A 56,551-nucleotide genomic window follows, 5' to 3' on the forward strand; every position below is an offset into this window, starting at 1 on the left:
CCCGGGGCAGGCGTGACGCAGCCCGGCCGGGGTACGACGGCCAGGAGCGGGGATCGCTCCCGGGCACCGGTGTGTGCTCGTGCCGCCTCGCCCACCAACGGTGCACCACCCCCACAACGACGAACTCCGGACGACGCGTGCCTCCCGCACGCGCGCCGCGCAGGCCTGAGGAGGCGGAGGCGATGAGCGGTTTCGGCAAGGAAGAGGAGTACCGGGGGCCGGTGAGGGCCGCCCCGGTTCTCCGCCCGCCCCGGTGTGGGCGCGGCCTTCGATAGGGTCGCGCGCCGTCCTGGTCCGGGCCCCGGACGGGCCCGAGGGCACCGGGGAGCCGGACGGGCCCGACCTGTGGGTCGGGCACCCGGCCACCGGTTCCGGAACCCCTCCTGTCCGGTCCCCGACATCACACCCGACGACTGAGAGGTCCCCATGGCCATCGAACACATGGACCGGGTCCAGGTCCGCAAGGTGCGTTCAGCCGACACCACCCGCCTGCACGTCGAGGTGCGCGGCCCCGAGGACGGGCCGACCGCCGTGTTCTCCCACTGCTGGTCGACCTCCCTGGCGTCGTGGAGCCCGGTGGTCCGCGCCCTGGACGCGGGGATGCGGGTGGTGCTCTACGACCAGCGCGGCCACGGCCGGAGCCAGACCCCCCTCACCAGAGCCGGGTACGGCACGGAGAAGCTGGCCGACGACCTGTGCGCCGTCCTGGCGGCCACGGTCCCCCGGGGCCGCACCGCGGTCGTGGTCGGCCACAGCATGGGCGGGATGTCCGTCCTGGCCGCCGCGCCGCGCCAGGAGTTCGCCGACCGCGCCGCCGCGGTCCTGCTCACCAACACCGGGTGCACCGATCTCGTCGCACGCTCCACCGCCCTCCCCCTGCCCGGGGCGCTCAGCCAGCTGGGCGCCCGGGCCCTCCTGCGCGCCACCCTGCCACTGGGCGCACACAACCCGGTGACCGCGGCCGCGCTGAGGTACCTGGTCCTGAGCCCGGAGGCCGACCGCCGCGCCGTCGAACTGACCTCCCGGCTCGTGCGCACCTGCGCCGGGGTCCCACGCGGCCGCTGGGGCGCGGTGCTCGCCGAACTGGAACTGTCCGGACCCGCCCGAGCGCTCACGGCGCCGACCGTGGTCGTGGCCGGCGGCGACGACGCGTTCACCCCGCCCTGGCACGCGCACCGCATCGGGTCGCTGGTGGGCCGCTGCGAGGAGGTACGGGAGATCCCGGGGACCGGTCACATGGGGCCGCTGGAGGCGCCCGAGGCGCTGGCCGGGCTCGTGGGACGGCTGGCCGCCGACCACCTGGGAGCCGAACCGGCCGCCGCGTGAGACGGCCCTACCTCAGGACGGATCGCGGGTGGGAGCCGGGACGACATGCTCGGAGACCTCCGAGTGGACGCGGTGCAGGCGGGCTTGGACGGCGCGGCGCAGCTTGGCCAGGCACTCCACCAGGGTGCCGTCGTCGCCGACCAGCCCGCCCTTGGCCACGAGCGGTGTACCGTCCAGCGGACCGCCGCTCAGGTGCCCGCGCACCGCCAGGGGGACCACCTCGCCCGCGATCTCGACGGCGTGCACGCCCAGTTCGTCCAGCAGGCTGGCCGCGAGGTCGGTCCCGGTCAGGTACAGGCCGCTGGGCAGGGACTGCGCGCCGCGGGTGTCGGCGAGCCCGGTGACCACGTCGGCCACCAGCCGCGCGACACGCCCCGGAAGGTCGGCCCTGGTCTGGGCGGGCAGCGCCCTGACCTCTTCGGGGGTGGTCACCACCCGCAGGACGCACAGGTCCGGGAAGCCCGACGACGACAGCCGGTCCGTCAACTCCCCGGCCACGGCGTCGGCGTGCCCGGAACCGGGGTCGCTCAGCGCGACGGCGTCGGTGTCGACGAAGCGCACGGCCCCGGTCCTGGCGACGTTGGCCAACTGGCGGCGGGTCAGGTCGGTGGTACTGCCCGCGACGCCAAGCAAGGGGCCACGCGACCCGGCCTGGCCGCGCAGCCGCAGGGCATAGGAGAGCAGGGCTCCGGTGGGCCCGGGGTCGGCCGACACCCACACGACACCGTGGTCGTGGTGGGCGGCGGCCGCGGCCTCGGCGATGTCGGTGAGGTGCTGTTCGGTGCTTGCGTCGCACACCACCACCGGCTCGTCCCCGGCCAGGAGTTCGGCGGTGAGGATCGTCCGGGTCACCTGGCGGACGGGGACGTGGCGCACCCGCAGGTCGGTCTGGGCCGCGAGGATGTCGGCCACCACGCTGGTGGTCATCGGGTTGAACGGGTCCGACGCCAGGTCGGTGCGCTCCAGGGGGAGCCCGTTGAGCAGGTGGATCCCGTTCTCGGTGGTGCGCCCCGACCCGGGAAAGGCGGGGGTGAACAGCACCCGCACCCGCGTCCCGGGGGGCACCCGCTCGCACACCGCGTCGTAGACCGCCTCCAGCTCCGCCCCGATGTTGCCGCGCAGGGTGCTGTCGGTGCGCTTGACCACCAGCCCCACCGGCCACACGGCCTCGACCACGTCGGTGACCAGGTCCGCGGCCTGCTCGGCGGGGACGTGGCGGCTGTCGAGGTTGGCCACGACCACGTCGTAGTCGCCCTCCACCCGGCTCACGTGCTCGGGCGTCACCGTGGCCACACGCATCCCGGTGCGGGCGAACCTGGCCCCGGTGGCGTTGGCTCCGGTGAGGTCGTCGGCGACCACGAGCACCTGGGCCACGGCAGGACTCCTTCGTTCGAAACGCTTCCCGGCCTCCCTCCAACATAGGCCCCGACGGGCGTGCGCGGGCCGGGACCTGCCTCGGCTTCCCGGACCGGCGTCCCCCGGTTGGCTACGCTGGCGGCATGCGCAACGCCACCCGCACCGAGACCACCCGCGCGCTCCTCCTCCAGGCGGCCCGGGACGAGTTCGCCGAACACGGCATCGCCGGTGCGCGCGTGGACCGCATCGCCGACCGGGCCGGGATCAACAAGCAGCGCATCTACGCCTACTTCGGCGACAAGGAACAACTGTTCCGGTACGTGGCGGTCCAGGCCCTCGACGAACTCTCCGCGGCCGTCACCCTGCCCGACGACAAGGACCCCGCCGCCTACGTCGCCCGCGTCTTCGACTACCACCGCTCCCATCCGGAGGTGCTGCGCCTGCTGCTGTGGGAGTCGCTGCACTACGGCAACACGCGGCTGCCCGCGGAGGAGGAGCGCACCGCCCTCTACGACGCCAAGGTCGCGTCCCTGTCCGAGGGTGCGGCCGAGGCCGGGTGCGCCGACACCCGGCGGCTGCTGCTCACCCTGATCGGTCTGGCGGTGTGGCCCCAGATCGCACCGCAGATCACCCGGCTCGTCCTCGGCTCCGACTCCGCGGTCGACGCCGAGCAGGAACGCCTGCGGGCCTTCCTCGTGGACTTCACGCGCCACGCCCTGCGCCGCTGAGCGGGACCACGGCACCGGCCGCGGCGCTGCGGCGCGCCGCCTCGATGACCTCCAGGCCGTGGATCACCTCGTGCGGGTCGACCGGGAGCGGCTCCCCCTCGCCCACGGCGTCCCGCAGCGCCGCGTAGAATTCCGGGTAGGCGCCGCGCTCGCTGGGAACCGGACGCACGTCCCCGCCGGAGCCGAACACGCCCCACGCCTCCTCGGGCACCGCGCCCCAGTCGGGGGCGTCGGGGCGCTCACCCGCGCCGAGCCGCGCCTCCTGGCCGTCCATGCCCTGGACGGTGAAGGCGCCCCGGTCGCCGAGAACCCGAAGCCGCGGCCCGTTCTGGGCGCTGAGCGCGCTCATCCACAGGTGGGAGCGGGTCCCCCGCGCGTGGGTGAGGGCCAGGAAGACGTCGTCGTCGGCGGATCCCTCCCGCAGTGCGTCCACCTCCGCGTAGACGGAGGCGACCGGGCCGAACAGGGTGACCGCCTGGTCGATGAGGTGCGGCCCCAGGTCGTAGAGGATTCCCGCGCCCGCCGCGGTGCCCCCGCTGTCGCGCCACGTGCCCCTGGCCTCGGGACGCCAGCGCTCGAACCGCGACTCGAACCGGTGCACCCGGCCCAGCGCCCCCTCCTCGACGAGGTTCCACAGGGTGAGGAAGTCCGCGTCCCAGCGGCGGTTCTGGTACACGGTGAGCACCTGGCCGCGTTCACCGGCCAGGCCGGTGAGCTCGCGCGCCTGGTGCGCGGTCAGGGCGAAGGGCTTGTCCACGACCACCGCGAGCCCGGCCTCCAGGGCGGCCCGGGCCAGGGGCGCGTGGGTATCGTTGGGCGTGGTCACGACCGCGATCTCGTACCGGTCGGCGTCGGCCCACAGCGCCTCGGCCGTGGGATAGACGGTGACGCCGGGATAGCGGGCCTCGGCTGCGGCACGGCGCTCGGGGCTGCCGGTGACCACGGCGGACAGCCGCAGGCCCGGGACGGCGTCGATGAGCGGGGCGTGGAAGACCTGGCCGCCCTTGCCGTAGCCGACAAGCGCGGTGTGCAGTTCGGGTCCGCCCCGGTCAGGGCCCTGGGATACGTCAGGCATGCCACCAATCTAGAACGCGGCCGCACCGGAGTGCCCGCAAGTGTGCGGTGTCAGGACCGGAGCCGGGGAGAGCAGCAAGAATTTTCCGGTTGCAACCAGAGGGTTTCGTCATTGTTACGAAAGATCTTGCGAAGAGTATGGACATTCCCTCCCAGAACAGCTTGCATCGTGAACGTTATGCCCTGGGTCACACCGGCCCCCGAGACAAGGGAGAGGTCCCCCATGCTGAGACCAGAGCACCGAGCCCGCCACCGATCACTGGCACTGGCGGCAGCGGCCGGAAGCGTCGTCCTCGCGGCCTCGGGCTGCGCCTTCCTCAGCGGTGAGGGCGGCGGCACGGACACGGGCGACGCCTCCGATGTCGACTGCGCCCCCTTCGAGCAGTGGAGCGGCACCGAGGGCACAGTCACCGTCTACTCGTCCATCCGCGACGAGGAGGCCGAGCGCATGGACCGCTCCTGGGCCGACTTCGAGGCGTGCACGGGGATCGACATCCAGCACGAGGGCAGCGGAGAGTTCGAGGCGCAACTGCCCATCCGCCTAGAGGGCGGCAACGCCCCCGACCTGGCGCTGATCCCCCAGCCGGGCCTGTTGGAGCGGGTCGTGGCGGACGGCCACGCGGTCCCCGTGGCCGACGGGGTCAGGGCCAACGTCGAGGAGGGCTGGGGCGAGGACTGGCGCGGCTACGCCACCTTCGACGGTGAACTGTACGGCTCCCCCTACGGCGCCAACATGAAGTCGATGGTGTGGTACTCGCCGGCCTACTTCTCGGAGAAGGGCTATGAGACCCCCGAGAGCTGGGACGACATGCTGGCCCTGAGCGACGAGATCGCCCAGTCCGGCACCGACCCCTGGTGCGTGGGCTTCGAGTCCGGCGACGCCACCGGCTGGCCCGGCACGGACTGGATCGAGAACGCGCTGCTGCGCACGTCGGGCACCGACGCCTACAACGACTGGATCTCCCACGACATCCCCTTCGACGACCCGCAGGTCGCCGAGGCCTTCGACCTGGCCGACGGCATCGTCCGCAACCCCGACTACGTCAACGGCACGTTCGGCGGGGTGGAGAGCATCGCCGTCACCTCCTTCCAGGAGGCGGGGCTGCCCCTGCTCGACGGCGAGTGCGCGATGTACCTGATGGGCTCCTTCTACTCCGCGCAGTTCGAGGAGGACGTCGTGGTGGCCGAGGACGGCGACGTCTACGGCTTCGTCCTGCCCCCGCTGGAGGCCGGCGCCGAGGTCCCGGTCATGGGCGGCGGCGAATTCGCCGTCCCCTTCGCCGACCGGCCCGAGGTCGCGGCGGTGCACGAGTACCTGTCCACCCCGGAGTACGCCGACAGCCGCGCGTCCCAGGGCGCCTGGATCTCGGCCAACCGGAACATGGACACGTCCGTGATCGAGGACCCCGCCTCCCAGTTCGCGGCCGACGTGCTGCTCGCGCCCGACACGGTCTTCCACTTCGACGCCAGCGACTCCATGCCCTCCTCCGTGGGGACAGACGTCTTCTGGAGCGGGATGGTCGACTGGGTCACCGGAAGCTCCACCGACGACGTCCTGGAGACCATCGAGTCCGCCTGGCCCTAGAGGCCCCTTCCCTGACACACGGGGGCCGGCCCGCGCGGGCCGGCCCCCGCCGCCCCTGTCGACCGACAAGAGGTCTCCATGGACTACTCGTTCCTGAACGAGCTTCCCAAGATCGTGTGGATGCTCATCGGGATCGCCGCCTTCCTGGCCGTCATCGGCCTGATGCTCACCGTGATGGATCTGCCGCGCACCCGGCGCGACCGCTGGCAGGCGTTCCTCTTCCTCGCCCCGGCCCTGGTCCTCCTCCTCGGCGGTCTCGTCTACCCGATGCTGCGCACGACCACGCTGTCCCTCTACGACCGCTCGGGCACCGAGTTCGTGGGGCTGGCCAACTACCTGTGGATGTTCCAGCGTCCGGAGATCCTGCTCGTCCTGCGCAACACCCTGTTGTGGGTGCTGTTCGCCCCCGTGCTCGCCACGGCCGTCGGCCTGCTCTACGCCGTCCTGATCGACCGGTCGCGGTTCGAATCGGTCGCCAAGTCGCTGGTGTTCATGCCGATGGCGATCTCCCTCGTCGGGGCGAGCATCATCTGGCGGTTCGTCTTCGCCTACCGTCCCGCCGACCAGGAGCAGTACGGGCTGTTCAACCAGGTCGTGGTCTGGCTCGGCGGAGAACCGCGCCTGTGGCTGCTCGAACAGCCGCTCAACACCTTCCTGCTGATCCTGGTGCTGATCTGGGTACAGGCCGGTTTCGCGATGGTCGTGCTCTCCGCCGCCATCAAGGCGATCCCCGCCGAGATCACCGAGGCCGCCCGCATCGACGGCGCGGGCGCCTGGCACCTGTTCACCCGGATCACTCTGCCCGCCGTGTGGCCGACGCTGCTGGTCGTGCTCATCACCATCACCGTGCAGACGCTGAAGGTGTTCGACATCGTCCGCACCATGACCGGCGGCAACTACGGGACCAGCGTGATCGCCAACGAAATGTACAGCCAGGCGTTCCAGCAGGGACAGGTGGGCCAGGGCTCCGCCCTCGCGGTGTTCCTGTTCGTCCTGGTCATCCCCCTGGTCATCGTGCAGATCCGCCGCAACCGCAAGTCGAGGGAACTGGTATGACGACCACTCAGACGGCCCCCGCCGCCGAGGCCACCGAAGGGCCCGCACCGAGGGCGCGGGAAGGGGCCGCCTCCCGCGTGCGCCGCAGGCTGAGCGGCTCGGCGGCGAGCCTGGCGGCACTGGCGATCGCCGTGCTGTGGACGATCCCCACCGCCGGACTGTTCGTCTCCTCGCTGCGGCCCGCCGAACAGATCCGTACCACCGGGTGGTGGACGTTCTTCTCCTCGCCCCAGGTGACCCTGGACAACTACCGGGACGTCCTGTTCGGCAGCGCCAGCGACGGACAGCTCATCGGCTACTTCGTCAACTCCGTCGTGATCACCCTGCCCTCGACGGTGTTCGTGCTGGGAGTGGGGGCGCTCGCCGCCTACGCCCTGTCCTGGATCGACTTCCGCGGCCGGGACTGGATCTTCCTGGGGATCTTCGCCCTCCAGATCGTCCCACTCCAGATGTCGCTGGTGCCGCTGCTGCGGTTCTTCTCTCAGGGCGTCTCCGTCGGCGGCGTGCAGGTCCTGCCCGCCTGGGAGCTGACGGGTGCCATGGCCTTCACCAACGTGTGGGTGGCGCACACGGTCTTCGGGCTGCCGCTGGCCGTCTTCCTGCTGCACAACTTCGTCTCGCAGCTACCGAAGTCGCTGTTCGAGGCTGCCAGGGTAGACGGGGCGGGCCACGGGAGGATCTTCACGAGGATCGTCCTGCCCCTCATCGTGCCGGCCCTCGTCTCCCTGGGGATCTTCCAGTTCCTGTGGGTGTGGAACGACCTGTTGGTGGCGCTGATCTTCACCGGGGGCGACGGCGGGACCGCTCCGCTGACCGTCCGGCTGGCCGAACTGGCCGGGACGCGCGGCGAGGCCTGGCACCGGCTGACCGCGGGGGCGTTCGTCTCGATGATCGTGCCGCTGGCGGTGTTCTTCCTGCTCCAGCGCTACTTCGTACGGGGCCTGCTCGCGGGCGGCGTCAAAGGGTGAGAGGGCCGCGCGGCCGTCAGGCGGGTCAGCCTCCGGACAGGGCCGCGCGGGCGGCCTCCAGAGCGGTGGTCCGGTAGGCCGCCCCGAACAGGCACACGTGCACCAGGAGCGGGTGGAGCTGGTGGAGCGCCACCCGCGACCGCCAGCCGTCCGCCAGCGGTGCCACCTCGTTGTAGGCGTCCCTGACCCGGTCCAGGTGGGGCAGGCCGAACAGGGCGAGCATGGCCAGGTCGGCCTCCCGGTGGCCGCCGTGCGCGGCGGGGTCCACCAGCACCGCGTCGTCGGCACGCCAGAGCACGTTGCCGCTCCACAGGTCGCCGTGGACGCGTGCGGGCGGTTCGGCCCAGCCCGCCAGTCCGGGGACGGCGTCGACGACCCGTTCGACGGTGCGCGCGTCGGAGGGGGTCAGCGCCCCCTGGTCCACGGCCCGGCGCAGGTAGGGGCGCAGCCGCTGCTCAGCGTAGAAGCACGGCCAGTCGTCGGAGGGGGTGTTGTCCAGGGGCAGCGGCCCGACGTAGCCGGCCCAGTCCGCCCCGAAGCGGTCCGTACCCGCCAGGTGCATGCCCGCCAGGCGGCGGCCGAAGTGCTCGGCGGCGGACGGGGAGGGCTCCTCCTGCCTGATCCAGGGCAGGACCAGGGTGCGCTCGTCCCAGGCCGTGACACCGATGGCGGGCGAGCCGAGGCCGTGGCCGAGCCAGTGGAGCCCCCGCGCCTCCGCCGCCAGCACACCGCTGGCCGGGGCTCCGCGCGGCAGGGACTTGACGAACAGGCGGGTCCCGTCGGCGAGTTCGGCGTAGGAGATCTCCCAGTCATGGCTGGTCCCGGCCCGGGCCGTGCGGCGGACCTCGCGACCCAGCAGCGCGGTGAGCCGTGCGTCCAGGTGGCCTGGGTCCCCTGCGGGGCCGTCCCAAGCGCGGGCGGGCGGGTCCTGGTCCACCGGGGCTATCCGCGCAGTCGGGTGACGAGTTCCCCGGTGAGCCCCTTGGCGGCGGCCTCCACCATGGTGAGGACCGCGGTGAAGCCGTCGTCACCGCCGTAGTAGGGATCGGGGACCTCCGGTCGGGCTCCGACCCCGGGAGCGAAGGAGCGGAACAGGCGCAGCCGGGAGGCGTCGAGGCCGTGCTCTCCGGCGGACCGGTGCAGTTCCTCCAGGTTGTCCAGGTCCATGGCCAGGACCAGGTCCCGCAGGGCGAGTTCACCGGGGGTGACCTGCCGGGCCGTGTGGCCGGTGAGGTAGCCGTGCACACGCAGGGTGGAGGCGGCGCGCGGGTCCATCCCCTCGCCCACGTGCCAGTGTCCGGTGCCGAAGCTGTCCACCCGGACAAGGGTGCCCAGCCCCGCACGCTCCAGGTCGGCGGCCAGGACCTTCTCCGCCATGGGCGAGCGGCAGATGTTGCCCAGGCAGACGAGGGCGATCCGGTAGGGACTGGAGGGATCGCGCGGTTCCGGCAAGCTCATACCCCTTACCGTAAACGAAAAAGCGCACAGCCCACATGCCCGGCATCCGCTGTCGGCGGTTTTTCCCGCGGCGCGGGCCCTACTGCTCGGGCAGGCGCACCACGGTGACGAAGAAGTCGTCGATCTGCCGGACCACCTTGATGAACTGCTCGAAGTCCACGGGCTTGGGCACGTAGGCGTTGGCGTGCAGCCGGTAGCTGCGCAGCACGTCCTCCTCGGCCTCGGAGGTGGTGAGCACGACGATGGGGATGTGCGCGAGCGCGTCGTCGGCCTTGACCTCCTCCAAGACCTCGCGGCCGTCCTTTCGGGGCAGGTTGAGGTCGAGCAGGATCAGGTGCGGCCGGGGCGCGTCGGCGTACTCCCCCTCGCGGCGCAGGAACCGCAGCGCCTGCACACCGTCGGAGACCACGTGCAGGCGGTTGCCCAGATCGTGTTCCTCGAACGCCTCCTTGGTCATCAGGACGTCCCCCGGATCGTCCTCGACCAGCAGCACCTCGATGGGATGCGCCAACCTGACCTCACTCACGCTTGCAGACCCCTGTCACCCGTGGCAGCGGGGACCGGGTCGGCGGACCCGGCCTCCGGTGCGTCCTCGCCCCCGCGTTCGGCGCCCTCGGCCCCCGCGGCGGACGCCGCGTCCTCGTCGTCGGGGTCCGCGGGCAACGACCAGCATATGCGCGTTCCGCCGCCTCCGGAGACAGGGGCGCCGCCGCCGTCACCGGTGTCCAGCCAGATGCGGCCACCGTGGAACTCCACGATTTTCTTGCACATCGCCAGACCGATACCGGTTCCGGTGTACTTGTCGCGCGTGTGCAGCCGCTGGAAGATCACGAAGACGCGCTCGGCGTACTGCGGTTCGATCCCGATGCCGTTGTCCGCGCAGCAGAAGACCCACTCGTCCCCCTGTCTGCGTGCGCTGATGCGGACACGCGGGTCCTCCTCGGCCCGAAACTTCACGGCGTTGCCGACGAGGTTGAAGAACACCTGGGTGAGCAGGGTGCGGTCGCCTTGGATCGTCGGCAGCGGGTCGCTGGTGACCCGTGCGTCGTCCTCCTCCAGCCTGGTGGACAGGCTGCTGAGGGCGTCCCGGAGCGCCGTGTCCAGGTCCACGGGCGCGAAGTTCCTGGTCCGGCCGACCCGGGAGAAGGCGAGGAGGTCGTTGATGAGGGTCTGCATGCGCTTGGCGCCCTCGACCGCGAAATCGATGTAGGAGTCCGCCCGCTCGTCCAGTTGGCCCTGGTAGCGGCGCTGGAGAAGCTGGCAGAAGCTCGCCACCTTGCGCAGCGGCTCCTGGAGGTCGTGGGAGGCGACGTAGGCGAACTGTTCGAGCTCGAGGTTGGAGCGACGCAGCTCCTCGGTCTGGGCCTCCAGGAGGGCGGACTGCTCCTGGAGCTTGCGGCGTGCGGAGCCCACCTCGTCCAGATCGTGGACGATGCGTTCGCGCATGGCGTCCACGTCCCTGCCCAGGCGGACGATCTCGGGCGGCCCCTGGAGGGTGATGCGGTGCGTGTAGTAGCCCTCGGAGACCTGCCGCATGTGCCAGGCGAGCTCCTCCAGGGGCCGCAGCATCCACTGCTGGAGCATCACCCACAGGAACACCGACAGGAAAACCACGACCAGCCCGATGAGCACCAGCAGGGCGACGACCTGCTGCGTGGCCATGGTCAGGCCACTGCGCGCGTCGAGGATGTCGCCCTGGAGCTGCTGGGCGACGGAGTCGCTGGCCCGGCTCAGCTCCAGGAAGAGCACACGGCCGCGCTGCATCTCCTCCTCCGAGGGGGTCTCCCCGTTGCTGACCTGTTCCAGGACCGGTTCGGCGTAGTCGTCCGTCCACCTCTGCCCCGCGCTGAGCAGCTCCTCGACCCCGTCCTTGACGATGGGGTACTCCTCGGCCAGACGGGTGAGCTCGGCGCGGTTGTCCAGGAGCGTCACCTTGTTCTCCAGGTAGGGCTCCAGGAGTTCGCGGTCCTGGCTGACCACGTAGCTGAGCAGCGCGTGGTCCTGGGCCAGGTAGGACGAGCGGGTCTGCTCGACGGCGGTGACCGCGGGGGTGAGCGAGTCGACCTGGAGGTTGAGCGAGTCGCGTGCGTTGAACGCGGCCAGGCTGATCACCGACACCGCGGTGACGAGGACGACCGCTACCACTGCCAGCAGGCTGGTGACCCGTCGGCGCAGGCTCCAGGAGCTGCGCGGACGCGGCGGCTCGGGCACGACCCCCTCCACGAAGGAGGCCCCGCTCCCGACCGGGACCGCTCTCGGCGCCTGTCCGCCGCCGGCCTCCGCCGCCGTGTCCTCGGAGCGGCTCACTGCTCCTCCTCGTTCCCGGCGTGCTCGATGAGCAGCATCGCCACGTCGTCCTGCAGGGGCCCGCCGTTGCTGCGCTCGGCCTCGTCCACCAGATACTCGGGCAGGCGGGACAGCGGCACACCGTGGTCGAGGAGCCCGGCGACCATGGCGCGCAGACCGGCGACCTCCAGACGCTCGGGCCCCCCGGCGTCGTAGGCGTCCACGAGCCCGTCGGTGTAGAAGAGCATGGTGGCGCCCGCGGGCAGTGCGACCTCGTCCACGTCGGTCTGTTCGACGGGCAGCACGCCGAGCGGTGGCTGGGGCACGGACCGTGTCTCCAGGACCGAGCCGTCCCGGACGACCATGGGCGGCGGGTGTCCCAGCACGCGGATGCGCACGCTCTCCGATCCGGTGTCCAGGCTGGCCATGCACAGGGTCGCGTACATCTCCTCCCGCGCGCGCTCGCTGACCAGGACCTCCTCCAGGTTGGGCAGGACCAGGTGCTCCTCGACCCCGCTCATGACCAGGGTGCGCCAGGCGATGCGCAGGCTCACGCCGAGGGCGGCCTCGTCCGGGCCGTGCCCGCTGACGTCGCCGATGACGATGTGGGTGGTCCCGTTCTTCTCAACGGCGTCGTAGAAGTCGCCGCCGACCAGGGCGCGCTTGCGGCCCGGGCGGTAGTAGGCGCGGTGGTTCAGCGGGGACCTGCCCAGCAGCACCTGGGGCAGCAGTCCGCGTTCGAGCCGCATGTTCTCGTGGGCGCGGATCCGGGCCTCGTGGAGCTGCCGGGCGTTGTCGTCGGCGCGGCGCCGCTCCAGCGAGTAGCGCAGGCTCCGGCCGAGGAGCGAGCCGTCGACCTGGCCCTTGACGAGGTAGTCCTGGGCGCCGGCGGCGACCGCGGCCAGCCCCTCCTCCTCGTCGTCGAGGCCGGTGAGGACCACGACCGCGGCCGAGGGCGCACTCTGGAGCACCTCGCGCAGCAGGTCCAGGCCGGCGGCGTCGGGCAGGTTGAGGTCGAGCAGGACGCAGCCCTGGAAGCCCTTCAGGTGGCCGCGCGCCTCGGCGAGGGTGGACGCCCAGGTGATACGGGCCGTGAGCGGGGTGTCGGCGAGCAACTCCTCCGCGATGAGGGCATCGCCCGGGTCGTCCTCGACGAGGAGGATGTCAACGGATTCGACGGGAGCCTCCACACGGTGGGTCGGAGTGGTGCCGTTGCCAAGGACGGCGCCGCCGGATACGGCGGAGCCGTGCAGGGGGGTGGTGCCACCCGCCCCCTCACCGATCACCGTCACGGGATCGCGTCCTGTTCTCTAGCCACTCATCGCTTGGGTCTGCGGGTCCGCGGGGGTACGCCGACGCGTCTGGTGACGCCGGGCGGACGCCTCGGTGCCTCCTGGTGGTGCGGACCGCGCGACACCCAAAACGATAAACGCCGTGGCGACCTCTTGACCAGCGTGGGTGACCAGGGGCATCCGTTCCCACCGACGGCCGCGCGGTGCGCGGGCCGTCCCCGCCGCGCCCGGCGGAGGCGTGAAGGACGTGCGCGCCGTCCCGCGTCCCCCGTGTCAGGAGCGGGTTCCCGACCACCCCCACCCCCGCGATGTGATATACGACACCGCCGGCGCGCCCTTCCGGCGGCACCGCCACCCCTTGACACGACTCGGGATCTAAATGACATCATGTCATAAAATAATCGACCAGAAGGCGGACAGCACCGATGAGCCCGACGGCACCCCCCACCGCGGCGGACGCCGACACACCCTTCTCCCAACGGCTCAAGACCGCCACCTGGAGCGACCACGAATCGGCCGAGTACCACGGCTTCACCCAGGCCCTCCTCGACGGCACCCTCCCCCTCGACGGGTACACCGCGATGGTCGCCCAGCACTACTTCGCCTACGCCGCCCTGGAGGAGGCAGGCCGCGCGCTGGCCGACGACCCCGTCGCGGGGCGCTTCTCCTATCCCGCCCTCCTGCGGGTCCCCGCGCTCGTCGCCGACCTGGAGCACCTGGTGGGCCCCGACTGGCGCGACCGCGTCTCCCCCACCCCGGCCACACGCACCTATGTGGCGCGCCTCCAACGGATGGCCGACAGCCCCGAGGGATTCGTCGCACACCACTACACCCGCTACATGGGCGACGTCTCCGGCGGGCAGTTCATCCGCCGCGTCGTGGCACAGGCCTACGGGCTCACCGGTGCGGGCCTGTCCTTCTACGTCTTCGACGGACTCGGCAGCCTGCCGCGCTTTCGCGCCGACTACCGCGCGCGGCTCGACTCCCTGGAGCTGGCCCCCGAGGCAGCCGAGCGGCTCATCGGCGAGGCCCGTCTGGCCTACCGGCTCAACACCGAGGTCCTCGCCGACCTCGGGCGCGTCCACACCCCCGGCCCCTCCGCCCGCCCCTGAGAGCGCCCGCCGCCCCCGTCCGCCTCCCCACGCGCGGAGCACACCGAGCGTGAGGGAGCGGCCCCGGGGGCGTGCGTCCTCCCCCAGATCCCGTGACACCATGGGGGGATGCCCAAGATCTCGGCACCGACCATCGCCGCGCACCGTGCCCGCACACGGGAGCGCATCATGGCGGCCGTCGACGAACTGATGCGGACCCAGGGGATCGACCGCCTCTCCATGACCCACGTGGCCAGCGCCGCGGGCATGACCCGCACCGCCCTGTACAACTACTTCCCGGACAAGGCCGCGCTGCTCCTGGCCTTCACCGAGGAGGTCAGCGGGGCCTTCGTCGACCAGTACAGGCGCGGCCTCCCCTCCGGGGTGTCGGCGGCGCGCCGCCTCTCCGCCTTCGTCCGTCTCCAGCTCGAAGGCATCGCCGCCCACCCCCATCCGCCCGCGGCCGAACTCGGAGCCAGCCTCGGCCCTGAGGCCTACAAGGCGCTCGCCGCGCACGTGGCCCCCATGCAGCAGTTGCTCACGGAGATCCTGGAGGAAGGCACCGCCGCGGGCGAGTTCGACCCGCTGCCCCCGGAGGCGGTCGCCCGCCTGACCCTGTCGATGGTCGGCTCCCAGCGCATCCCCCTGGTGAGCGGACAGGTCGACCTGGACGGGACCCACGCTCTGGTCACCCGCTTCGTCCTGCGGGCCCTGGGGGTGGCGACCGCGACCGTCGACACGATCCTCCTCGGCCCGGAGCAGAACCTAGCCCAGTGCCGCCCTTCGTGAACACGCGGAGATCAGGCCCGGTCCGCGCACCGCTCCGGCGGACCGGACCGGGGCACGACGATTCGCGACACGTCAACTCCTTCGGCGAGAATCGGACCGCACTCCCCCAAGCGAGGCATCCGCCCCACCGCGTCGTAAGGCCCCCACGTGTCCCTCGTGCTCATCCTGCTCGGCATCCCGCTGGTGTCGCTCGCCCTGTTCAACAGGGTGCCCGTCCTCGCCCGGGGTACCACCGCGACCGCCGGCCGCCCCCGGCTGCGGCTGCGGCTGCGCCCCGCACGCCTCACCGAACAGGGCCGTGCCCTGTGCACCGCCGTGGGCGGGAGCGCGCTCATCGTGGCGTTCTTCCTCAGCCTGTCCGGCCGGTGAGTCCTCCCCTGCCGGAGGCCCTGCGCACGACCAGCCCGCCGACCGCCGTCGCCGCCGCCAGAGCACCGGTGACGGCCGCCGCGGTGGCCAGCCCCGCGCGCAGGCGCGTGTCCCGGTGCGCGGCCGACTGCGCGGCGGCCCGCTCCCGGGCGCCGAAGGCCCCTCCGCACATCAGCGGGTCCAGCTCCACCGCGCGCCAGGCCGATCGCCAGGGCCGCACCGGGCCCATCCCCTGAGGGGCCGCGCCCGTGCGCGGCTTCCAGCGGACCGGCCCCCCGGGGCCCGAGGGGCTGGTGGGGGTGAGGGCCTTGGGCGGCGGACCGGTGTAGTGCAGCGTTCCGGGGGCGTTGGCGAGCAACTCCACGAGAAGCCCGGCACAGGCCCTGGCGTCGCCCAGCGCCGTGTGCTGGCCGGTCGGCCAGTCACCGCTGAGGTCGTGGGAGGCCCGGGCCAGCGAGTAGCGCGCCAGATCGAGCTGGGAGCGCAGGGTGCGCAGCGTGCACAGCCCGGACTGGCCGCGAGGCAGGCCCTGGGGAACGAACTCCGAGGCCAGGAAGCGCTCCTCGAAGTCCAGGTTGTGCCCGACCACCACGGCCCCGGAGAAAAGTTCGGCCAGCTTCGCCGCGAGCTGCGCCGCGGTGGGCGCTCCGACGGTGTCGCCGTCGCCGATGCCGTGGAACTCGCGCCCCCGGACCTCGGTGCGCGGGTCCACCAGGGTGCTGAACTCCTCGACCGGGGTGCCGTCGCCGCGGACCCGGACGACACCCACCTCGACCACGCGGGCACCCGTGCGCGGGTCCAGGCCGGTGGTCTCCACGTCGAGCACCGCGTACTCCAGGTCCGCCGCCCGCAGGCCGACCCGTCTGCGGGTCAGCGCGCCCCTTCGCAGCGTTCCCATCACGAGCACCGCTTCCTCTTCCTTGTCGCCGCACGTCCGCACCGACACTACTGCGCACCTGCGACGTATCCTCCGGGGCGGCAGCGCCGAGCAGACCCTACAAAGTGGTCAACAACATCACATAATTGGAAGAAAAGCTTATTCATTGGCGTTCTCTGCGATGCCCGCAAAAAGACCGACATATATCTCGCCCGAACGGTGCGAGACGCAGGAGAGCCCGCATGCCCCAGGTTCCCACGCTCCCGCCCCCGGAATACGTGCCCCTCGCGGAGGTGACGCGCTCCGGAATGCGGGAGAGCGTCCACTACGGAGCGGTCGTCGCGCTCTCCGCCACGGGTGGGATCGCCCACGCCCGCGGCCCCGTCCACCAGCCGATGTTCCCGCGCTCCGCGGCCAAGCCGTTCCAGGCGCTGGCCATGCTGCGCGCGGGCGCGCCCCTGGAGGGGGCCGATCTGGCGCTCGCCGCAGGCAGCCACAGTGGCGAGGACGTCCACGCGGACAGGGCACGGAGCATCCTGGAGCGGGCCGGCCTGACCCCCGACGCCCTGCACTGCCCCGAGGACGCCCCCCTGGGCCGGGCCGCACGGGAGGCGTTCCTGCGCGCGGGCCGCGCCCCCCACCGCCTGCTCATGAACTGCTCCGGCAAGCACGCGGGCATGCTCGCGGCGTGTAGGGCGCGGGGATGGGACACCGACACCTACACCTCCCCCGGACACCCCCTCCAGGTCCTCGTGCGCGAGACCACCGAGGAGATGGCCGGCGAACCTGTCGCGCACACCGCCGTGGACGGCTGCGGCGCACCCCAGTTCGCTCTCTCCCTGGCCGGACTCGCCCGCGGCCTGTGGCGCATGCGCTCCTCGCCCGAGGGCACCCCGCAGCGGCGCGTGGTCGACGCCATGAGCGCCCACCCCGGAGACGTGGCGGGTACCGACCGGACCGACACCGAACTCATGACCCTCATGCCCGGTATGGTGGCCAAGATCGGGGCCGAGGGCGTCCAGGTCCTCGTCGCCCCCACCGGGGAGGCCGCCGCCGTCAAGATCAGCGACGGCGACGCCGAGGGGCGGGCACGCGCCCTGGTCGCCCTCGACGCCCTGCGTACCGTCGGCGCGGACGTCTCCCCCGTCCGTGACAGGCTGCGCGCCCGCGTCCACGGGGGCGGAGCGCCCGTCGGCGCGGTCCGCCCCCTGTGAACCACCGACGCGACCCCCGGAAAGGGCACCACGACACGTGCGGCACACCCTCAACGACATCGTCATCGTCGGCGCCGGAATGGCGGGCCTCCACGCGGCCGAGGCCCTGCGCGAGAACGGCTTCGACGGGCGGATCACCCTGATCGGCGACGAGCCCCACCGCCCCTACTCGCGCCCGCCGCTGTCCAAGGAGGCACTGACCGGGGTCGGCATGGGCACCGCCGAGGACGGCCCCGCCCCTCTGGCCGGGCACCGCGCCCTGCGGCTGCGCGACGACGCCGCCGTGGACGCCCTCGGCCTGGACCTGCGCCTGGGCGCCCGGGCCACCGGGCTCGACACGCGAAGGCGCCGGGTCACCGTGACCGGCACCGGCGGCACCGCCGAGGAAGTGGGCTACGACGGGCTCATCGTGGCCAGCGGCGCCCGGGCCCGGCGGCCGGACACCGACCTCGACGGCGTCCACGTCCTACGCACCCTCGACGACGCCGAGGCCGTGCGGGCGGCCCTCGCCCCCGGCGGGCACGCCGTGGTCGTGGGCGCCGGGTTCGTCGGCGCGGAGGTGGCGGCCAGCGCCCGCGCCGTGGGCATGGAGGTGACCCTGGTCGAGGCGGCGGCCACACCGCTGACCCGGGTGGTCGATCCGCGGATCGGCCGGATCCTCACCGACCTGCACCGCGAGAACGGCGTGGACGTGCGACTGGGCACCGGCGTGACCGGGTTCGAGGGCCACCGGCGGGTCGAGCGCGTCCGACTGGCCGACGGCACCGCCATCGAGGCCTCGCTCGTGGTCGCCGGGATGGGCGTGCACCTGAACACGGAGTGGCTGCGCGGCTCCGGCGTGGACCTGCTCGCCGACGGATCGGTGGCCTGCGACGAGTACGCGGCCGCGTCGGTGCCGAACGTCTACGCAGCGGGAGACCTGGCCAATTGGCCGCACCCCCGCTACGGGGGCCGCCTCCGTTTGGAGCACTGGACCAACGCCAGTGAGCAGGCCGAGGCCGCGGCGCGCAACCTCCTCGCGGGCGAGGGGCGCACGCCCTTCGCCCCAGTGCCCTACTTCTGGTCGGACCAGTACGGCATGAAGGTCCAGTTGCTGGGCCAGGGGGCGCCCGCCGACCGGGCCGCGTTCGTGCACGGCCGCCCCGAGGACCGCAAGTTCGTCGCCTTCCTAGGCCGCGGCGGCCTCCTCACCGGGATCCTGGGGCTGCGCTCCACCCCGCGCACCATGCGTTACCGCCCCCTGCTGGAGCGGCCCACCCCCTGGGAAGAGGCCCTGGCCGCCGTCGGCGGCGCCCGCTGAGGCCCGGGCGCAGGGCCGTGGCGGCCCCTACTTCCCGGCGAAGCGGTCGGTCGCCTCGATGAGCCGGTCCAGGATGCCCGGTTCAGAGTAGGCGTGACCGGCGTCGCCGACGATGTGGAACTCCGCCTCCGGCCAGGCCCGGTGCAGCTCGTAGGCGGTCTGGACCGGGGTACACACGTCGTAGCGGCCCTGCACGATCACGCCGGGGATGTCCCGCAGACGCCCGGCGCCGTCGATGAGCTGATCCGGTTCGAGGAAGCCCCGGTGGGAGAAGTAGTGGTTCTCGATCCGGGCGAAGGCGAGCGCGTAGTCCTCTCCGGCGTGCTGGGACCGGATGCCCTCGTCCGGCAGCAAGGTGACCGTCGACCCCTCCCACACGCTCCACGCCCGGGCGGCGGCCAGCCGAACCCCGCGGTCGGGGTCGCCCAGACGGCGCGCGTAGGCGGCGATGAGGTCGCCCCGCTCCTCCTCGGGAATGGGAGCGAGGTAGGACTCCCACAGGTCGGGGAACATCATGGAGGCGCCGTGCTGGTAGAACCAGCGCAGCTCCTTCTCACGCAGGGTGAAGACGCCGCGCAGGACGAGTTCGGTGACCCGTTCGGGGTGCCGCTGGGCATAGGCCAGGGCCAGGCAGCTTCCCCAGGAGCCACCGAACACCTGCCAGCGCTCCACGCCGACCATCGCGCGCAGACGTTCGATGTCGGCCACCAGTGCCCACGTGGTGTTCGCGGACAGGTCGGTGTCCATCGCGCTCGCGTGGGGCGTGGACCGCCCGCAGTTGCGCTGGTCGAACAGTAGGATGCGGTACCGCTCGGGATCGAACAGCCGCCGGTGGGCCGGGGTGCAGCCGCCGCCGGGACCGCCGTGGAGGAAGACCACCGGCTTGCCCTCGGGGTTGCCGCTGAGCTCCCAGTAGACGCTGTCGCCGTCGCCGACGTCGAGCATCCCCGTCTCGTAGGGCTCGATGGGCGGGTACGGAGTGCGCAAGGCGTGCCACCTCTCCTGTCCTGGGTGTGGTTCCGGGCGGGTCCCGGCGGCTGTACGGGGGGTTCAGATCCGATCCGCGCCCGGGTCGCGTCGAACTCGGCCGTGCGCGTCTTGAGGGGCGTAGGGGCGACCAGCCCGAGGCGTACCGTGCGCGGATCGGGTTCGCGGCCGCCGCCCCGGGGACGGTTCGGCCCACGAACGGAGCCTGTCGGAGAAGCACTCGGCGAGGGGTTCCCCGTTGTCGGGGCCGGTGAGCACCGGGGGCGTGGTGTCGGACGCCCCCCGCGGCGGCCTGCGCGCAGGGGTCGACGCCCCCGGCCGGGCGCAGGCACCACCCGTGTTCGCGGTCGCCCCGGTCGAACCCGACCTCGCGCACCGCCTCCCAGGGGGGCGAGAAACCACCGGGCGCCCCGCACAGGTGCGGGACCCTCCTCCCGGAGCCGAACCGGGACCGGCCCCGTCCGCCCACCAGGTGCCCCGGTCTCCGCTCAGTTCCTCCTCCATGGCGACCATCCTAGGGGGCGGCGGGCCCGGCCGGAGGAGGCGTCGGCCGCGCCTTCAGCGGGTAGAACACACCAGGCACAACCGTTTCTCCCGTCCCGGCGGGACGGGGTACCCGGACGGCCCGGTTCACACCGCCGTCCCCGGACCGGAGGTCGCCGATGATGTCCAAGGACAGGGACGCCGAGGGCGCGGAGGAGTTCAGGGCCGCGCGCGACCTGCTGCTGCGCCACCGCGAGGACCGGGCACGGGCGCACCGGGAGTTCGCCTGGCCCTCATCCGACAGGTTCAACTGGGCCCTGGACTACTTCGACCCCCTGGGCGAGACCATTCCCGACCGGACGGCCCTGTGGATCGTGGAGGAGAACGGCGAGGAGGCCAAGTACACCTACCGGCACCTGTCCGAGCGCTCCTCCCAGGTGGCGAACTGGCTGATCGGCCAGGGGGTACGCCCCGGCGACCGGATCATGCTCATGCTCGGCAACCAGGTGGAGCTGTGGGAGACCCTGCTCGCCGCCGTGAAACTGGGCGCCGTGGTGACGCCCACCCCCCCGGCCCTGACCGACGGCGATCTGGCCGACCGCCTGGAGCGGGGCGCCGTCGCACACGTGGTGTGCACCCCCGACGACACGAAGCGGTTCGAGGCCTTCGAGGGGCACTGGACCCGTGTGTGCGTGGGCTACATGGACGGGTGGCTGAGTTACCCCGACTCCGAGCACGCCGCCCTGGATTTCGCGCCGCCGCACGCCACCGACCCCGACGACCCCCTGCTGCTGTACTTCACCTCCGGGACCACCGCCCTGCCCAAACCGGTGACGCACACGCAGCGGTCCTACCCCGTGGGACACCTGTCGACCATGTTCTGGCTGGGCGTCCAGCCTGCCGACATCCACCTGAACGTCTCCCCTCCGGGGTGGGCCAAGCACGCCTACGGCAGCATGTTCGCCCCCTGGAACGCCGAGGCGACCGTCCTCGTCGTCAACCAGAGCGGCCTGGACGCCGAACTGCTGCTGGACGAGATCGAGCGCTGCGGCGTGACCACGATGTGCGCTCCCCCGATGGTGTGGCGGGCGCTCGTCCGGACCGGTCTGGCGTCGCGGACGGTCCGTGTGCGCGAGGCGGTCGCGGCCGGCGAGCCGCTCCCCTCCGACCTGGTCGACCGGGTGCGCGACGCCTGGGGCGTCACGGTCCGCGACGGCTTCGGACAGACGGAGACGACCCTGCTCATCGGCAACGCCCCCGGGCAGCCGGTCACACCGGGATCGATGGGCCTGCCGATGCCCGGATACGACATCGAACTCCTCGAACAGGACAGCGGTGAGCCGACCGACTCCGGCGAGATCTGTGTGGACCTCTCGGGGGCCCCGGCCGGGATGATGGCCGGCTACGCCGACGGCTCGGACGCGCCGCGCAAGGAGGAGCAGGGCGACTTCTACCGCACCGGCGACATCGCCACACGCGGCCCCGACGGCCGCCTCACCTATGTCGGCCGAACCGACGACGTCTTCAAGGCGTCGAACTATCGCGTCTCACCATTCGAGATAGAGAACACACTCATCGAGCACGAGTACGTCCGCGAGGCGGCCGTCGTCCCCTCCCCCGACCCGCTGCGCCTGTCCGTCGCCAAGGCCTTCATCGTCCTCACCGACGGGGTGCCTCCGGACGCCGACACGGCCCGCACCATCCTCGCCTACGCCCGCGAGCACCTCTCGCCCCACATGAGGGTGCGCCGCCTGGAGTTCGCCGAACTCCCCAGAAGCTCCTCGGGTAAGATCAGCCGCACGAGGCTACGCCAGGCCGAGGCCGAGCGCGGCACCATGGCGGACGGCGCGCGCAACCCGTGCGAGTTCTGGGAGGAGGACCTCCCCGGTCTGAAGGGCTGACCCCGCTCCGCGGGGTACCGCCACCCGGAAGAAGCGCCTCTGACACGATGGGACGCCGGCATCCGGATGCGTGCCGGTCCGCCGCACGGTCCCGGTACGGGAAACCCGCGCCTCCCGTCGCGCCCCGGCCCGTCCGCACTACTGTTCTCCGTGGCGACATCCAGCACCGACAGACGGGACCTGAGGAAGCACGATGCCCAACACCAACGACACCCGGGTGGCCAGCTACCAACCGCTCATCGCGCCCCGTGACCTGATCGCCGAACTGCCGCTGAGCGCCGGGCAGGCCGCCCTCGTCTCGTCCTCCCGCGCCGAGGTCAAGCGCGTGATCGACGGCGAGGACGACCGGCTCCTGGTCGTCGTCGGCCCCTGCTCGGTGCACGACACCGCGTCGGCGATGGACTACGCCCACCGGCTGGTCGAACTCGTGCCCTCCGTACGCGACGACCTGTGCGTGGTCATGCGCGTGTACTTCGAGAAGCCGCGCACCACCGTGGGCTGGAAGGGCCTGATCAACGACCCGGCCCTGGACGACACCTACGACGTGCACCGCGGGCTGCGCACCGCCCGCAAGCTGCTGCTGGACATCAACGCGCTGGGGCTGCCGGCCGGCACCGAGTTCCTCGACCCGATCACCCCCCAGTACATCGCCGACGCCGTGACGTGGGGGGCCATCGGCGCCCGGACCACCGAGTCCCAGGTACACCGCCAACTGAGCAGCGGCCTGAGCACCCCGGTGGGCTTCAAGAACGGCACCGACGGCGACGTGCAGGTGGCGGTCGACGCCGTCGGTGCCGCAGCCGCCTCGCACACCTTCTTCGGGGTGGACCCGGCCGGGTCCGGGTCCGTCGTCGTCACCGACGGGAACCCGGACTGCCACGTCATCCTGCGCGGCGGCCGCAAGGGGCCCAACTTCGGGGCCGGTCCGGTCAACGAGGCCCTGGACGTCATCGCCGGAGCGGGGCTGGAGCGCCGCCTGATGATCGACGCCAGCCACGCCAACAGCGGCAAGGACCACACCCGCCAGCCAGGCGTGGCCGCCGCCATCGGTGCGCAGATCGCCGAGGGCCAGCGGGGCATCGTCGGCGTCATGCTGGAGAGCTTCCTCGTGGAGGGCGCCCAGAAGCTCGGCGACCCGGCCGCCCTCACCTACGGGCAGTCCATCACCGACAAGTGCATGGGCTGGGAGACCACCGAGCGGGTGCTCGCCGAACTGGCCGAGTCGGTGCAACAGCGCCGCAAGCAGGCATAGGAGCGGCCCCGGGGACCGGCCGCCTCGGCCGGTCCCCGGCCCTCACGCGGTGAGCGCCTCAGCGGGCAGGACCTCCAGCGCGACGAGTAGTTCGCGGCCGAGCGGCTCGCGCAGTTGCACGTCCGCGTCCTGCGCCACGTCGATGCGCAGTGCGAACGTGTGCAGCTCCGTGCCGCGTTCCACCCAGCCGACCCACCACCCGGGGGCCGGGTCCATGTCCGCGCCCCAACCGGTCTTGGCGACCAGTACGTAGTCGTCGGTTCTCTCGTGCACGGCGATCTCACGCACCGCACGCTGGTGCTCGACGTCCACCGGAAGCTCGGCGCGGGCCAGGCCGGCCAGAAACGCCACCTGATCCATCGCCGAGATCTCCAACGGCCCCTCCAGCCAGAAGCGGTCCACCGCGTCCGTGCCGCCCACGTCCCGGCCGCCGTAGCCGAACCGGTCCACCCAGGCGGCCATCCGGTCGTGGCCGATCCGGCGGGCGATCTCCTGGTACACGGGCACGTTGGAGGCCGGCAGCGCCTCGCGCATGCTCATGTCCCGCTCCCAGGCGGGGACCGGCTGGGGCCCGCCGCCGTAGGGGATCACCTCGTCGACGTCGGTGACCGCCCCCGTCTGAAGGGCGATCAGCGAGTTGACCAGCTTGAACGTCGAGGCGGGCACGGCACGGCGCTGGGCCTGTTCGGGGGCGACGACCGTAGCCCGGCTCCGTTCGGTGTCGTAGAGGACGAAGGTGCCCTCCACGCCCGCCCGCTCGAACATCGCCTCCAGATCCTCACGTTCGGCCGCGGGGACGTCCCCGCCCACGCGCTCGGCGGGGAGCGCCTCGGTGCGGACGCGGTCGGCCGCGCCGGTCTCGCTCGGCCCGCACGCGGTGGCGGTGGTCAGGACCAGGACGCACCCGGCGGTCAGTACGGCTGCACGGGGCACTGTTCTCCCACTTTCGAACGGCGGCTCCACGGCTCGTCTCGCCCACGATAACGCCCCCGAACCCGCCGTAGGCGCAAATCCACGGGCCGGTTGCCGCGACCGCTCCCGGGCACCGTCCGCGGCCGCTGCTAGGCTGAGGGCGTTGCCGGACCCGCGCGAAGCCGCGGACCACGCCGACCGCCGGGCGCACCGCCCCCTCCCGCGACTGCGGCGGACCGCTCCCGGAGAGCACCGGGGCGGGACCACGCCGACCGCGCGGTGAAACTCTCAGGCACCGGCGGCGGAGGGGGAGGATGGCAACGCCGCACACGACACCAAGCCCCTCCTCTCGGGAGTGCCCATGTCAGAACCCGCCTCCGCGCCGCGCGCCACGGCGCTGCGCGAGATCCACGAACAGGCAGGCGCCACCCTGGTCGACTTCGCCGGATGGCTGATGCCGCTGCGCTACGGCAGCGAGACCGCCGAGCACCGGGCGGTGCGCCGGGCGGCGGGCCTGTTCGACCTCTCGCACATGGGCGAGATCCGCGTAAGCGGCCCCGAGGCGGACCTGGCCCTGGACTACGCGCTGGTCGGCCACCTGTCCAAGGTGAAGGTCGGCCGTGCCCGCTACACCATGATCACCTCCGCCGACGGCGGTGTCCTGGACGACCTCATCGTCTACCGCCTGGGCGGCGAGGAGTACCTCGTCGTGGCCAACGCCGCCAACACCGCGACGGTTGCCGGTGCCCTGGCCGAACGCGCCGAGACCTTCGACGCACAGGTCACCGACGAGTCCGCCGACCACGCGCTGATCGCCGTGCAGGGGCCCCGCGCGGTGGACGTCCTCGCCCCGCTCACCGACGCCGAGCTCGGTGCAATCCGCTACTACGCGGGCTACGAGCACACCGTCGCCGACCACCCCGTCCTCCTCGCCCGCACCGGCTACACCGGCGAGGACGGGTTCGAGATCTTCGTGCGCCCCGCCGACGGGGCCCCCGCCCTCTGGCGCGCGCTCATGGAGTCGGGCGCCGGGCAGGGCCTGGTGCCGGCGGGCCTCTCCGCCCGCGACACCCTGCGCCTGGAGGCAGGCATGCCCCTGTACGGGCAGGAGCTCACTGCCGACCTCACCCCCTTCGACGCCGGCCTGGGCCGCGTCGTCACGTTCGACAAGCCCGGTGACTTCGTCGGCCGCGCCGCCCTGGAGGCAGCCGCGCTCACCTCCCGGGAGCGCCGCCTCATCGGCCTGGCCTCCCGCGGCCGCCGCCCCCTGCGCCGGGGCCAGGAGGTACTGCGCGACGGCACGGCCGTGGGCACCGTCACCAGCGGCGCCCCCTCCCCCACACTGAGCCGCCCCATCGCCATGGCCTACGTGGACGGTGACCTCGACACCGCCACCGGCACGTTCTCCGTGGACGTGCGGGGGCGCGCCGAGGAGGTCGACGTCGTCGAACTCCCGTTCTACAAGCGGTCGGCGTAGAGCGGCGCACCGCACGGACGACGCACAACACATTCCAAGGAGAGCCGAAGTGAGCGTTCCCACGAATCTGGGTTACACCGCCGACCACGAGTGGGTCCTGGTCGAGGGCGACATCGCCACGGTCGGGGTCACGGCCTACGCCGCCGACGCGCTGGGGGACGTCGTCTTCGTCGACCTCCCCGAACCGGGTACCGAGGTGACCGCAGGAGCGCCCTGCGGCGAGGTGGAGTCCACCAAGTCCGTCAGCGAGGTGTACTCGCCGGTGAGCGGCGAGATCACCGAGGTCAACGCGGCGCTGGAGAGCGCACCTGAGACGATCAACCAGGCCCCCTACGGAGACGGATGGCTGTTCCAGGCCCGTGTCTTCGCAGAACCCACCGACCTGCTCTCCGCACAGGAGTACGAGCAGATGACCAAGGACGAGGAGTAGGCCACCGATGGCTACCGACAATGCCCCGCTCAACCGGAGCCTGAGCGAGCTGGACCCGGAGGTGTCGGCCGCGGTCGACGCCGAGCTGGCGCGCCAGCGCGACACGCTCGAGATGATCGCCTCGGAGAACTTCGCCCCCCAGGCGGTCCTCGAGGCGCAGGGCACGGTCCTGACCAACAAGTACGCGGAGGGCTACCCCGGCCGCCGCTACTACGGCGGCTGCGAGCACGTCGACGTCGTCGAGCGCCTGGCGATCGAGCGCGCCAAGGACCTGTTCGGCGCCGAGCACGCCAACGTGCAGCCCCACTCGGGGGCCCAGGCCAACACCGCCGTGTACTTCGCCCTGCTCAAGCCCGGCGACACGGTCCTGGGCCTGGACCTGGCGCACGGCGGGCACTTGACCCACGGCATGCGCATCAACTACTCCGGCAAGATCCTCAACGCCGTCGCCTACCACGTGCGTGAGGAGGACGGCACGGTCGACTACGACGAGGTCGCGGCCCTGGCCAAGGAGCACCGGCCCAAGATGATCATCGCGGGCTGGTCGGCCTACCCGCGCCATCTGGACTTCGCCCGGTTCCGCGAGATCGCTGACGAGGCGGGCGCGCTGCTGATGGTGGACATGGCACACTTCGCCGGACTGGTCGCTGCGGGGCTACACCCCAACCCGGTACCGCTGGCGGACGTGGTCACCACCACCACCCACAAGACCCTGGGCGGCCCGCGCGGCGGCATGATCCTGTCCAAGGCCGCGCTGGGCAAGAAGATCAACTCGGCGGTGTTCCCGGGCATGCAGGGCGGCCCGCTGGAGCACGTGATCGCCGCCAAGGCCGTGGCGTTCAAGGTCGCCGCGGGCAAGGAGTTCGCCGAGCGCCAGCAGCGCACCGTGGCGGGCGCCCGCATCCTCGCCGACCGCCTCACCCGGCCCGACCTGGCCGAGGCGGGCGTCAAGGTGCTCACCGGCGGCACGGACGTACACCTGGTCCTGGTGGACCTGGTGAACTCCGAGATCAACGGCCAAGAGGCCGAGGACCGGCTGCACGGTGTGGGGATCACGGTCAACCGGAACGCGGTGCCCAACGACCCGCGGCCGCCCATGGTCACCTCGGGCCTGCGTATCGGCACACCCGCGCTGGCCACCCGCGGGTTCGGGGAGAAGGACTTCACCGAGGTCGCGGACATCATCGCCGAGGCGCTCAAGCCGGAGTTCGACGCCGAGTCCCTGCGCGGACGCGTCAAGGCGCTGACCGCCGAGCACCCGCTGTACCCGAACCTGTAGTCCCGCGCGGGGCGCACGAGCGTCCCGCGCCGCCGGACGGGTCCGGACAAAGCTGTGCCCCGGGTGGCGTGCGCTGTGCAGAGGCGGCCCGGGGCGTACGTCTCCGACGGTACCATGCGGTCTCCGACGCGAACAGCCCCGAACCGCGGACGAGACGCCAGGAGGCCCCGTTGAGCGACGGCATGCCGGGGTGGATGTACACCGTCTACTCGCGACCGCGCCTGGCCCCCTACATCGCCGTCTGCGACGGGGACACCACCCGGGCCGCCGAGCTGTACCACTGGAACGTCGCCGTCTCCTCCGCGTTCTACCAGCCCCTGCACGTCCTCGAACTGGCCCTGCGCAACTCCGTGCACGACCGGCTCTCCGAGCACTTCGACCGCGCCGACTGGTGGCGGGAGGCGCCGCTGCACCGCGAGAGCGCCCGGCTCGTGGCCAAGGCCGAGCGCAACTGCCGCAAACGGGGCTCCCCCGCCGCGCCGGACGACATCGTCACCGAACTGTCCTTCGGGTTCTGGGCCTTCCTCCTGGTCGCCCAGTACGACCGCACCCTGTGGCGCGCGGTCCTGCACCGCGCCTTCCCCCACTACCGCGGCCCGCGTGCCGACCTGCACCGGGAGCTGGACTACCTGCGCACGTTCCGCAACCGGATCATGCACCACGAGCCCATCCACCACCGCCACCTGAAGGCGGACCACGACACGATCTACCGGATCCTGTCCTGGATCAGCACCGAGGCGGCCTCCGGGGTCCGGTACCTGGACCGGGTCCCCGAGCTCCTCCTGGTCGAGGGGCAGGTCCGCGGCACCGCCCCGCCCCCCTGAGAGCACCGCGAGCCCCGGTGACCACGGCGGTTGCTGTCCACGGAAACGACGGAACCAGCCCTTCCGTCAGTCGTCGACGGTCGAACGATGGTCCACATGAACGACGACGATGACCAGACGCCCCCGTTCGACGGTGTAGACCACCCGGTAGTCCCCCACCCGGAGCCGGCGGTGCCCTGCGACCCCCACAAGTGCAGCGGTGCCGAACGCGAAGGGACCGGACTCCAGTTCTGCGAGCTTGCGCAGAATCGCCATGGCCTGTTCACGGGGGATCTTACGGAGTTCGGCCTGAGCCTCGACCTTGAAGACCGTGACGTACTTACTCATCACGTCCCAACGTCTCAGCCATCACCTCGGTCATGGGTACCGTCGGGGAGTCGCGGCGTTCCTCGATGAGCCGCCGCAACTCCCCTTCGTCGCGGCGTCTGGCCCGTTCGAGAACCTCCATCGGCACGAAGGCCCCCACAGCCCTGCCGTTTCTGGTGACCACAGTCGATTCACCCGCCTTGGCCCGATCGATGGCTTCGGCCAGGTGCGCCCGGAACTCACGGGAGGAAAGCGTCTCAGTCATGACTACAGAGCACCCAGAGTTCTCTGTGTACACAATGCAGAAAAGCTCGCGGTGAGGGAGACACGGCGCGCACACCCCGGCACGGCCTGAGGGTCAGGCCAGTTCGCGGCGCGGGGCCCGCACGGGGGCCGCCATCGACATCCGCACCACCGCGGGGATGCGCCCCAGCCCCAGGGCGTGGCGCAGGTTGGCCAGCGCCTCGGCGCTCACGCGCTCCCACACCGCCGTGACGTCGGCGTCCTCCTCCAGGGTCAGCGCCAGCCGCAGGTGGGGCGCGTTTCCGGACTCGGTCAGACGCGCCCGGGCCCGGCGCACGCCCGGATAGTCGGAGACCTCCCGTTCGAGGGCACCGCGCGCCACGCCCTCGCTCATCTCCACCCGCCCGTCGCCCCGGCCGTCGAGCACCACCCTGCCCACGGTGTCGTTCATCCCCTGCAACAGGAGCCACCGCAGCGCAAGGAAACCCGCGAGGAGCGCGACCGCGACCGCGGCGTAGGGCATCCACCGCTGTTCCAGCACACCCCCCGTCCACGCTCCGGCAAGGGTGTCCCGCGCGACCTCCGGCCCCAGGAGCCCGCGCCCGGCTGCCAGCGCGACCAGGCCCAAGGCGAGCAGGAGTCCGCCCACGACGACCAGACCCAGACGGTTGCCCCGGGCCGACCTGCGACTCATGTCCCGCCCCATGTCAGTCCTCCGCGTGCCGCACGTCCGTGGCGATCCGCATACTGCGCAGCGGTGCCAACTCCTCCAGACGGCGCTCCACGGCGGCCGTCACCTCTGCCGGGAGGCCGCCCCAGTCGGGCATCCGTGTGCGTACGTACACCCTGATCCGCTGCCCCCGGACCACGACGTCCGCACTGTCGACCCCGCCGACCTCCCGCGCCGCGGAGGCCACCGTCCGGCGCAGCGCCGACCGGGTCAGCCCGACCACCAGGGCCGGGTCGTCGGTGCGCAGCGCGGTCCACCGGCCGGTGCCGGGGGCCAGAGCCAGGGCGATCAGGGCCAGACCGATCAGGGCCAGCACCCCGGAGGCGACCTGTACCGACGGCTGCGACCACGTGGTGGCCGCGGCGTAGTCGGCCGCGGCCTCGACGGGCAGCACGCGCAACGGCGTGCCCGCAAGGGCGGAGATCACTTCGGCGGCCGACAGCACGGCCAGGAGCAGGACCACCGTCGCGGTGGCCACGGCGGGCCAAGACCGCCGGGGGCGGAACGTGTGGATCGCCACGCGCTTCGCCCGGCGGTCGGCCCCCTGGTCGGGACGGCCCAGCACCTCTTCCACGGTGGTCATCTCAGCGCACCAACTCCGCGATCTCGATGTCGACGTAGTGGACCCGGCCCCCGGTGACCCACTCGACCCGTTCCCTGACACGGGCGCGCACCCTGTCGGCGACCTCACCCGCCGGCACCGGGTAGCGCACCACGATCCTCAGCCGCACCGTGACGCCGCCGCCGCTCATCCGGGCCCGGGCCCCACGCGAACGGGCGGGTCCGGCGTCGGGCACCTCGCGAACCGCCTGGACGGCCACCTTCTCCACCACCCTCGGCTCGACGGTGATGCTCCCTCCGGGGTCGCGCGGGGGCTCGGCTCCACCCGCCGCCCACGGCGGCTCCGCGCTCCTCTGCCGGGGGAGCGATCCGATCCGTGTCGTCGTCACCGCCGCACCCCTACGCCGAGCGCCGGGTGAACACTTGGGCGAGGTCGATCTCGCCCTCCATCGCCCGGCCCGCGACGAAGCCCGCGGCCCCCAGGACCAGCACCAGCGCGAAGGCGACGAACCCCCCGAACGCCGCGGCCAGACCAAGGACCGTACCGAACGACAACCCCACGATGGACCACATGGCCTCCCCCTCTCGTGCCCAGTACCAACGAAGCCTCAACCGCCGCCCAGCCCGGCGACCACGTCCTCCACGAACACGTGGACCGGCTGGCCGCCGGCGAGCGGGGCCAGTCCGTAGCGGACGTCCTCGGCGATGGCCGGGATCGGCCGCCCGAAACGCACCACGAGCCCAACCTCCACACCGGCCTGGCGGACCGCGACGCCTCGCACGACGCCGCCCCTGGCCGGGGTGCTGATCGTCCCGAACGACCCCGCGGACAGTTCCACGACGTCGGGGAAGCCCGAGGCCGCCTCGGCCAGGCGCCGGGCGACCTCCTCTCGGGTGTCGTGGTCGGCCACCGCTACCGGACCCGCGGTGCCGACGTGTCCGCGCCCTCCGACTCGTCGCTCTCGTCGGGCAGGTGGATGTCGTCCACCCTGATGTTGATCTCGGTGACCTCCAGCCCGGTCATCCGCTCCACCGCTGTGGTGACGTTGCGGCGCACCGAGCCGGCCAGGTCCTGGATGGAGATGCCGTACTCGACGACGAGGTCGATGTCGACGGCGGCCTGGCGCTCACCCACCTCGACGGAGACCCCGCGTGTCACCGACCCGTCGGAGCCCCCCGTCATCGCGTCGCGCATGGCCCCGACCGCGCGCGCCTTCCCACCGCCCATGGCATGGACGCCGCCGATCTCGCGCGCTGCCATCCCGGCGATCTTGGCCACCACGCCATCGGCGATGTGCGTGTGGCCGCTCCCCGCCGAGGCCCCCTGTTCACCCCGTGACGCCTCGCGTGCGCCGGGCACCTTGCTCTCGGTTCTCGTCTCCGGCACGGGTCCCCCTTGTGTGCAGAAACCTATGATCGCGGCCCCGCCATGCGGTCGGACCGAAATCCGTTGTGGTGGGGTTCATCCCCACCACACCGTATACACACTCTTAGTAGTCATCAAGAAACTAAAAGTAATATTCCCAGGTGGAGACAGTCATAAAACTGCCATCCACCTCCAACTGGCACCGCCAACCACGGAAGAGCGGTACGACCAGGGTCTTTCCCCTCAAACACACTTGTATGTCCGAAACTCCCGGTCGACAGAGTCGGGGCCGGGGCGCCCGATGGCGCCCCGGCCCCGACGGCCCCACACGGACCTCAGTCGAAGACGACCGTCTTGTGCCCGTTCAGCAGGACCCGGCGCTGGGCGTGCCAGTTGACGGCGCGTGCCAGGGCCACCGACTCCAGGTCCCGGCCGATCGCCGTGAGCTGTTCCGGGCTGTGGGTGTGGTCGACCCGGGAGACCTGCTGGTCGATGATCGGCCCCTCGTCGAGGTCGGCGGTGACGTAGTGGGCGGTCGCCCCGATCAGCTTCACCCCGCGCTTGTGCGCCTGGTGGTAGGGGCGCGCACCCTTGAAACTCGGGAGGAAGGAGTGGTGGATGTTGATGATCCGGCCGGACATCTTGGCGCACAGCCGCTCGGTCAGCACCTGCATGTACCGCGCCAGCACGACCAGGTCCACGTCGTAGGAGCCCACCAGCTCCAGGAGACGGGCCTCCTGCTCCGGCTTGGTCTCGGCGGTCACCGGCAGGTGGTGGAAGTCCACACCGTAGGAGTCGGCCAGGAACTCCAGGTCGGGGTGGTTGGAGACGACCGCGGCGATGTCGATGTCGAGCAGCCCGCTGCGGTGCCGGTAGAGCAGGTCGTTCAGGCAGTGCCCGAACTTGGAGACCATGACGATCATGCGCGGGCGGACGTCGACGGCGTGCAGGGTCCACTCCACGACCTGGTCGGGGGAGCCCCCGAAGTCGCCCGCCAGAGCGGCGAAGGCACCGCGCAGAACGTCCTCACCCACGGCCCCGCCGGGCCCCTCCTCGACCACGAACTGCATCCGCAGGAAGAAACAGCCGGTGTAGTGGTCGCTGTACTGCTGACTCTCGGTGATGTTGCACCCGTGGTCGGACAGCAGGTTGGCCACCGCGGCGACGATACCCCGGCTGTCGGGGCACGAAAGGGTCAGGACGTACTCGCGCTCACTCATGAAGGGCCCACTCCAGGATCGGAACGGCTTGGACAGCCATGATGCCCAGGATATAGGCCGAGGCGGGACCAGGGGTCGGCCGCGGCAGCCCCGAAGGGCACCGCGCGCCACAGCCCCTGCCGCCCCGGCGATATGAACACTCTTCACGTTCTGGCATGCTCGGTCGCATGACCACTCAGCGCGCACGCCTGGAGTCCGCCACACGCGGCCTCCAGCCCCCCTTCGCCGTCGTGGACCTGGCCGCCTTCCGCGCCAACGCGGCCGCCCTCACCCGGCGCGCCCACGGTCGGCCCGTCCGGGTCGTCAGCAAGTCGCTGCGCAGCCGGGCCCTCCTGCGGACCGCCCTCGACCTGCCCGGATACGCCGGGATCATGGCCTTCACCCTCCCCGAGGCCCTCTGGCTGGCCACGGACGGGGAGCCGCTCAGCGACGACATCCTCGTGGCCTACCCGACCGCGGACACCGACGCCCTCGCCCGGCTGGCGCGCGCCCCGGCGGCGGCGCGCTCCATCACCCTCATGGTGGACTCCCCCGCTCACCTGGACATGATCGCCGCCGCGGCCGACGACGCCCCCGGCGCACCACCGATCCGGGTGTGCCTGGACATCGACACCAGTTGGCAGCCGCTCGGGCCGGGGCTGCGGATGGGCACCCGCCGCTCCCCCGTACGGACCCCGGCCCAGGCCGCCGCCCTCGCCCGCGCCACCGTCGACCGCCCCGGACTCGAACTCGACGGGATCATGGCCTACGAGGGCCAGATCGCCGGAGTCGGCGACGCGCCCCCCGGACGCCCCCTCTACGGGCGGCTCCTGCGCACAATCCAGCGGGCCTCCGCCCTCGAGCTGGCCCAACGGAGAGCCGCCGTCGTCCACGCCGTCCGGGAGGTCGCCGACATCCGCTTCGTCAACGGGGGCGGCACCGGCAGCCTGCACACCACGGGCAGGGAACGCGCCGTCACCGAACTGGCCGCGGGCTCAGGGCTGTACCACCCGCACCTGTTCGACCACTTCCGCGCCTTCGACGGCCGCCCCGCGGCCCTGTTCGCACTGCCCGTCGTACGCCGCCCCGCCCCGGGGACGGCCACGGTACTGGGCGGAGGCTACCCCGCCTCCGGCCCGGTGGACCGGTACCGCCCGCCCGTGCCCTACCTGCCCGAGAACCTGTCCTACAGCGCCGCCGAGGGTGCCGGCGAGGTCCAGACCCCGCTGACGGGCAAGGCCGCACGGGACCTGTCGGTCGGGGACCGGGTGTGGATGCGCCACGCCAAGGCGGGAGAGCTGTGCGAGCGCTTCGCCGTGCTGCACCTGATCGACTCCGACACGGGCACCTACGTGGAGGCCGTCCCGACCTACCGCGGCGAGGGCCGGACCTTCCTCTGATCCGGCCCCCGCACGCGTCGAACCGGGCTCACAGCCCCTGTCTGCGGCGCAGCGCCCACGCCACCACGCCGACGGCGACGACCGCGCCGACACCGGCGATGAGGATCAGCGCCTCCGGGGGAAGCCGCCGCTCCGACTCCTCGTAGGCGGCCACCAGCTCCTCGTCACTCCTGAGCAGCAGCCCCTCCCCGACCTCGGCGTGGAGGACCTCGTCGTGCTCCGGGCCCCTGCCCACGAGCGCACGCGCGCCGTCGGCCATCCGGGAGCCCCGCCGACGCACCCGGTCCATCTGGCGCCGCGCGACGGAGGACGGGCGGACCCGGTCGGTCAGCGCGTCGAGGGTCTCGGCCAGCAGCCGCTGCTCACGGTTGATCTCGTCCCGGACCTGGTCGGGGGTCTGGCGCGGTTCGGTGTCGCTTCCCGTCATTGGTTGCCTTCCTAGAAGTCAGGGGCGTTCCGTCGAAGCGTCCGGGCCCGTGTCCGGGCCGGTACCCGGGCCCGTCTCCTCCGCGCCGTCGGACGGACCGGAAAATCTCAACGCGCCGTCGATTCCGTCAACCACACGGAAGAAGTCCCGCGTGGACAACCACAGTTTATAGATGATGCCGATCTCGAACACGAGCAGCAAAACACCCGCCGTCACGGCGATCCACCCCAGGAAGGCGGGCATCCCGCTCACCGCCACGGCCACGGGCGCGACCACGAACATCGCGATCTGGAATTCGATGCCGCTGAACAGGTGGGTACGGACCCTGTGTCCGTTCAACGCCCACCAGAAACGCTGATACCAGGGAAAACGGGAGCGGAACTCCTGGTGCAGGTCCACTTTGGGCAGGGTCAGGTCGGGCTGTTTCCCCGACACCCTGTTGTCGCGCGCCTCCCGTTCGTTCTGGCTGCGCAGGATCTCCTCCAGGACACCGATACCGTGCCGCAGGACGGCCTGTTCCCCGCCGTCGCTCAGCGCACCGCCGGAGGGGCCGTCGCGCTCCTCAGGCTCCAGCATCGACAGCGTGGCGCGCGCCCGCTCCAGGGCCGCGGCCAGATGCGAGCGCATCTCCCGGCGCACCTTGTGGACCTGGAGCGCGTTCAGATAGCGCAGCATGTCCAGGAACACCACGACCAGCGCCAGCCAGGCCAGCACCACAGGCGCGGACTCGGGGTCCCGCTCCGTCATGAGAACGTACTGTCCGCCCATGAGGGCCACCGCGCACACCAGCACCCGGAAGCGGTCGGACACGTAGTCCATCCACGACCCGAAGATCGACTCGCTGTCGGTGAGCCTGGCCAGCTTGCCGTCCACACAGTCCACGAGGAAGCACAGGTAGTACAGGAACGCCCCCAGCAACAGCGCCTGCCAGTAGCCCAGCGCGAAGCAGACCGCGGCGCCCAGCCCCAGGAAGAGCGCGGCCACCGTCAGTTGGTTGGGGGTGAGCGACGTCCTGTTCGCCGCCAGGAGCACGAAGCGGATCGCGATCGGATCCACGAGATAGACCGTCCACCAGGAGTCGCGCTCCTTGAGCGTCCGGGTCCTGACCTCGTCGAGTGTGAATCCAGCCATCGTGGCCCATCGCTCCAAAGCACAAAGCGGGTGTGTTCCGGCTCTTTCTTCTTCCGGTCCGCCCGCCGTACGGGCCTACGCACGGTCGAAGAACACGGGTGCGCCCCAGCGTAGCGAACGAACGCCCTGGCTCCCGCGTCCCGGAGGAACCGAACCGCAATCGCAACCCAAACACGCCGCGCACACCGCCGACCGGACACCCGGTCGTTAGGGTGGGGCGCGAGGCGGCCGACCGCCCCCGTCAGTCAGAGTTAGGAACACCACGTGAGCGAGCCCATCCGTCTGGCCCCCGGCGACCAGGCACCCGACTTCACCCTCCCCGACGCCGACGGCAAGCCCGTCACCCTCAGCGAGGTACTGGCGGAGACCGGCAAGAACGTCGTCCTGTACTTCTACCCCGCCGCGATGACTCCGGGGTGCACCACGGAGTCCTGCGACTTCCGCGACAACCTCCGCGACTTCGACTCCGCGGGCTTCACCGTGCTGGGCCTCTCCCCCGACACCCCGGACCGGCTCGCCGCCTTCCGCGACAAGGAGGAGCTCACCTTCCCCCTGCTCGGCGACCCGGAGAAGGAGACACTGCGCGCCTACGGAGCCTTCGGAGATAAGAAGAACTACGGCCGCCTCGTGCAGGGCGTCATCCGTTCCACCGTCGTCGTCGGCACCGACCGCAGGGTGACCCGCGCCTTCTACAACGTGAAGGCCACCGGACACGTCGCCCGGATCAGGCGCGAACTGGGTGTCTGAGCGCCCCGCCATGGCCCGGGGCCGGACACCCGGCCCCGCGGTCCTGCGGTCCCGGTACAGTTGTCCCGATAGGGGCCGTAGTCCAATCGGCAGGAGACGGCAGCTTTAGGTGCTGTACAGTGCGGGTTCGAGTCCCGCCGGCCCCACTCGCCTCCAAGACGACCCTGTTCGCGCGCGAACGCGCTCACCGAGTCGCCTCGCCACCTCATTTCCGGGGGACGACCCCCAAACCCCCGCTGCGGGGCTTCACCCCACGGACTGCAGGGCCTCGAACACCCCCGCACTCCAAGACGACCCTGTTCGCGCGCGAACGCGCTCACCGAGTCGCCTCGCCACCTCATTTCCGGGGGACGACCCCCAAACCCCCGCTGCGGGGCTCAGCGGCCCATCAGGGCCCAGAGCACGATCGCCAGCGCCACCATGACCCCCACCAGCACCACGACGGTGCCGACCACCACCGGAAGACGACCGCTCTTCTCCACGTGTCGGCCCGCGTGGGTCAGCCCCAGGGTGTCGGTGGACTCGCGGACCGAACTCATGAACGAGTCCATGGCGTCGGGACGGTTGCGCAGCCGCTCGTTGATGGACTCGGCCAGGGCGTGGGCACCGGCGCGGAAGTGCTCCCGCGCCGATTCGCGTTCGGTCTCCCCTTCACCGGCGTCGTCGGCCTCCTCGGCCCCGGCGTCCTCCCGGGCACGGTCGGGGGCCCAGGGGGCCAGCGCCGCGATCCGCAGCATCTTGGCCGCGTGGCCGGCGCTGAGACGGGCGTCGGGGTCGACCTTGAGCAGGCCCGCCAGGACCGGGGCGAGCGGACCGGCGTTGGCCGCCTCGGCCGGCTCGTCCAACTGCTCCTGGCGCAGGATCTTGATGTAGCCCTTGCGGTCGTAGGGCGGGTGGCCCTCGACCGCCGCGTACAGGGTGGCGCCCAGGGACCACAGGTCCGACTCCGGACCGACCGGACCGGCCTTGGCCCGCTCCGGCGGGATGTAGGCCGGGGACCCGATGATGCGCCCGGACTGGCTCAGGGCGGACTCGCCGTTCCACGCCGCCAGCCCGAAGTCGGTCAGCACCACCCGGCCGGACTCGCTGATCATCACGTTGTCGGGCTTGACGTCGCGGTGGACGATGCCCTCGGCATGCGCCACCTGGAGTGCGTCGATCAGCTGGAGGCCGATCTCCGCCACCCGCTGATAGGGGAGCGGCCCTCCCAACTGGATGATCTCCTCCAGGGTCGAGGCCTCGACCAGCTCCATGATGATCCACGGGCGCGCGTCCTCGTCCACCACGTCCAGGACGGTGACGAGGCCGGGGTGGGTGAGCCGTCCGGCCACACGCGCCTCACGGGTGGTCCGCTGGAGGAGGGACTCCCGTTCGGCCTTGGTGAGGTCGTCGGGCAGGCGCAGCTCCTTGACGGCGACCTCGCGGTCGATGACGCGGTCGGTGGCACGCCAGACCGTGCCCACGCCGCCGCGGGCAATCTCCGACGTGAGCTGGTAGCGCCCCTGGAGCAGCCGTCCCTCAGGCTCTGGGGCAGCCATGACGGTCTCCTCCGGGCGCGCCGGACTCGGCGACTCGTCGGGCCGCCGGATGTGGGGGTCGTCTAGGGAGGACAAGGTTATCCACGGGTCCATTCACCGGCCATGGCGGCCTCCTGTGGAGCATTGCGGTTGCTGTCACCACGAAGGTACACGGATCATTGGTTATATCAGTCTCGCGCCGAGTACACGCAGGTAGATCCCGGAAGACGCGGAAACTGGGTCCGTTTTCGTTATGTCCGGCGCCCCGTGAGGGACCGGGGCACCGGACACGGAAGACCCGCTCAGGTCCAGAGGCTCTCGGGCGAGCGCACCTCCAGCGGGCCCGCCCCGATGGAGGAGAGGGGCTCGCGCAGGCGCTCGGCGTCGCCGACGACCACCACGACGGCCTCGTCCGGGCGCAGGTACTCCACGGCCGCGCTGTCGAGGTCGTCCTTGGTGAGCCGCTCGTACCCGGCGCGATTGCGGTCCACGTAGTCGTCGGGCAGGTCGTGGACGACGATGTCGACGAGCGCGCCCGCCACGGCCCGGGCCGTGGAGTAGGCCACGGGCAGCCCCACGGTGTTGGACTCGCGGACCGACTCCAGTTCCTCCTCGGTGACCCCGGAGGCGCGGAGCTTGGCGAACTGCTCCAGGGCCGAGGTGATCGAGTGCGCCGTGGTGTCCGCCTCCACCTGGGTGGAGGCGAGGAAGACACCGCTGTCGCGCCGCAGGTCGAACCGGGAACCCGCGCCGTAGGTGTAGCCCAGGCGCTCGCGCAGCTCCATGTTGAGGCGGGAGGTGAACATACCGCCCAGGACCTCGCTGACGCCGTCCGCACGCGGCATGTCCACCTGCGAGCGCGACGGGGCCCGGTGGGCGATGACCAGTGCCGACTGCACCGAACCGGGACGGTCCACCACCAGGACCCGGGGCAGCTCACCGGGCGGCGGGGCGGGCTCGGCGGTGTCCGGGGCGGGGGCCGCCTGCGCGTCCCCGAACACGGACGTGCCCAGGGCCTCCAGGTCCACCCCGGACAGGTCTCCGACGATCACGAGCGTCCCGGCGACCGAGCTGAGGGAATCAGCGTGGAAGCGCGCCACCGCCTCGGGGGTGACGTCGGCGAGCCGCACCGGCCCCCCGGCGAGCGGGGTGGCGTAGCGTCCGGTGAACAGTTGGCCGCCCAGGCTGCGCATGGCCAGGGTCGAGGCTGAGGCGGCCTCCAGCCAGAAGCGCTCCAGAAGCTGGTCGCGGCGGCGGACGACGTCGTCGGCGTTCAGTGCGGGGCGGCGCACGGCGTCGGCGAACAGGCGCACGGCCTCGTTCAGGCGGGCGACGGGCACGTCGACACCGGTGATGAAGGCGTCCCAGGTGACACGGGACATCCACTCCGCCCCGTGGCGCTCCAGCGCGGGGGCCAGGGAGCTGTTGCCCTCGGGGCCGTCCTCCAGGACCTCGCCGGTGAGCGCGCTGACGCCCATCGCGTCGAGGGGCTCGGCGGCGCCCCCGCGGGTGTGCACGAGGCGAAGGGAGACCAGCTGCTGGCCGGGGAGGTCGACGGCCACGATGCGGCCGCCCCCGACGGTGATCCGCTGGGGCTTGGGGAAGGAGTAGGACGCTGGGGCACCGAGGTCCGGGCGGGTCTGCGGCATGGCTCTGCGGCTCTTTCTGCGGCGTACGGAATCGGACTAGGGCGCGGCTGTCTCGGGAACCCCGCCGGCCGGCTCCCCGTCCGTCTCGGGGTCGAAGCGGACGATGAGGAGGTTGTCGTCGACGAGCAGGCGCTCGACCGCCGACCGGACCTCCTCGGCGGTGATGTCGGCCCAGCGCTCGGGCCAGGTGAAGACGAGCTCGGGGTCGCCCAGAAGCTGGGTGGCGCTGCCGAGGGCATCGGCCAGGCCAGCCGGTCCGGAGATGGACTGGAGGTGGTCGCGCTCCAGGACGGCGCGGGCGCGGTCGAGCTCCTCCTCGGTGATGCCCGAAGCGAGCTTGGCGATCTCCTCGCGCATGGCGGCCTCCAGCTCGTCGCCGCTCACGCCGTCCCGGGAGAGCATGTTCACCAGCAGCAGGCTGTCGGTGTAGCGGAAGGGCAGAAGGTCCGCGGCGGCGCCGCCGTCGTCGGCGGCGATGGGCCGGTCGACCACCAGGGAGCGGTAGAGGCGGCTGCCCTGCCCCTGCCCGAGCACCGCCGAGGCCAGGTGCATGACGTCGAACTCGCGCGTGCCGTAGGGGGCGACGCGGTACCCGGCGAACACGCCGGCGGCGGGAACCGTCTCGGTCACCGCGTCCCGCACCGGGCCGCCCAGGGGCGCGGAGAGGGAGGCGTCGGGTGCCTCGGGGGCGGACTCGCGTGCGGGGATCGGGCCGAAGTAGTGCTTGACGCGGGCCAGGACGTCCTCGGGGTCGAGGCCGCTGATCACGGTGAGGACGCAGTTGTCCGGACCGTAGTGCACCTTGTGGAAGGACTTCACGTAGTCCAGGTCGGCCGCGTCCAGGTCCGCCATGGAGCCGATGGTCGGGTGGTGGTAGGGGTGGCCCTCCGGGTAGGCCAGGCGCAGGATGCGCTCCAGGGCGGTGCCGTAGGGCTGGTTGTCGTAGCGCTGACGGCGCTCGTTCTTGACGACGTCGCGCTGGTTGTCGAGGACCTCCTGGGTCATCCCCTCGCGCAGGGTGGACAGGCGGTCCGCCTCCAGCCACAGGATGAGGTCGAGCGCGTGCTCGGGGACCGTCTCGTAGTAGTTGGTCCGGTCGGTGGAGGTGGAGGCGTTGATCTCGCCGCCCAGCCGCTCGACCACGTCGAAGTGCTCGCCCTTGACGACGTTGCCGCTGCCCTGGAACATCAGGTGCTCGAACAGGTGCGCGAAGCCCGTGCGTCCGGGCACCTCGTGGCGGGAACCGACCCCGTACCACAGGTTGACCGCGGCTACCTGTCCTGTGGAGGCCGGGACGGTCACCAGGCGCAATCCGTTGTCGAGCGTGTACTGCCCCACACGTCCCGCCGCTCCAATGGTGGTCACCAGTGCTGCACCCCGATCTGCGCCGTAGCCGAACGTCCAGCGCCACCCTGTGGCGCCCCACGACTACGACCCTACGGCCTCCACGGGGGTGTGCCGACATCCGATCCGGACAATCCGCCCGGACTTCCTCCGGCGGGCCGAGCGCGCCCCGGTCATTGGTAATTCGTGGTGTCCATGGACTCGGCGATCCGGTCGTAGACGGCTCCGTACTGGGCGTCGACCGACCACACGTACAGGAGCACGTCGCTCAGCGGCAGGAACCACATCCGCACCTCGAAGGTGTCGTCGTTGGCACAGGTCACCGTCCACACGGAGTGGTGCGAGGTGAGGGTGTCGGCGTGGTCGAAGAAACCGTGGGAGAGGCTCGCCTCCCGCACGCCGATACTGCCCGAGGCCGCCGTGTTGAGGCTGCGGCACCCGTCGGGGGCGGCGGCCCAGCCGTTCTCGTCGTTGAAGGACTCGTCCTTGCCCGGCCAGCCCTGGGGGTGGTTCTCCGCGGCGTGGGGCACCAACCGGATCGAACCGTAGGCGCAGTCGGGCTGCCCGGGCGGGATCACGCACAGCGCACCGCCCTCCTGGCGGGCCTCCCAGTCCTCCGGGACCCCCAGGGCGATGCCCGACACCTCGCTCGTGACGAGGACCTCCGTGTCGGAGGACGCGACCGGGGGCATCGAGCCGCTCTGCCCGAGCACCATCTCGGCGCCCCCCGCGGTCCCTCCCTCGGACCCGCCGCCGGCGCAGGCGCCGAGCACCAGGACCGCGGCGGCGACCACTCCGGCCCGAACCGCCCCGGTCACCCGTCCTCCGTGGACGGCCCCGTCCCTCGTGCCCGCCATGCGTCGTTCCTCTCAACCTGCGTCCCGCGGATCAGAACACTCCGACCTTAGGGCATAGACGGCAGACCTCGCGTAAACGCAGCTAGCGGCCGAATCACCGGAGAGCCGCGCCGGACGCGGGACCGGCTGGACCGCGGCCACTACTCTGGGGCCATGGTGGACCTCGCGAAGATCACGGAGCCCTTGTCCCTTTCCGGTCTGGTACCGCGCCCGCACGGGCCGCTGGTGCTGGAACTGGACCTGACCGAGGGGGTCGCCGACGAGGCCCCCGCCGACCCGATCAGCCAGATCATGAACCGTCGCCGACAGCACTTCCTCGACGTCGTCGAGGGGATCCGGCGGGGCGCGCGCGACCGGAGGGTCGCGGCGCTGGTCGCGAGAATCGACGCCCGCAGCCTCGGGTTCGCCAAGGTGCAGGAGCTGCGCGAGGCGGTCACGGACTTTCGCGCCTCGGGCAAGCCCGCGATCGCCTGGGCCGACTCCTTCGGCGAGGCCGGGGCGGGCAACCTCCCGTACTACCTGGCGTGCGCGTTCTCCCGGGTGGTCATGTCCCCCACCGGCGCCCTCGGCCTGACCGGGCTGATCATGCGGGGCACCTTCGTCAAGGGCGCCATCGACAGACTCGGGGTCACCTACGAGGTCGGCAAGCGGCACGAGTACAAGAACGCTCTGAACGGGGTCACCGAGACCGGGTTCACCGACGCCCACCGCGAGGCGGTGGACGGGATCGTCACCTCGCTCAGCGACCAGGTCACCGAGGCCGTCGCCCAGGCGCGCGGTCTGACGGTCGAGGCCGTGCGGGAAATGGTCGAACGCGGCCCGTTCATGCCCGGGGAAGCCCTCGACGCCGGCTTGGTCGACGCCCTGGCCTACCGCGACGAGGTGTACGGGGACGTGATGGAGCGCGTGCGCCGCGAGCACGGCGGGGACCGCGAGCCGCAGCTGCGGTTCGTGGCGCGCTACCACCGCAAGCACGTGCCCGCGCCCAGGCCGAGGGTGGCGGGCGGCCCCGGCTACATCGCGCTGATCTCGGCGTCCGGCCCGATCACCCTGGGCCGGTCGCGCCGCTCCCCGCTCGGCGGCGGCACCGTCATGGGGTCGGACACCGTAACGGCCGCCTTCCGCGCCGCCCGCAAGGATCCTCAGGTCAAGGCGGTGGTCTTCCGTGTCGACAGCCGGGGCGGATCCGCCACCGCCTCGGACGCGATCCGCCGCGAGAGCGAACTGACCAGCAAAGCGGGGATCCCCGTGGTGTCAGCCATGGGGGACATCGCCGGCTCGGGCGGATACTACGTGACCCTCGGCTCGGACGCCGTCGTGGCCCAGCCCGGCACCATCACCGGGTCCATCGGCGTCATCGTCGGCAAGCCGGTGCTGGGTGCGCTCATGGAGCGGTTCGGTGTCACCACGGACTCGGTGAGCAGCGGACCGCACGCGGGGATGTTCGACACCACCCGCCCCTTCAGCGCGTCGGAGTGGGAGCGGGTCAACGCGCTGCTGGACGACATCTACGACGACTTCGTCGGCAAGGTCGCCAAGGCACGCGGCATGACCCGCGAGCAGGTGCACGAGGTGGCGCGCGGACGGATCTGGACCGGCCGCGACGCCCACGGGCACGGCCTGGTGGACGAACTCGGCGGGCTGGCCACCGCGGTGCGCCTGGCCCGTGCCAGGGCAGGCTCCGGGCCACTGCCGCTGCGGCCGTTCCCGCACACACACCCGCTGGACCGGCTCCGCTCGCACGAGTCCAGTGAGGACTTGGCCGCCGCCCAGCCGCAGAGCACCCTGGGGGCCTGGGGTCCGCTGGAGCAGGCGGCCCTGGCCATGGGTCTGCCCGCCTCGGGCCCGCTGACGATGCCCGGCGGCTGGGAGGTCCGTTGACCGGCACGTTCCTGGACGCGATGGCACTTGTGGCCACCGGGGTGACCGTCGTGACCGTGGCCGACGGCCGCGACGACGTCGGCGCGACGGTCAGCGCGTTCGGATCGGTCTCGACCGCCCCCCCGATCGTGTCGGTGAGCGTGGGATCGGACGGCTACATGGCCGAGGTGATCGAGGAGGTCGGCGCCTTCGCGGTGAGCGTGCTCGGCGCCGGCCAGCGCGCCCTGGCTGGCCGCTTCTCCGCGGAGGGGCGGCCCAGCGCCCGTCTGCTCGTCTCGGGCCAGCCCCACCACCGGGGCGGGCACACGCGTGCCCTGGTCCTCGATGAGGCGCTGGCCGCTCTGGAGTGCTCGGTGCGGCAGCGGGTGGAGGTCGGCGACCACACGGTGTTCTTCGCCGACGTCGTCGACCTGCCCGCCGTCGTGGGCGAAGGCCCGGCCCTGGTGCGCCGGGCGGGCCGCTACCACGCGGTGGACTGAACCCAGGCAGCGAGCTGGTGGAGGTCGTCCACGACCGCGTCGGCCTCGGCGGCCTCCGGGGCCGCGGCGTGCCGGTAGCCGTACAGGCCCCGGCGGAGCAGGGCCGTGCGCATCCCGGCCCGACGGGCGGGCAGGACGTCGTTGTCGACCCGGTCTCCGACGTAGAGGATCTCGTCCGGGGTGATCGCCGGGCGGTCGGCGGCGGCGAGTGCGAGGACACGGTCGAAGAACGCGGGCTCGGGCTTGTGGACGCCCCAGGTGTCGGAGATGCCGATGCCGTCGACGCCCAGGTCCATGGCCTCCAGGGCCGGTCCGGCCTCGGGGGGCTGGTTCCCGGCGATCAACAGGGACAGTCCGGCTCCGCGCATCACGGCGAAGGCGGGGCGCACGTCGGGGTACAGGTCCGCCTCTCCGAAGTGCTCCCGCTCCCCCTCAGGTTCCTCCTCGCGCCAGCGCGCGCTCTCCAGCTCCAGGTCGAATCCCGGGACGACGAGTCGGAACGCCTCGGCGAGGGTCCCGCCGGTGGCGATGACCCCGCCGATGGTGCCGAAGAAGGCCATGCGCGGGACCCCCAGCCGGTCGGCCCAGCGCTCGAAGATCCGCGTCTCGTCGACCAGGGTCTCGCCGACGTCGAACACAGCAGTACGAATTGCCACGGTCAGGGAGTCTATCGGGGACCTCGTCCCCCCGGTCAGGCGCGTTCGGGCGGGCGCAGCACGGCGAAGGCGTCGGTGACCTCCAGTTCGCGCGCCCGGAATCGGAAGAGCGCGGCGGGGCGCCCGCCGGAACGGCCCGAGGGCACCGACCTCCCGGTCTCCTCGATCTGTCCGCGTCGCAGCAGGACCCGGCGCAGGTTGGTGGCGGTCACGTCGTGGCCGAGGGCGGCCCGGTAGTACCCCGACAGCTCCGACATCGTGAACTCGGGGGGCGCCAGCGCGAAGCCCACGTTCGTGTAGCTCAGTTTGGAGCGCAGGCGCTTGCGCCCGGAGCGGACGATGGAGGCGTGGTCGAAGGCCATCACCGGAAGGTCCGAGGCCGGGTGCCAGTCGGTGTCCTCGGGGACGACGGGGTCGATGCGGGCGGGGACCAGGCCGAGGTAGGCCGTGGCGAGTGTGCGGTCCCCGGGGCGCCGGTCGGGGTCGCTGCGGGTCTCCAGTTGCTCCAGGTGGGAGAGATCGCGCACATCGACCTTCTGGGCGAGCTGGCGCGCGACGGAGGCACCCAGGTTCTCGTCGGGCCGCAGGCGTCCACCGGGCAGGGACCACGCGCCCTCGCAGGGCGGCAGTGCGCGGCGCCAGAGCAGGACGCACAGGCGGCCCGCACGGATCTGCAGCACCACCGCCAGGGCCTCGTGCGCGGCGAGAGGCTCCGCGTGCCCTGCGGGATCCGCCATAACCTGTCCGTTTGCTGCGGGGATGTCCACCCCTGTCCCTTCTGTTGTACGTCATGTTAAGCTACACGAGGTTTGTGACTGACAGACAAAAACCAGCGGTCAGGAACAACCGCTCCCGGCGCGGTGCCCCGAGCGGCGCGCCCCAGCCTCAAGGAAGTAGTACACAATGGCACCGGTCACCGCCTCCGCGGACACCATGAGCAGGCAGGAATGGGCCGACGAGGTCCGTCGTCTGGCCGACGAGCGCGACGCCGTCATCCTCGCGCACAACTACCAGCGCCCGGAGATCCAGGACGTCGCCCACCACACGGGTGACTCCCTGGCCCTCTCCCGACTGGCCGCGAGCGTCGACGCCGGCACCATCGTCTTCTGCGGCGTGCACTTCATGGCCGAGACCGCGAAGATCCTCGCCCCGGAGAAGACCGTCCTGCTGCCCGACCCGAACGCCGGGTGCTCGCTGGCCGACACCATCACCGCCGCGGACGTGCGGGCCTGGAAGGCCGAGCACCCCGGCGCCGTCGTGGTCGCCTACGTGAACACCACGGCGGCGGTCAAGGCCGAGACCGACATCTGCTGCACCTCCTCCAACGCCGCCGACGTCATCCGCTCCATCCCCGAGGACCGGGAGATCCTCTTCCTCCCGGACCAGTTCCTGGGCGCGCATGTCAAGCGGGTCACCGGCAGGGAGAACATCCACGTGTGGATGGGCGAGTGCCACGTCCACGCCGGCATCGACGGCCACACCCTGCGCGAGCGGGTGGAGTCCGAACCGGACGCGGAGGTCTACGTCCACCCCGAGTGCGGCTGCGCCACCTCGGCCCTGTACCTCGTAGGCAGCGGCGCCGTCCCCCAGGACCGCGTCAAGATCCTCTCCACCGGCGGAATGCTCACCGCCGCGGAGAACACCAGCGCCAAGAAGGTGCTCATCGCCACCGAGACCGGCATGCTGCACCAACTGCGCAACAGCAACAGCGTCACCGAGTTCGAACCGGTGAACTCGCGCGCCGAGTGCCACTACATGAAGATGATCGACTCCCAGAAGCTGCTCGACTCGCTGCGTCTGGGCACCACCGAGATCACCGTCGACGCCGACACCTCCGAGCGCGCCCGCCGCTCGGTCGAGCGCATGATCGCCATCGGCTCCCCGTCACGGGGCGGTGAGTGAGGGGGCACTCCGGCGGCCCCCATCACCGAAAGGACAGACTCCTCTGTACCCGTGGTAACAGAAGTCTTACCTTCAGGCCACAGGTCATCGATTCTCCAGCAGTACGTGGCTCCCCTCGCTAGCGTCTCGGTTCGAGCGGGGGGAGAATCGTGACCAGAAGTACCGAAGGCACCGAAAGAGACGTACTGGCACAGGCCGAGGTGGAGGCGCTCTACGACGCCTTCGCCCCCGCCCTGTACCGGTACGCCTGGACCCTGTTGGGCGGCACCGCCGTACCCAGCCCCGGGCGAGGCGAGGGGAACGCTCCAGCCGACCGCGTGGCCGAAGCCGTACACGACGGCCTGGTCGCCGCCCTCGCCCTCGCTCCCGGCCGCGACGACCCCGACGACCGCGGGCCCCGCCTCTACGCACTGGTCCGCTCCGCCTGCCAACACCGGGGGTTCGCCCTCACCTGCCCCTACACGCAGCTGGCCACCGTCCCTGCGGAGGAACCGGTGGCACGCATGTTCTCCCGGCTGCCCGCAAGCCATCGGGAACTGGTCGAACTGAACCTGCGCCATGCCCTGCCGCCCGCCGCCATCGCGCGCATCCTCGGCCTGGAGGGGGCACTGTGCTCCGAACTGTCACGCTCGGCGATCCGCCGCGCCTTCGAGGGGCTGTCCGAACACGGCGCCTTCCAGGACCCCGAGGCCCTGTGGCGCACCCAGGTCCAACAGGTCTCCTCAGCCCTCGCCCTGCTCCGGCCGCCCGGCCCGCCCCCCGGCCTGCGCGACCTCGTGGTCAGCACCTGCCTGGACCCGTCCCTGGCCGGAACACGCGCACGGATCACCGACGCGATGCGCCCACTCACCGCCGAGGGGTACCCGGTGCACCGGGGCCGCGCGGGCGGCCCCGACGAGGAGCCCGAACCGGAGACGCCCGAGCTTGCCGCCGAGCCCCTGCCGCGCGCCCTGCCCGGGGACCGCGTCACCACCCGCGACCACCCGGTCCGCGAGGAGGTGACCACCGTCCTGGACGCCCCGGACGCCGTACACGCCCCCGAACAGCGGTTCCTGCCCCGGCACTGGCCGCTGTCGGCCGTCTCGGGCCTGGTCACGATCGCCCTGGCCGTCTCCCTCTGGTCGTGGGCCAGCGCGCTCGGCGCGCCCCCGACCGTGATCGGAGCCGAGTCGCCCGAGGCCGCGCGCAGCCCTCAGGCACACGACGTCCCCACGCCGCCCTCCCCCACCGACACGCACCCCGGTGGGGGGACGCCCGGCCACCAGTCCACCGCCGAACGCGCACAGAACACCGCCCCCGCCCCGGCGGACTCCCCCTCCAGCACACCTGAGCCCCCGTCGTTGGCGGACGCCGAGTCCACCGCCCTGGACTCCCCACCCGAAACCGCACCCTCCGCACCCTCCGCGCCGCCGCCCCCCGAGACCGCGACGGCTCCGCAGGAGAGCCCCAGCGGCGGTACGACGGACGGCGGGCAGGACCCCCCGGACGGGCTGATCGGCGGCCTGCTCGGCCTGCTCCTCGGCGGCGGGTGAGGGATCGCTCAGGAGGGGGCGAACAGGCGCTCCGCCACGGTGCGCAGGCGCCGCTCCACCCCGTCCGGGTCGCGGCGGCCCCGCAGAACCCCCACCAGTTCGAGGACCCACACGCTGGCCAGCGCCCCGGCCAGGACCTGCCCCGGTTCCTCCCGGTCGGCCGGCCCCCCGCGGCCGGGTTCCCCGGCGGCCCGCCGCACGAGGTCGCAGACACGCCTCCCGGGCCCGCCCTCGGCCGTCAGGAGCGACCGGACCAGCGCGTCAGCGAGTTCGGGCTCGCGCATCAACCACCGCGTGGCACGCATCAGGACGTCCACGGCACGCCCGGCCGGCGTCGGCGCCGTGGACGGGGTACGGGCGATCCCGCCCTCCATCCGGTCGACCTCCTCGGCGGCCACAGCCGCGACCAGGTCCATCTTGGAGGGGAAGTAACGGTAGAGGGTACCGAGCGCGACCCCGGACCGCTCGGCCACCGACCGCATCTGCATGGCGTCGACGCCACCGCGCGCGACCAGCACCGCGGCGGTTCGCACGATACGCTCGCGGCGCTGCTCCCGGTGTCGCACCGCGCTCTCGGCCGACGCCTGCGCCTCCACGGGTCCCCCTCACCCTACGGCCACCCCGGCCACCGCCTCCCGACGCTCCCGCGAAGGCCGAACGGCAACACGGTATCCAACAGCGCCCGGGCCCTCCGGGACGGCGCGCCCGGGAATGCCGCCGTCACCACCGTCACCGCGGGCGTCGCGTACGGTCGTCCGAGGCCGGGAACCCGCCGCCGGCGCCCCGGCACCCACGGTGCCCAGCGCCCCGGCCTAGAATCGAACACGATTCGGTTTCTCTTGGAGAGGTCGCCCCCGATGAACGACACCCCCCAGGTCGAGAGCCTCGGCAACGGCGTGGGGAGCCTGCCCGTGCCCATCCCCGGCCACCCGCTCGGCTTCACGTTCGTCTACCTGGTCGAGGGCCGCGAGGGTCCGGCGCTCATCGGCACCGGTTGGAACCACGACGACTCCTGGAAGGCGCTCACCGTCGGCCTCGCACAGACCGGGCACGCGGTCGGAGGCATCCGCGGCGCAGTCCTCACCCACTTCCACCCCGACCACACCGGCCTCGTCGGCCGCCTCCGGGAGGCCTCCGACATCTGGATCGCCATGCACCCCGCCGACACCGCCGTGGTCGAGCAACGACGTTCGACCGCCCCCGAGCGGCGTGCGGAGTCCATCGCCACGCAGTTGCGGGCCGCGGGCCTGCCCTCGGAGGACATCAACGCGTTCCCCGACGCCCCGCACGTGCTGGCACCCCCCGAACCGGCCGATCTCCCCCTCGACGACGGGGCCTCCGTGGAACTGGCCGGGCGCGACCTGTGGGCGGTGTGGACCCCGGGACACCCACCCGGGCACCTGTGCCTGCACCTGGCCGACGCGCACCTCCTCTTCACCGGGGACCACGTCCTTCCCGGTACCACCCCGCACGTGGGCCAGTTCCCCCTCCACGCCGCCGAGGGGGACCCGCTGGGCGACGTCCTCTCCTCCCAGGCCTCCCTCGGCCTGCTACCCGACGCCGACACGCTGACCTGCCTGCCCTCACAGCGGCCCTGCTCTCTGAGGGAACCGCCACGCCGTGGGAGATCACCTCCCGCCTTTCCTGGAAGCGTCCCTGGGAGACGATGGGCCCGTGGTCCCGCCGCATGGCCGCCTCCGAGACCGCCGCGCACCTGCGCACCCCGGAGGCGCGGGCACACGCCTCCCGGACCGGCCCCGCCAACCGGCCGCGCTGGAGCGCCACGCCCTGAACCCGCCCACCGGATGACGTTCAGCCCATCCCCACGCGAACCCCCACACAACTCCCGAGTAACATGTGGGCACCCGCACGGCCTCACCGGACGGCCCCACACTCACACCGACGGTGACCGCACCCGCGACCCCACGAGAGGTGGACTCTTGACCCAGCCGGGCGCCGGCACCGGACCCAGCCGCCCCCTCCGCGTCGCGCTGCTGTCCTACCGAAGCAAACAGCACGTCGGCGGCCAGGGCGTGTACGTCCGCCACCTGTCACGGGAACTCGCCGCCCTCGGACACGAGGTGACCGTCTTCTCCGGCCAGCCCTACCCCGTCCTCGATGAGGGCGTCACACTGGAGAAGATCCCCTCCCTCGACCTCTACAACGACGCGCACCCGTTCAAGGCCCCGCCCCCCACCCGGTGGCGCGACTGGATCGACGTCCTGGAAGTCGCCACCATGTGGACCGCCGGCTTCCCCGAACCCCTCACGTTCTCGCTGCGCGCGAACCGCGCCCTGCGCGAGCGCCTCACCGACTTCGACGTGGTCCACGACAACCAGACCCTCGGCTGGGGACTGCTGCGCATCGCCGCCACGGGACTGCCCCTCGTCACCACCATCCACCACCCCATCAGCGTGGACCGCCGCATCGAAATCGCCGAGGCCAAGGGGCTGCACAAACTCTCCAAACGGCGCTGGTACGGATTCGTCAAAATGCAGGCCAGGGTCGCCCGCAGACTCGACCCGATCCTCGTCCCCTCCCGCTCCTCCGCCGACGACATCGCCAGGGAGTTCGGCGTCGCCCCCTCCGCCATGGAGGTCACGCCCCTGGGCGTGGACACCCGCCACTTCCACCCCCGCACCGAGGTGGAGCGCGTCCCCGGGCGCATCGTGTGCACAGCCAGCGCCGACAGCCCCCTCAAGGGCGTGGCCACCCTCCTGCGCGCCGCCGCCAAGATCGCCACCGAACGCGACGTGTCCCTGACCATCGTCAGCAAGCCCCGCCCCGGCGGCCCCACCGACCGGCTCGTGGACGAACTGTCGCTCTCCGACCGCGTCACCTTCGTCAACGGCATCGACGACACGACGCTGGCCGAACTCATCGCCAGCGCCCAGATCGCCGTCGTCCCCTCCTTCTACGAGGGGTTCTCCCTCCCCGCCGTGGAGGCCATGGCGTGCGCCACACCGCTCGTGGCCAGCCACGCGGGGGCCCTCCCCGAGGTCGTGGGCACCGACGGCGACGCCGGACTCCTCATTCCCCCGGGAGACCCCGAGATCCTGGCGGGCGCGCTCACCGACCTGCTCGACGACGACCGGGAACGCGCCCGCATGGGCGCCGCCGCCTGGCGCCGCGTCCAGGAGCGGTTCACCTGGCGCGCCGTCGCCGAACTCACCGCCCGCCGCTACGCCTCCACCATCGACGCCGTCCGGGACACCCCCGGACCAGCGGCCCCCGCGCACGACGCCTGACCCGAGGAGCCTCCACTGATCACCGTCGACTTCGCCCTGTTCCCCGTCGGGCCGGGCCACCGCGTTCTCGACCTCGGCTGCGGCGGCGGCCGACACGCCTTCGAGATGTACCGCCGCGGCGCCGACGTCGTCGCCTTCGACCAGAACGTCTCCGACCTGGCCGAGGTCCAGGCGATGTTCTCGGCCATGCGCGCCGAGGGCGAGGCGCCCGAGAAAGCCACGGCCGAGACGGTCAAGGGCGACGCCCTCGACATGCCCTTCGACGACGACTCCTTCGACCGGGTCGTCGCGGCGGAGATCTTCGAGCACATCCCCCACGACACAGCCGCCATGCAGGAGCTGTACCGCGTACTGCGCCCGGGCGGGATCGCCGCGGTCACCGTGCCGAGCTTCCTGCCAGAACGGATCTGCTGGGCGCTCTCGGAGGAGTACCACACCAACGAGGGCGGCCACATCCGCATCTACACGCGCGCCGAACTGGAGGCCAAGCTCAAGGCCACCGGCTTCGAGATCGGCCCGCACCACCACGCCCACGCGCTGCACTCGCCCTACTGGTGGATCAAGTGCGCCGTCGGAACGGACCATGACGACCACCCGACGGCCCGGCGCTACCACGACCTGCTGGTGTGGGACATGCTCCAGGCACCGAAGGTGACCCGGGTAGCCGAACGCCTGCTCAACCCCCTCCTGGGCAAGAGCGTCGCCGTGTACGTACGCAAGCCCCTCGGCTCCTGATGGGTGCCCTCCTCAGCCTCCCTGGGGTACTGAGAGCCGAACAGATCGCACGCTCCGCCGAGTACCTGGTGCACAGCCAGGAGCCGGAAGGGGCGATCCCCTGGTTTCCCGGCGGCCACACCGATGTGTGGGACCACGTCGAGTGCGCCATGGCCCTGGCCGTCACCGGACGGTCCGTCCCCTCCCACGCCGCGGCCGCCCGCCGCGCCTATCTGTGGCTGGAGTCGGCCCGCCACCCCGACGGCGGCTGGCCCGCCAAGTTCCGCCAGGGGGTCCCGGTCACCGGGTTGCGCGAGGCCAACCACGCCGCCTACCCCGCGGTCGGGCTGCTGCACCACCTGCTGACCACCGGTGACACCGCGTTCGCCGAACGGATGTGGCCGCTCGTGGAGGAGGGACTGGAGTTCGCGCTGGCCCTGCGCGGCGCGCACGGGGAGATCCTGTGGGCACGCGCGGAGGACGGGTCCCCGGGCGACCACGCACTGCTCACCGTGTGTTCGAGCGTCCACCACGCGCTGCGCTGCGGTGCCGCTCTGGGCGTCCGCCTGGGCCAGGAACGCCCCGCGTGGGAGGCGGCCGCCGACCGTCTGGAGGAGCTCATCAACGGGCGCGAGGACCTGTTCGCGGACCGGAGCCGGTTCTCCATGGACTGGTTCTACCCGATCCTCGGCGGCGCCGTGACCGGTGTGGCCGCCAAGGAGCGCCTCAAGGAGCGCTGGGACCGGTTCGTCATCCCGGGCCTGGGGGTGCGCTGCGTGAGCGACCAGCCCTGGGTGACCGCGGCCGAGTCGTCCGAACTCGTCCTGGCCCTGACCGCCATGGGCGAGCGTGAGGCCGCGGTCCGGATCCTGGGGGACGTGCAGCACCTACGCGACCCCCACGACGGCGCCTACTGGACCGGCTACCAGTTCGCCGAGCAGACCCGCTGGCCAGTGGAGCGCAGCACCTGGACCTCAGCGGCCGTGATCCTGGCGGTGGACGCCCTGGCCGGGGCGACCGGCGGCTCCCGGGTGTTCCTGCACGCCTGGGACGAAGACTGACGGGGCACCCTCCGCGTCCGTCGACGCGGAGAGCGCCCCTCGTGCTCCCCGGCTACCTGGACTCCCCCGGTGCTCCGTCGAGTGTGTCCCCGCCACCCCAGGGGTCGGTCTCACCGCCGCCCGGGTCCACCGGTGTGCCGGTCCCGCCCGGGTCCACCGGATCGACGGGGTCGACCGGGTCGACGGGGGGATCGATCGGCAGCTCGGGGAACTCCGGAGGCTCCGGGAGAGTCGGTTCCTCGGGCTCGCCGGTGTCCTCCGCGGGCGGTTCGGTGATCACCGGTGCCCAGTTCTGGTTGGTCCCGCCGAACGCCGGCTCCGGGAAGGAGGCGGGCTCGTAGCCCTCCATCGCGACCGTCATGTAGTCGTTCCAGATCTGCGAGGGCAGCCCCGTGCTGGCGATGACCTGGCCGGGGATGGTGAAGCCGCGGTTGTTGTCGCTGTACACCCCGACGGACGTCGACAGTTGGGGCGTGTACCCGACGAACCAGGCGGCGGCGGTCCCACCGCTCTGCTCGTCCCGGACGGTCCCGGTCTTGCCCGCGGTGGGGTGGTCCGGGTCCCACAGGTTCGCGTTCCGGCCGGTGCCGCTGTTGGCCACACCCTCCAGGGCGTAGGTGAGGTCGGCGGCGGTGTCCTCGGACAGCACCCGGCCGCTCTCCACCTCCGGGCGCTCGTTCTCACCCTCCCGGTTGACGATCTCCCTGACCACGTGCCTCTCGACGTGCACACCGCCGTTGGCGAACGTGGCATACCCACTGGCCTGGTCGACCGGGCTGACGCTGTTCGCACCCAGGGGCATGACCGGGACCAGTTGCCTGTCGGGGATGCTCCCCTCGGGCAGTCCGGCCGCGTAGGCGGTCTCCCGGATCTCCTCGTAGCCCACCCGCTCGGCGAGTTCGATGTAGCCCAGGTTGTTGGACACCTGGGTCGCCTGGGTGAGCGTCATGATGCCGCCCGCCGAGTTGCCCGCGTTCTGGATGCGGGCACCGTTGATGTCCTTCGGGCCGCGCCCGTCCACCGTCGTGTACAGGCCGATGCCCTGTTCGAGCGCGGTCGCCAGCACGTACGGCTTGAACGCCGACCCTGCCTGCGCCGAACCCAGGAACGAGCTGTCGTACTGGTTGTCGTTGTAGTCGTGCCCGCCGAAGAAGGCCAGGACCTCACCGGTGGCCGGGTCCACACTGCTCAGGCCGATGTTGACACCCTCGGACAGGTCCTCCTGTTCGACGAGGGCGTCGACCGCGTCGTAGGCGGCCTGCATCATGTCCTGGTTGAACGTGGTGACGATCCGGTAGCCCTGCCGGTTGATCATGTCCTCGGTGAAGCCGAGCCGCTCCAGCTCGCTCATCGCCTCCTGGAGCATGTAGCCCCGGTACCCGCTGAGGTCGGAGCCCTGCCGGGTCGGCTCGGGCGCCGGGAACTCCATGGTGTCGGCCTCGGCCTGGGTGATGGCACCGGTGACGACCATGCCGTCGATGACGTACTGCCAGCGCTCCTCCATCGCCGGCGTGGTCTCCACGTCGGCCTCCCCGAACCGGGTGGGCTGCTGGATGGCGGCGGCCAGGAAGGCGGCCTCCTCAGGGGTGAGCTCCTGGACGTCCTTGCGGTAGTACGCCTCCGCGGCGGCCTGGACCCCGTACGCCTGGCGGCCGAAGTAGATGGTGTTGAGGTACTGCTCCATCACCCACTCCTTCGACTCGCTCCGGTCGATCTTGATGGCGATGACGATCTCCTGGACCTTCCGGCTGACCGTCTGCTCCAGGGAAACACCCTCGTAGTAGTTGCGGACCATCTGCTGGGTGATGGTGGAACCGCCCTGTACCTGCTGCCCGGTGGCGGTGTTCCAGACGGCGCGGGTCGTCCCGCTCACCGAGACGCCGGGCTCCTCCCAGAAGCCCCGGTCCTCAGCGGAGATGACCGCCTCCACCATGTGGTCCCCGCCCGCGATCATCTCCTCGTAGGAGAGGATCTCCCGGTCGACACCGCGCTCGGCGAACACGGTCTCACCGTCGGCGTAGTAGAAGGTGGAGCCCTCGGTGAAGACGTCGGCCTTGGCCGCGTCGGGGACCTCGACCGTGGAGTAGAAGTAGGCGAACACTCCGCAGCCGACCACGAGGATCAGTCCCAGGACGACGAGGGGGACCCGGACGAGCCGCCACCACAGAGGGCTGGTGCGCTTGCCGGTCGGGCGGCCCGGTCCCGTTCCCGCCGGCCCTGCCGGTCCCGTCGGAGGACCGCCCGGGATCGGGGGGCCCTCCGGCGGCGGCGCGGACGGGGGACCGAAATGCTCCGGAGGCGGTGTTCCGCCCGCGGCCGCCGCGGAGGCGGGTGCGGGGGCCGACTCGGCGGGGCGGGGCGCTCGGTCGGCGGTCTCCACCTCGGAGAGCCGCTGTCCGGTCGGCCACAGCCGTTCCGTGGCGTCGTCTGCCTCGGCACCGGTTCCGGCCTCGGCACCACCGTCCTCGGCCTGTGCTCCCGCATGAGTCGACACGCTCTCGGCCTCGGAGGACGACGCGTTGGTGCCGCAGTCACCCGTCTCCGAGTCAGCGGTCTCCGGCGCAACAGCGGCGGCAGCGGACACGGGCGGCGCCTCGAAGGGCTCCGTCCCCTCCTCCGGGTCCGTCGTGGCCCCGGCCGTCTTCCCGGAGACGGCCGCTTCGGCGGTGTCGAAGGCGGGGCGGACGGTCCCGCCGCCCTCCTCCGCTCCGGCGGCGCCTTCAGCGGTACGGCCCTGTTCGGGGATACCGGCCTCGGGGGCGTCGGCCCCACTCAGCTCGGGAAGGGGCGCCTCCCCGTCCGCTGCTCCGGTATCGGCGGCGGCGTCCACCGGCTGCGCTGACCGCTCCGTGTCCTCGGCCCCTTCGGAGGACACGGAATCCTCGTCCCTGTCCTGGCCCGCAGTGGATTCAGGAGTGGGCTCGTCGGTACCGAACCCCTGTTCCGCCAGAGCCTGGGCGACCCGCTCCCGAAAGAAGGACCCGCTGGTCTTGAACGAGACGGGATTGATGAACTGGGAAGCGGGGGAATCCCCTGCGTTCTCGGAGGGTTGCCCCCCGTCCGCAGTGGGAACACCGCTCTCAGGAGTCGTCTCGCTGGGCAGCTCTTCAGCAGAGGTGTTGGTGTTGTCCGGCGTATCGGTCTCAGGACGCTGCCCGTCCGCCCCACCGCCGCCGTGTGTGCTCTCGCTCAGTTCCCCGCCCCCATGACCAATCACGTGCCGGCACCGCTGTCTGCGACCTCGTCGACTTCGACGCGCGAGTACCCTGCTTCGGTTCAGTGGAAAT

Annotated in this window: 54 protein-coding genes, 1 tRNA gene and 1 pseudogene; 27 read left to right on the forward strand and 29 right to left on the reverse strand. The window is 71.9% G+C overall.

Translation table 11 applies throughout. The features are described from left to right. Positions 1-426: 426 nt before the first annotated feature. Positions 427-1,326 (forward strand): alpha/beta fold hydrolase, encoded by a 900-nt coding sequence (locus B042_RS0106075; RefSeq protein WP_028647525.1) that lies wholly within the window; start codon positions 427-429, stop codon positions 1,324-1,326. Positions 1,327-1,338: 12 nt separating this feature from the next. Here B042_RS0106075 and B042_RS0106080 read toward each other — a convergent pair whose 3' ends face one another. Then, positions 1,339-2,700, reverse strand: coding sequence for a four-carbon acid sugar kinase family protein (locus tag B042_RS0106080; RefSeq protein ID WP_028647526.1), 1,362 nt, complete (start codon positions 2,698-2,700; stop codon positions 1,339-1,341). A gap of 125 nt (positions 2,701-2,825) precedes the next feature. Here B042_RS0106080 and B042_RS0106085 point away from each other — a divergent pair, with 125 nt between their 5' ends. After that, on the forward strand, positions 2,826-3,410 hold the full coding sequence (locus B042_RS0106085; RefSeq protein ID WP_028647527.1) for a TetR family transcriptional regulator: 585 nt from the start codon (positions 2,826-2,828) through the stop codon (positions 3,408-3,410). On the opposite strand, the gene B042_RS0106090 is transcribed toward B042_RS0106085, so the two are convergent. After that, positions 3,385-4,485, reverse strand: a complete 1,101-nt coding sequence (locus B042_RS0106090; RefSeq protein ID WP_028647528.1) for a Gfo/Idh/MocA family oxidoreductase — start codon at positions 4,483-4,485, stop codon at positions 3,385-3,387. The genes B042_RS0106085 and B042_RS0106090 overlap by 26 nt on opposite strands. A gap of 222 nt (positions 4,486-4,707) precedes the next feature. Here B042_RS0106090 and B042_RS0106095 point away from each other — a divergent pair, with 222 nt between their 5' ends. From B042_RS0106095 to B042_RS0106105, 3 genes are all read left to right on the forward strand, one after another. After that, entirely contained in the window at positions 4,708-6,069 is a 1,362-nt protein-coding gene (locus B042_RS0106095; protein WP_028647529.1) for an ABC transporter substrate-binding protein, read from the forward strand. A gap of 78 nt (positions 6,070-6,147) precedes the next feature. Then, a complete protein-coding gene (locus tag B042_RS0106100; protein WP_028647530.1) occupies positions 6,148-7,125 on the forward strand; it encodes a carbohydrate ABC transporter permease in 978 nt (325 codons plus the stop codon). Next, positions 7,122-8,093 (forward strand): carbohydrate ABC transporter permease, encoded by a 972-nt coding sequence (locus B042_RS0106105; RefSeq protein ID WP_028647531.1) that lies wholly within the window; start codon positions 7,122-7,124, stop codon positions 8,091-8,093. Before B042_RS0106100 ends, B042_RS0106105 begins: the two co-directional genes overlap by 4 nt. 25 nt (positions 8,094-8,118) lie before the next feature. Here B042_RS0106105 and B042_RS0106110 read toward each other — a convergent pair whose 3' ends face one another. From B042_RS0106110 to B042_RS0106130, 5 genes are all read right to left on the reverse strand, one after another. Then, positions 8,119-9,030 (reverse strand): fructosamine kinase family protein, encoded by a 912-nt coding sequence (locus tag B042_RS0106110; protein ID WP_028647532.1) that lies wholly within the window; start codon positions 9,028-9,030, stop codon positions 8,119-8,121. Positions 9,031-9,035: 5 nt separating this feature from the next. Next, entirely contained in the window at positions 9,036-9,551 is a 516-nt protein-coding gene (locus B042_RS0106115) for a low molecular weight protein-tyrosine-phosphatase (protein ID WP_028647533.1), read from the reverse strand. Positions 9,552-9,630: 79 nt separating this feature from the next. Then, positions 9,631-10,044: a response regulator gene (locus B042_RS0106120; protein WP_036554122.1), complete on the reverse strand. Its 414-nt coding sequence runs from the start codon at positions 10,042-10,044 to the stop codon at positions 9,631-9,633. A gap of 29 nt (positions 10,045-10,073) precedes the next feature. Then, positions 10,074-11,858, reverse strand: coding sequence for an ATP-binding protein (locus B042_RS22110; protein WP_051415501.1), 1,785 nt, complete (start codon positions 11,856-11,858; stop codon positions 10,074-10,076). Then, positions 11,855-13,129 (reverse strand): fused response regulator/phosphatase, encoded by a 1,275-nt coding sequence (locus B042_RS0106130; RefSeq protein ID WP_028647535.1) that lies wholly within the window; start codon positions 13,127-13,129, stop codon positions 11,855-11,857. Before B042_RS0106130 ends, B042_RS22110 begins: the two co-directional genes overlap by 4 nt. Before the next feature lie 425 nt (positions 13,130-13,554). On the opposite strand from B042_RS0106130, the gene B042_RS0106135 reads away from it, so the two are divergent. The 3 genes from B042_RS0106135 to B042_RS0106145 all read left to right on the forward strand — a co-directional run bounded on the left by B042_RS0106135 (position 13,555) and on the right by B042_RS0106145 (position 15,378). Then, positions 13,555-14,241, forward strand: coding sequence for a heme oxygenase (biliverdin-producing) (locus B042_RS0106135; protein WP_028647536.1), 687 nt, complete (start codon positions 13,555-13,557; stop codon positions 14,239-14,241). Between the two features lie 108 nt (positions 14,242-14,349). Beyond that, the gene (locus B042_RS0106140; RefSeq protein ID WP_028647537.1) at positions 14,350-15,009 is read left to right on the forward strand and encodes a TetR/AcrR family transcriptional regulator; all 660 of its coding nucleotides are present in this window, start codon (positions 14,350-14,352) and stop codon (positions 15,007-15,009) included. 147 nt (positions 15,010-15,156) lie between these two features. Then, a complete protein-coding gene (locus B042_RS0106145; protein WP_028647538.1) occupies positions 15,157-15,378 on the forward strand; it encodes a hypothetical protein in 222 nt (73 codons plus the stop codon). On the opposite strand, the gene B042_RS0106150 is transcribed toward B042_RS0106145, so the two are convergent. Continuing rightward, the gene (locus B042_RS0106150) at positions 15,359-16,276 is read right to left on the reverse strand and encodes a PolC-type DNA polymerase III (RefSeq protein WP_028647539.1); all 918 of its coding nucleotides are present in this window, start codon (positions 16,274-16,276) and stop codon (positions 15,359-15,361) included. The genes B042_RS0106145 and B042_RS0106150 overlap by 20 nt on opposite strands. Before the next feature lie 221 nt (positions 16,277-16,497). On the opposite strand from B042_RS0106150, the gene B042_RS0106155 reads away from it, so the two are divergent. Then, the gene (locus tag B042_RS0106155; RefSeq protein ID WP_028647540.1) at positions 16,498-17,469 is read left to right on the forward strand and encodes an asparaginase; all 972 of its coding nucleotides are present in this window, start codon (positions 16,498-16,500) and stop codon (positions 17,467-17,469) included. A 37-nt stretch (positions 17,470-17,506) separates the two neighbouring features. Next, a complete protein-coding gene (locus B042_RS0106160; protein WP_028647541.1) occupies positions 17,507-18,769 on the forward strand; it encodes an NAD(P)/FAD-dependent oxidoreductase in 1,263 nt (420 codons plus the stop codon). A 27-nt stretch (positions 18,770-18,796) separates the two neighbouring features. Here B042_RS0106160 and pip read toward each other — a convergent pair whose 3' ends face one another. Next, positions 18,797-19,756, reverse strand: coding sequence for a prolyl aminopeptidase (gene pip, locus B042_RS0106165; RefSeq protein ID WP_028647542.1), 960 nt, complete (start codon positions 19,754-19,756; stop codon positions 18,797-18,799). Positions 19,757-20,421: 665 nt separating this feature from the next. Here pip and B042_RS0106170 point away from each other — a divergent pair. After that, a complete protein-coding gene (locus tag B042_RS0106170; protein WP_028647543.1) occupies positions 20,422-22,140 on the forward strand; it encodes an AMP-binding protein in 1,719 nt (572 codons plus the stop codon). Between the two features lie 193 nt (positions 22,141-22,333). Continuing rightward, entirely contained in the window at positions 22,334-23,392 is a 1,059-nt protein-coding gene (locus tag B042_RS0106175; RefSeq protein ID WP_028647544.1) for a 3-deoxy-7-phosphoheptulonate synthase, read from the forward strand. Between the two features lie 42 nt (positions 23,393-23,434). On the opposite strand, the gene blaOXA is transcribed toward B042_RS0106175, so the two are convergent. Further along, positions 23,435-24,202, reverse strand: a complete 768-nt coding sequence (gene blaOXA / locus B042_RS0106180) for a class D beta-lactamase (RefSeq protein ID WP_369797675.1) — start codon at positions 24,200-24,202, stop codon at positions 23,435-23,437. Positions 24,203-24,665: 463 nt separating this feature from the next. Here blaOXA and gcvT point away from each other — a divergent pair, with 463 nt between their 5' ends. The 4 genes from gcvT (at position 24,666) to B042_RS0106200 (ending at position 28,314) form a co-directional block, all read left to right on the forward strand. Further along, positions 24,666-25,781: a glycine cleavage system aminomethyltransferase GcvT gene (gcvT, locus tag B042_RS0106185; protein ID WP_028647546.1), complete on the forward strand. Its 1,116-nt coding sequence runs from the start codon at positions 24,666-24,668 to the stop codon at positions 25,779-25,781. 49 nt (positions 25,782-25,830) lie between these two features. Next, on the forward strand, positions 25,831-26,211 hold the full coding sequence (gene gcvH, locus B042_RS0106190; protein WP_028647547.1) for a glycine cleavage system protein GcvH: 381 nt from the start codon (positions 25,831-25,833) through the stop codon (positions 26,209-26,211). A 7-nt stretch (positions 26,212-26,218) separates the two neighbouring features. Then, positions 26,219-27,490, forward strand: coding sequence for a serine hydroxymethyltransferase (gene glyA, locus B042_RS0106195; RefSeq protein ID WP_028647548.1), 1,272 nt, complete (start codon positions 26,219-26,221; stop codon positions 27,488-27,490). Between the two features lie 170 nt (positions 27,491-27,660). Beyond that, positions 27,661-28,314, forward strand: a complete 654-nt coding sequence (locus B042_RS0106200) for a hypothetical protein (RefSeq protein WP_028647549.1) — start codon at positions 27,661-27,663, stop codon at positions 28,312-28,314. 66 nt (positions 28,315-28,380) lie between these two features. On the opposite strand, the gene B042_RS0106205 is transcribed toward B042_RS0106200, so the two are convergent. The 9 genes from B042_RS0106205 to purU all read right to left on the reverse strand — a co-directional run bounded on the left by B042_RS0106205 (position 28,381) and on the right by purU (position 32,740). Further along, complete coding sequence (locus tag B042_RS0106205; RefSeq protein WP_028647550.1) at positions 28,381-28,641, reverse strand: type II toxin-antitoxin system RelE/ParE family toxin; 261 nt, start codon at positions 28,639-28,641, stop codon at positions 28,381-28,383. After that, the gene (locus B042_RS0106210) at positions 28,634-28,885 is read right to left on the reverse strand and encodes a type II toxin-antitoxin system Phd/YefM family antitoxin (RefSeq protein WP_028647551.1); all 252 of its coding nucleotides are present in this window, start codon (positions 28,883-28,885) and stop codon (positions 28,634-28,636) included. Before B042_RS0106210 ends, B042_RS0106205 begins: the two co-directional genes overlap by 8 nt. A 93-nt stretch (positions 28,886-28,978) precedes the next feature. Then, complete coding sequence (locus tag B042_RS0106215) at positions 28,979-29,557, reverse strand: alkaline shock response membrane anchor protein AmaP (RefSeq protein ID WP_231493844.1); 579 nt, start codon at positions 29,555-29,557, stop codon at positions 28,979-28,981. A gap of 13 nt (positions 29,558-29,570) precedes the next feature. After that, entirely contained in the window at positions 29,571-30,176 is a 606-nt protein-coding gene (locus B042_RS0106220) for a DUF6286 domain-containing protein (RefSeq protein ID WP_028647553.1), read from the reverse strand. Position 30,177: 1 nt separating this feature from the next. Further along, a complete protein-coding gene (locus B042_RS0106225; RefSeq protein ID WP_028647554.1) occupies positions 30,178-30,543 on the reverse strand; it encodes an Asp23/Gls24 family envelope stress response protein in 366 nt (121 codons plus the stop codon). 10 nt (positions 30,544-30,553) lie between these two features. Beyond that, complete coding sequence (locus B042_RS26005; RefSeq protein ID WP_197024184.1) at positions 30,554-30,727, reverse strand: hypothetical protein; 174 nt, start codon at positions 30,725-30,727, stop codon at positions 30,554-30,556. A 35-nt stretch (positions 30,728-30,762) separates the two neighbouring features. Next, complete coding sequence (locus B042_RS0106235; protein WP_028647555.1) at positions 30,763-31,065, reverse strand: hypothetical protein; 303 nt, start codon at positions 31,063-31,065, stop codon at positions 30,763-30,765. Positions 31,066-31,067: 2 nt separating this feature from the next. Continuing rightward, positions 31,068-31,541, reverse strand: a complete 474-nt coding sequence (locus tag B042_RS0106240) for an Asp23/Gls24 family envelope stress response protein (protein WP_028647556.1) — start codon at positions 31,539-31,541, stop codon at positions 31,068-31,070. A 314-nt stretch (positions 31,542-31,855) separates the two neighbouring features. Then, the gene (gene purU, locus B042_RS0106245; protein WP_028647557.1) at positions 31,856-32,740 is read right to left on the reverse strand and encodes a formyltetrahydrofolate deformylase; all 885 of its coding nucleotides are present in this window, start codon (positions 32,738-32,740) and stop codon (positions 31,856-31,858) included. 167 nt (positions 32,741-32,907) lie between these two features. On the opposite strand from purU, the gene B042_RS0106250 reads away from it, so the two are divergent. After that, the gene (locus B042_RS0106250; RefSeq protein WP_028647558.1) at positions 32,908-34,119 is read left to right on the forward strand and encodes an alanine racemase; all 1,212 of its coding nucleotides are present in this window, start codon (positions 32,908-32,910) and stop codon (positions 34,117-34,119) included. A gap of 28 nt (positions 34,120-34,147) precedes the next feature. On the opposite strand, the gene B042_RS0106255 is transcribed toward B042_RS0106250, so the two are convergent. Further along, positions 34,148-34,546, reverse strand: a complete 399-nt coding sequence (locus B042_RS0106255) for a DUF3618 domain-containing protein (protein WP_028647559.1) — start codon at positions 34,544-34,546, stop codon at positions 34,148-34,150. 18 nt (positions 34,547-34,564) lie between these two features. Next, a complete protein-coding gene (locus B042_RS0106260) occupies positions 34,565-35,677 on the reverse strand; it encodes a CDP-alcohol phosphatidyltransferase family protein (RefSeq protein ID WP_028647560.1) in 1,113 nt (370 codons plus the stop codon). A gap of 264 nt (positions 35,678-35,941) precedes the next feature. Between B042_RS0106260 and B042_RS0106265 the strand changes: the two genes are divergently transcribed. Together B042_RS0106265 and B042_RS0106270 are read left to right on the forward strand one after the other, a co-directional pair. After that, complete coding sequence (locus B042_RS0106265; protein WP_028647561.1) at positions 35,942-36,424, forward strand: peroxiredoxin; 483 nt, start codon at positions 35,942-35,944, stop codon at positions 36,422-36,424. A 71-nt stretch (positions 36,425-36,495) separates the two neighbouring features. Then, positions 36,496-36,570: transfer RNA gene (locus tag B042_RS0106270), tRNA-Leu, on the forward strand. Positions 36,571-36,801: 231 nt separating this feature from the next. Here the strand turns inward: B042_RS0106270 and B042_RS0106275 are convergent. The 4 genes from B042_RS0106275 to B042_RS0106290 form a co-directional block, all read right to left on the reverse strand. Further along, positions 36,802-37,962 carry a serine/threonine-protein kinase gene (locus tag B042_RS0106275; protein ID WP_036554081.1) on the reverse strand — a complete coding sequence of 387 codons (1,161 nt, stop codon included), beginning with the start codon at positions 37,960-37,962 and terminating at the stop codon, positions 36,802-36,804. A 281-nt stretch (positions 37,963-38,243) separates the two neighbouring features. Further along, a complete protein-coding gene (locus tag B042_RS0106280) occupies positions 38,244-39,590 on the reverse strand; it encodes a pitrilysin family protein (RefSeq protein ID WP_028647563.1) in 1,347 nt (448 codons plus the stop codon). 36 nt (positions 39,591-39,626) lie between these two features. After that, complete coding sequence (locus tag B042_RS0106285; RefSeq protein ID WP_028647564.1) at positions 39,627-40,955, reverse strand: pitrilysin family protein; 1,329 nt, start codon at positions 40,953-40,955, stop codon at positions 39,627-39,629. A 152-nt stretch (positions 40,956-41,107) separates the two neighbouring features. Continuing rightward, positions 41,108-41,791, reverse strand: a complete 684-nt coding sequence (locus B042_RS0106290) for a hypothetical protein (RefSeq protein WP_028647565.1) — start codon at positions 41,789-41,791, stop codon at positions 41,108-41,110. Positions 41,792-41,944: 153 nt separating this feature from the next. Between B042_RS0106290 and sppA the strand changes: the two genes are divergently transcribed. Together sppA and B042_RS0106300 are read left to right on the forward strand one after the other, a co-directional pair. Continuing rightward, entirely contained in the window at positions 41,945-43,672 is a 1,728-nt protein-coding gene (sppA, locus tag B042_RS0106295) for a signal peptide peptidase SppA (protein ID WP_028647566.1), read from the forward strand. A 20-nt stretch (positions 43,673-43,692) separates the two neighbouring features. Then, entirely contained in the window at positions 43,693-44,151 is a 459-nt protein-coding gene (locus B042_RS0106300; RefSeq protein WP_036554130.1) for a flavin reductase family protein, read from the forward strand. Here the strand turns inward: B042_RS0106300 and B042_RS0106305 are convergent. Beyond that, positions 44,133-44,807, reverse strand: coding sequence for an HAD family hydrolase (locus B042_RS0106305; protein ID WP_028647568.1), 675 nt, complete (start codon positions 44,805-44,807; stop codon positions 44,133-44,135). The genes B042_RS0106300 and B042_RS0106305 overlap by 19 nt on opposite strands. Positions 44,808-44,842: 35 nt before the next feature. Beyond that, the gene (locus B042_RS0106310; RefSeq protein ID WP_081748625.1) at positions 44,843-45,544 is read right to left on the reverse strand and encodes an NUDIX domain-containing protein; all 702 of its coding nucleotides are present in this window, start codon (positions 45,542-45,544) and stop codon (positions 44,843-44,845) included. 166 nt (positions 45,545-45,710) lie between these two features. Between B042_RS0106310 and nadA the strand changes: the two genes are divergently transcribed. Together nadA and B042_RS22115 are read left to right on the forward strand one after the other, a co-directional pair. Continuing rightward, positions 45,711-46,709, forward strand: a complete 999-nt coding sequence (gene nadA, locus B042_RS0106315; protein WP_028647570.1) for a quinolinate synthase NadA — start codon at positions 45,711-45,713, stop codon at positions 46,707-46,709. Between the two features lie 149 nt (positions 46,710-46,858). After that, complete coding sequence (locus B042_RS22115; protein ID WP_051415502.1) at positions 46,859-48,241, forward strand: RNA polymerase sigma factor; 1,383 nt, start codon at positions 46,859-46,861, stop codon at positions 48,239-48,241. Positions 48,242-48,249: 8 nt separating this feature from the next. Here the strand turns inward: B042_RS22115 and B042_RS0106325 are convergent, their stop codons facing one another. Next, the gene (locus B042_RS0106325) at positions 48,250-48,837 is read right to left on the reverse strand and encodes a TetR family transcriptional regulator (RefSeq protein ID WP_028647571.1); all 588 of its coding nucleotides are present in this window, start codon (positions 48,835-48,837) and stop codon (positions 48,250-48,252) included. A 261-nt stretch (positions 48,838-49,098) separates the two neighbouring features. Between B042_RS0106325 and B042_RS24765 the strand changes: the two are divergent. The 4 genes and pseudogenes from B042_RS24765 to B042_RS0106340 all read left to right on the forward strand — a co-directional run. Further along, positions 49,099-49,764: pseudogene (locus B042_RS24765) on the forward strand (MBL fold metallo-hydrolase); the annotation flags it as partial. Between the two features lie 417 nt (positions 49,765-50,181). Next, positions 50,182-51,489: a glycosyltransferase family 4 protein gene (locus B042_RS0106330; protein WP_028647572.1), complete on the forward strand. Its 1,308-nt coding sequence runs from the start codon at positions 50,182-50,184 to the stop codon at positions 51,487-51,489. Between the two features lie 15 nt (positions 51,490-51,504). Further along, complete coding sequence (locus B042_RS0106335; RefSeq protein ID WP_028647573.1) at positions 51,505-52,224, forward strand: class I SAM-dependent methyltransferase; 720 nt, start codon at positions 51,505-51,507, stop codon at positions 52,222-52,224. Further along, entirely contained in the window at positions 52,224-53,264 is a 1,041-nt protein-coding gene (locus B042_RS0106340) for a prenyltransferase (protein ID WP_036554085.1), read from the forward strand. Before B042_RS0106335 ends, B042_RS0106340 begins: the two co-directional genes overlap by 1 nt. 52 nt (positions 53,265-53,316) lie before the next feature. Here B042_RS0106340 and B042_RS0106345 read toward each other — a convergent pair whose 3' ends face one another. After that, on the reverse strand, positions 53,317-56,139 hold the full coding sequence (locus B042_RS0106345; protein ID WP_369797674.1) for a transglycosylase domain-containing protein: 2,823 nt from the start codon (positions 56,137-56,139) through the stop codon (positions 53,317-53,319). Between the last annotated feature and the right edge of the window lie 412 nt (positions 56,140-56,551).

This window comes from Nocardiopsis sp. CNT312 (assembly GCF_000515115.1).
Classification (GTDB): Bacteria; Actinomycetota; Actinomycetes; order Streptosporangiales; family Streptosporangiaceae; genus Nocardiopsis.

Excerpts from the sequence above, each read along its gene's own strand:
- B042_RS0106075 (WP_028647525.1), top strand. The coding sequence starts at position 427 with ATGGCCATCGAACACATGGACCGGGTCCAGGTCCGCAAGGTGCGTTCA.
- B042_RS0106085 (WP_028647527.1), top strand. The coding sequence starts at position 2,826 with ATGCGCAACGCCACCCGCACCGAGACCACCCGCGCGCTCCTCCTCCAG.
- B042_RS0106090 (WP_028647528.1), bottom strand. The coding sequence starts at position 4,485 with ATGCCTGACGTATCCCAGGGCCCTGACCGGGGCGGACCCGAACTGCAC.
- B042_RS0106095 (WP_028647529.1), top strand. The coding sequence starts at position 4,708 with ATGCTGAGACCAGAGCACCGAGCCCGCCACCGATCACTGGCACTGGCG.
- B042_RS0106100 (WP_028647530.1), top strand. The coding sequence starts at position 6,148 with ATGGACTACTCGTTCCTGAACGAGCTTCCCAAGATCGTGTGGATGCTC.
- B042_RS0106105 (WP_028647531.1), top strand. The coding sequence starts at position 7,122 with ATGACGACCACTCAGACGGCCCCCGCCGCCGAGGCCACCGAAGGGCCC.
- B042_RS0106115 (WP_028647533.1), bottom strand. The coding sequence starts at position 9,551 with ATGAGCTTGCCGGAACCGCGCGATCCCTCCAGTCCCTACCGGATCGCC.
- B042_RS0106135 (WP_028647536.1), top strand. The coding sequence starts at position 13,555 with ATGAGCCCGACGGCACCCCCCACCGCGGCGGACGCCGACACACCCTTC.
- B042_RS0106140 (WP_028647537.1), top strand. The coding sequence starts at position 14,350 with ATGCCCAAGATCTCGGCACCGACCATCGCCGCGCACCGTGCCCGCACA.
- B042_RS0106150 (WP_028647539.1), bottom strand. The coding sequence starts at position 16,276 with ATGGGAACGCTGCGAAGGGGCGCGCTGACCCGCAGACGGGTCGGCCTG.
- B042_RS0106155 (WP_028647540.1), top strand. The coding sequence starts at position 16,498 with ATGCCCCAGGTTCCCACGCTCCCGCCCCCGGAATACGTGCCCCTCGCG.
- B042_RS0106170 (WP_028647543.1), top strand. The coding sequence starts at position 20,422 with ATGTCCAAGGACAGGGACGCCGAGGGCGCGGAGGAGTTCAGGGCCGCG.
- B042_RS0106175 (WP_028647544.1), top strand. The coding sequence starts at position 22,334 with ATGCCCAACACCAACGACACCCGGGTGGCCAGCTACCAACCGCTCATC.
- gcvT (WP_028647546.1), top strand. The coding sequence starts at position 24,666 with ATGTCAGAACCCGCCTCCGCGCCGCGCGCCACGGCGCTGCGCGAGATC.
- glyA (WP_028647548.1), top strand. The coding sequence starts at position 26,219 with ATGGCTACCGACAATGCCCCGCTCAACCGGAGCCTGAGCGAGCTGGAC.
- B042_RS0106205 (WP_028647550.1), bottom strand. The coding sequence starts at position 28,641 with ATGAGTAAGTACGTCACGGTCTTCAAGGTCGAGGCTCAGGCCGAACTC.
- B042_RS0106210 (WP_028647551.1), bottom strand. The coding sequence starts at position 28,885 with ATGACTGAGACGCTTTCCTCCCGTGAGTTCCGGGCGCACCTGGCCGAA.
- B042_RS0106215 (WP_231493844.1), bottom strand. The coding sequence starts at position 29,557 with ATGAGTCGCAGGTCGGCCCGGGGCAACCGTCTGGGTCTGGTCGTCGTG.
- B042_RS0106220 (WP_028647553.1), bottom strand. The coding sequence starts at position 30,176 with ATGACCACCGTGGAAGAGGTGCTGGGCCGTCCCGACCAGGGGGCCGAC.
- B042_RS26005 (WP_197024184.1), bottom strand. The coding sequence starts at position 30,727 with ATGTGGTCCATCGTGGGGTTGTCGTTCGGTACGGTCCTTGGTCTGGCC.
- purU (WP_028647557.1), bottom strand. The coding sequence starts at position 32,740 with ATGAGTGAGCGCGAGTACGTCCTGACCCTTTCGTGCCCCGACAGCCGG.
- B042_RS0106250 (WP_028647558.1), top strand. The coding sequence starts at position 32,908 with ATGACCACTCAGCGCGCACGCCTGGAGTCCGCCACACGCGGCCTCCAG.
- B042_RS0106255 (WP_028647559.1), bottom strand. The coding sequence starts at position 34,546 with ATGACGGGAAGCGACACCGAACCGCGCCAGACCCCCGACCAGGTCCGG.
- B042_RS0106260 (WP_028647560.1), bottom strand. The coding sequence starts at position 35,677 with ATGGCTGGATTCACACTCGACGAGGTCAGGACCCGGACGCTCAAGGAG.
- B042_RS0106275 (WP_036554081.1), bottom strand. The coding sequence starts at position 37,962 with ATGGCTGCCCCAGAGCCTGAGGGACGGCTGCTCCAGGGGCGCTACCAG.
- B042_RS0106280 (WP_028647563.1), bottom strand. The coding sequence starts at position 39,590 with ATGCCGCAGACCCGCCCGGACCTCGGTGCCCCAGCGTCCTACTCCTTC.
- B042_RS0106290 (WP_028647565.1), bottom strand. The coding sequence starts at position 41,791 with ATGGCGGGCACGAGGGACGGGGCCGTCCACGGAGGACGGGTGACCGGG.
- sppA (WP_028647566.1), top strand. The coding sequence starts at position 41,945 with ATGGTGGACCTCGCGAAGATCACGGAGCCCTTGTCCCTTTCCGGTCTG.
- B042_RS0106300 (WP_036554130.1), top strand. The coding sequence starts at position 43,693 with ATGGCACTTGTGGCCACCGGGGTGACCGTCGTGACCGTGGCCGACGGC.
- B042_RS0106310 (WP_081748625.1), bottom strand. The coding sequence starts at position 45,544 with ATGGCGGATCCCGCAGGGCACGCGGAGCCTCTCGCCGCGCACGAGGCC.
- nadA (WP_028647570.1), top strand. The coding sequence starts at position 45,711 with ATGGCACCGGTCACCGCCTCCGCGGACACCATGAGCAGGCAGGAATGG.
- B042_RS0106340 (WP_036554085.1), top strand. The coding sequence starts at position 52,224 with ATGGGTGCCCTCCTCAGCCTCCCTGGGGTACTGAGAGCCGAACAGATC.